We start from the raw sequence: 57,671 nt of genomic DNA, 5'->3' as shown, positions 1-57,671 counted from the left end.
GTCCGGGTCGGCGGCGTCACCGCCGGCAAGGCCACCAACGGCATGGTGATCAACAGCAACAACACCATCGTCGACCACACCTGGATCTGGCGCGCCGACCACGGCGCGGGCGTCGGCTGGGAGACCAACCGCTCCGACTACGGCTTCGTCGTGGGCGGCAACGACGTCCTCGCCACCGGCCTGTTCGTCGAGCACTTCAACAAGTACGACGTGTGGTGGAAGGGCAACGGCGGCCGGACGATCTTCTTCCAGAACGAGAAGGCGTACGACGCGCCCAACCAGGCCGCGATCCAGAACGGCAGCACCAAGGGCTACGCCGCGTACAAGGTCGAGGACAGCGTCACCACCCACGAGGGCTGGGGCCTGGGCAGCTACTGCTACTTCAACGTCGACCCGACCATCGTGATGGACCACGGCTTCGAGGTCCCGAACGCGCCCGGCGTCAAGCTGCACGACGTCCTGGTCAACTCGCTCGGCGGCAACGGCCAGTTCCTGCACGTGGTCAACAACACCGGCGCCGGCACCTCCGGCACCGGGACCGTCCCCTCCAACCTGGTCTCCTACCCGTGACGGTAGCCGACGGCCGGTAGGAGGACAGGCGGCCACCGCCCCCGTGCCCGGGGCGGTGGCCGCCGCCTTTTCACACCCGGACCCCGGCCAGCGCCAACTCCCGCCCCCGCCAGCGGCGGCGCAGCCAGCGGTCGTGCCCCGCCAGCACCACCGCCCCCGGGCCGCCGGAGCCGATCGCCTCCTCCAACTCGTCGCACAGCAGCGGGGAGAGGTGGTTGGTCGGCTCGTCCAGCAGGAGGAGCCGGGGCGGCCGGGCCACCAGCAGGGCCAGCGCGAGCCGGCGGCGCTGCCCCACCGAGAGCGCCCCGACCGGGCGGTCCAGGTCGGCCGCCGCCAGCAGGCCGAGCGCCGACAGCGGCACCCGCTCCGCCGCCTCGGCCCCCACCGCCCGCGCGTAGGTCGCGCGGGCGGTGCGGTCCGGACGGGCGAACACGGTGTCCTGCGCGAGCAGGCCCACCGTCAGGCCCGGCCGCCGCCGCACCTCGCCCGTGACGGCCGGGGGCGGGAGCGAGGTCGGGGACGGCCCGCAGGCCAGCACCGCCAGCAGCGTCGACTTGCCCGTCCCGTTGCCGCCGGTCACCAGCAGCCGGTCCCCGTCGGCGAGTTCGAACGAGAGCGGGGCCAGCCGCCCCGGGACGCCGACCCCGAGCAGGGCGACCAGCGGGCCGGACTCCGCCGCCGTTTCCGGGGACGGTGCCGGGGACGGGTGCGCGGGCGGCGGGGTGAAGCGCAGCGGCGCGGGGGGTTCGGCGACCCGGGTCCGCTCCAGCTCCGCCAGCCGGCGGGACGCGTCGCGCACCCGCCGGGAGACCTGCTGCTGCACCCGGCCGGCCCGGTGCCCGTACCCCATCTTCTCGTTGTCCGTCCGGCCCCGGTCCGGGGCGACCCGGTGCGCGGTCACCCCCGCCGAGTGCCGCAGCCGCTCCGACTCCTCCCGCTCCTCGGCCCAGCGGCGCTCCCAGCGGGCCCGGGCGGCCCGCTTCGCGGCCAGGTAGTCGAGGTAGCCGCCGCCGAAGCGCACCGGCCCGTCCGCCGCCGGATCCAGGTCGAGCAGGTCGGTGCAGACCGCCTCCAGGAACGCCCGGTCGTGGCTGGCGACCACCACCGTGCCCGACAGGTGGCGGAGTTGGTCCTCCAGGAAGGCGGACGCCGCGTCGTCCAGGTGGTTGGTCGGCTCGTCCAGCAGCACCGCCGAGGGGCGGCGCACCAGCAGCGCCGCCAGCGCCAGCCGCCCGCGCTGCCCGCCGGAGAGCGAGCCGAGCGCGCGCCCCGGCCCGAGGCCGGACAGGCCCAGGCCGTCCAGCACCAGGGCCGCCCGGCGGTCGGCGTCCCAGGCGCCGCGCTCCTCGGCCAGTTCGAGGCGCCGCCCGTACTCCGCCAACAGGCCCGGCAGGGACGGGTGTTGCTCGGGCAGGGCGGCCAACTCGGAACCAAGGCGATCCAGTTCCGCCAGGTCGGTGCGGGCCTCGCGCAGCGCCTCGTCCAGCACCGAGGCGAGCGTCGCGGTCGCGTCGAACGGCAACTCCTGGTGCAGGAAACCGAGATCGGCGGGCCGGACGACGCTGCCCGCGTCGGGCTCGTCGATCCCGGCGAGCACCCGCAGCAGCGTCGACTTGCCGCAGCCGTTCTCGCCGATCAGGCCGATCCGGCGGCCCGGCGCGGCCGTCAGCGACAGCCCGTCCAGCACCCGGCGGCCGCCCAGGACCCGGACCACCTCGTGCGCGACCAGCGCCGTCACGCCGCCACCTCCGTCAACTGCCCGTCCGCCAGCAGCAGTCGGCGCCCGACCCCGATCTCCGTCAGGAACCGCTCGTCGTGGCTGACCACCACGAACGCGCCCCGGTACGCCTCCAGGGCGCTCTCCAACTGGCCCACGCCCACCAGGTCCAGGTTGTTGGTCGGCTCGTCCAGCAGCAGCAACTTCGGCGCCGGCTCGGCGTACAGCACGCACGCCAGCGTCGCCCGCAGCCGCTCGCCGCCCGACAGCACCCGCACCGGCAGGTGCGCGCCCGCACCCCGGAACAGGAAACGGGCCAGCAGGTTCATCCGCTCCGCCTCCGGCCGCTCCGGCGCGGAACGGGCGAAGTTCTCCGCCACCGAGAGGGCGTCGTCCAGCAGGTCCAGCCGCTGCGACAGGTACGCCACCCGGCCCTCGCCGCGCCGCGACTCCCCGCCCGCGAGCGGCAGGTCACCGCCGACCAGCCGCAGCAGGGTGCTCTTCCCGGCGCCGTTCGCCCCGGTCAGCGCGATCCGCTCCGGCCCCCGGACGACCAGGTCCACCCCGCCGGGTCCGAACAGCTCCCGGTCGCCCAGCCGGGCCCGCATCCCCGTGCCGTGGAACAGCGTCCGCCCCGCCGGGACGTGCGTGTCCGGCAGCTCCAGGCTCAGCCGCTGCTCCTCGCGCACCGCCCGACCCGCCTCGTCCAGCCGGGCCCGCGCCTCGTCCACCCGCGCCGCGTGCACCTGTCCCGCGCGGCCCGCCGACTCCTGCGCGCCGCGCTTCATGGTGCCCGCGAAGATCTTCGGCAGGCCCGCGCTCTTCAGGTTCCGCGCCGCGTTGCCCGCCCGCCGGTCGGCCCGCTCGCGGGCCTGCTGCAACTCGCGCTTCTCCCGCTTCAGGTGCTGCTCGGCGCTGCGGACGTTGCGCTCCGCGACCTCCCGCTCCGCCCGCACCGCCTCCTGGTACGCGGTGAAGTCGCCCCCGTACAGCCGCAGTTCACCACCGTCCAGCTCGGCGATCCGCTCCATCCGGTCCAGCAACGCGCGGTCGTGGCTGACCAGCAGGACGGAGCCGTTGAAATCGGTGAGGACGTCGTACAGGCGCTGCCGGGCGGCCGCGTCCAGGTTGTTGGTCGGCTCGTCCAGCAGCAACACGTCCGGGCGGCGCAGCAGTTGGGCCGCCAGGCCGAGTGAGACCACCTGGCCGCCGCTGAGCGTGCCCAGGCTCCGGTCCAGCGCGAGACCGCCCAGGCCGAGGCGGTCGAGCTGGGCGCGGGTGCGCTCCTCGACGTCCCAGTCGTCGCCGATCACCGCGAAGTGCTCCTCCGCGACGTCACCCGACTCGACGGCGTCCAACGCCCGGATCACGGCGTCGACGCCCAGCACCTGGGCCACGGTCAGCCCCGCCGTCAACGGCAGGCTCTGCGGCAGGTACCCGAGCGTCCCCGAGACGCTCAACGACCCGGCCGTGGGCCGGAGTTCACCGGCGACCAGCCGCAGCAGGGTCGACTTGCCGGAACCGTTCGGCGCGACCAGGCCGGTCCGGCCCGGCGGCAGGCTGAACGACAGGTCACGGAAGACCGGAGTGTCGTCCGGCCAGGAGAAGGACATGCGGGAGCAGACGACGGCGACGTCGGACACGGTGAGACCTCGAAGGGTGCGGAACGGGCAGGGGCATGGTCAACCGCCGCTGCCCGAAAGATGGCTGGGGGAGTGGGAGAAAAAGGGGACGACGAAACGGACCACTCCGGCAGCGCTCCTGTGCGCCGGCCGGTGGCCGTCAGGACCGGGTCTCACCCGGAGATGTCGTCGTCACCCGCCACTTGCCTGTCCCTCTTCCACGATGTCCGCGGTGTCCGCGAAGTCCGCGGTACGCGTGCGCACCTGTTGCGCCGATCCGACTGTAACAGGCCGTCCGGCGCCGCCGGAGGCACCGGCGCCGCCGGAGCGCCGGAACGGGACGGACGGGGTCGGGCACCGCGCCCCGGGCAGGGGGGAGGGCGCGGTGCCCGACGGGCACCCTGCCGGGTCGGGGTGGGGCCGCCGGGGAAGGGCCCGGACCCGGCAGGGTCGGGGACGCACGGGCGGTGGGGGACGCCCGTGCGCCGGGTTCAGGGGGTGCCGGAGGCGGACCGGCCCTCGCGTGCCATGGTGTCCTGCCCACCTCCTCGGTGCGCGCAACCGGCGTGCGCACGTACCGGAGACCCCGCCCGGCGCCCCCCGATAACAGAAATTCCGCCCCGGACCGGAGATTTCTGTTGGCGACCGCCCCCGCCGACGGTCTCCCAGGACGGAGAACGCCCCGCGGAAGCCGATCCGCGGAGAACACCACCGCCCCACGCAGAGGAACACGCCCATGCCGCACACCAGACGCAGTGGACCCGACGCCGCAACGGTGGCGGCGGCCCGGGCCGGCGACCGGCGCGCCCTGGAGGAACTGGTGGCCCAGAGCCTGCCGCTGGTCTACAACATCGTCGGACGGGCGCTCGACGGCCACGCCGACACCGACGACGTCGTACAGGAGACGCTGTTGCGCACCCTCCGCGGCCTGCCCGACCTGCGGGACCCCGCCGCCTTCCGGTCCTGGCTGGTGGCCATCGCCGTCCGGCAGGTCCGCACCCGGCAGTCCGACCGCGCCGCCGCCCGCGACCGCTCCGCCCGGCTGGAGGACGCCGAGGCCATCCCCGACCCCGCCCTCGACTTCGCCGGCCTGACCGTGCTGCGCCTCGGACTCACCGCCCAGCGCCGCGAGGTCGCCGAAGCCACCCGCTGGCTCGACCCCGACGACCGCGAACTCCTCGCCCTGTGGTGGCTCAAGGAGACCGGCGAACTCGACCGGTCCGACCTGGTCGCCGCCCTCGGCCTCGGCCCCGGCCACACCGCCGTCCGGATCGGCCGGATGAAGAAGCAGCTCGAACTCTCCCGCCTGCTGGTCCGCGCCCTCGCCGCCGAACCCCGCTGCCCCGGCCTGACCGCCGCCACCACCGGCTGGGACGGCACCCCCGGCCCGCTCTGGCGCAAACGCCTCGCCCGGCACGTCCGCGACTGCCCGCGCTGCACCGAGGAACAGGCCGGGCTGCTCCCCGCCGAACGGCTGCTGTACGGCCTGCCGCTGCTGGCCGTACCGCCGCACCTCGACCCGGCCCGGATCGTGGACGCCCTCGGGGTCGCGGGCGGGTCCGGTGCGTCCGGCGGCGGGACGGGCGGGTCCGGTGCGCCCGGTGGCGGGGCGGGTGCGTCCGGTGGGCTGCGGGCCGCGTTCGCCAAGCCGGTGCTCGGCGGGGCGGCGGTGGCGCTGGCCGCCGTCGCCGTCCTGGTGGGCGCCGAGCTGACACCGAACCGGCCGGCCGCGCCCGTCGCCCCGGCCACGGCGGCGGGGGAGGCGCAGGCGCAGGCGGAGGCGGAGGCGGCCGGTCCACCGAGTCCGTCCGCGTCCGGGTCCGTCGCGCCGTCGCCTTCCCCACCGCCTTCCCCGTCCCCGTCCTCGTCCCCGTCGCCGTCGCCGTCCGCGGTGTCGTCCAAGCCCGTCGCCGCCGGGTCGGCGCAGCCGGGCGGGGTGGTCGCGTCCGCGCGCAAGGGCGTCGGGGTGTGGCGGTTCGACGGGGTGAGCCAGGCGCTCGCGGCCTCGGGGGCGGGCTGGTACTACACCTGGTCGACCCAGCACCCGGGGGTCACGACGCCCGCGGGGGCGTCGTTCGTCCCGATGGTCTGGGGCGCGGACGCGGTCACCGACACCGCGCTCGCCCAGGCCCGGGCCGGCGGCCCGTACCTGCTGGGCTTCAACGAGCCCGACATGGCCGCGCAGGCGAACATGACGGTCGACCGGGCGCTCGAACTGTGGCCGGAGCTGATGCGGACCGGGCAGGCGCTGGGCAGCCCGGCGGTCGCGTACGGGGCCGACACGCCCGGCGGCTGGCTGGACCGGTTCATGTCGGGCGCCGCCGCGAAGGGCTACCGGGTCGACTTCGTCGCCCTGCACTGGTACGGCGGCGACTTCCGCACCCCGCAGGCCGTCCAGCAGCTGACCGCCTACCTGGACGCGGTGTACCGGCGCTACCACAAGCCGATCTGGCTCACCGAGTACGCGCTGATCGACTTCTCGCAGGGCGCCCGCTTCCCCACCGCCGACCAGCAGGCCGCCTTCGTCACCGCCTCCGCGAAGGCCCTCGACGCGCTGCCCTACCTCCAGCGCTACGCCTGGTTCGGCCTCGGCGCGGACCCGGCGAAGCCCAGCAGCGGCCTGTTCACCGACGGCCGGACCCCGACCGCGGCCGGCCGCGCCTACCAGGCCGCCCGCTGAGCACCCGGCCGGTCCTCCGCCCGTCCGGGGGCCTCAGCCGAGCGGGTGCGGCGGGGGGCGGAAGCCGCCGAGGGGTCCCTCCAGGAGTTCGGCGAGGCGCAGCGGGGTGCGGTCCTCGTACCCCGGGCCGATCAGTTGGACGCCGACCGGGAGGCCCTCGGCGGACGGGCCGGTGGGGACGGCGGTGGCGGGCAGGCCGGGCATGGTGGCGAGGCCGGCCCAGACCAGTTGGTCCAGGTAGCGGTGGTCGGTGCCGTCGATGGTGATCCGGCGTTTCAGCAGGTCCGGGTCCTGGTGGTGCGGGAAGGCGGCGGTGGGGGTGACCGGGGCGACGACGACGTCGAACTCGGTGAACAGCCGCCGCCAGGCCCGCCGGTGGAGTTCGCGCCGGTGGTCGGCGGCCAGCCAGTCCCGGTGGGTGAGCGTCGCGCCGCGCAGCCGCGCGGCGTGCAGGCTGCGGTCGTCGGCGTGCAACCCGGCTGCCGCGACGCGCAGTTCCTCGTACGCGTCGGCGGGGAACCCGGCGGTGGCGACGGCGAACAGCAGCAGCATGTAGAGCTCGGCGGCCTCGACGAGGTCGGGCAGCAGCGAACCGTGCCGCAGCGGGTGGTGCCGCTCGACCCGGGCCCCGCCGGCGGCGAGCGCGTCGGCGACCCGGGCGACGCCCGCGCGGACGTCGGCGCCGGTCGGCAGCAGCGGGTGCTCGTCCAGCACCAACACCCGGAAGTCGCCCAGCCGTTCGTGCCGGGCGGGTGGGAGCACGGTGGTGTGCGCCAGGCCCAGGGTCAGCGGGTCCGGGCCGAGCAGCACGTCGAACAGCAGCGTCAGGTCGCGGGCCGACCGGGCCATCGGACCGGCCACGGCGAGCTCGACGTCCGCGGGCAGCGCGGGCGCGGACGGCGGGGTCATGCCGCGGGTGGGCAGCAGGTGCAGCGTCGGCTTGTGCGCGTGGACGCCGCAGAAGTGCGCGGGGGTGCGCAGCGAGCCGCCGATGTCCGAGCCCAGCGAGAGCGCGCCGAACCCGGCGGCCAGCGCCGCCGCCGACCCGCCGGAGGAGCCGCCCGGGGTGCGGTCCGGGTCCCACGGGTTGGTGGTGGTGCCGTGGATCTCGTTGTACGTCTGGATGTCCCGCAGTCCGAGCGGCACGTTGGTCTTGCCCAGCACCACCGCACCCGCCGCCCTCACCCGCGCCACCAGCAGCGCGTCCTGCGCCGCCCGGTGGCCGCGGAACTCCGGAACGCCCCAGGTGGTGGGCAGCCCGGCGACGTCGAACGACTCCTTCACGGTGACCGGCACCCCCAGCAGCGGCCGCCGCTCCCCCCGCCCCAGCGCCAGGTCCGCCTCCCGCGCCGAGGCCCTGGCCCGTTCGAAGTCCGGCGCGCAGACCGCGTTCACCACCCCGTCCATCCGCTCGATCCGCTCGATCGCGTGCTCGGTCAGTTCCACCGAGCTGACGTCCCCGGCCCGCAGGGCCGCCGTCAGCTCCTCGGCCGTCGCATAGGTCCACTTCTCCATGGACAGGACCGTACGTGCACCTCCGGAGGGGCACGAAACACCGATTCGGGCAAGGGAGTTCCCCTTCCGGGCGGACTGTTCCGCCGGCGGGCGCGGGCGTGGCGGCTCAGAGGCTGGTCTGGCCCTTCCGCAGCGGCAGCAGGCGTTCCTGGGGGCCGTTGCCGTCCTCCCAGTGCAGGCGGACGGTGAACCGGCGGTCGCCGCGGTGGTCGTCGCCGAGGGGGAGCCAGGGGAGGGGGTAGCGGCCGTCGCGGTCGATCCGGGCGAGCGGGAACTCGTCCGGACCGAGGTCGGCGAGCTCGACCGGATCGCCGTCGGCGGCGGTGAGTTCGATCCGGACGGCGGTCGCGGGGGCGGGGCCCCGGTTCCATATCACCAGGTGGTAGCCGGCCTCCCGGATCGTCTCGTCGGGGAGCTTCACCCGGGCGAACTCCGCGGTCCGGTGGAAGTACGCGGTGACCTCGGCGGCCCGGGACTCCCGTCCCCGGCTGCGGTACTGCTGGTACGCGGTGGCGGCGGACAGGGCCAGTGCGGCCAGTGCGATCACGGTGCCCAGCCAGGCGTTCATGCGGACGGATCCCCCTCTGTGCTGCTCGTCGTCCGGCGTCCCCGGGCGATCGACCCGCTCAGCGTAGGGGTGTGCGCCGACCGGGGGCGGCGCGGGCCGGGTGCGGTGCGCGGCGGCCGGTGCCGGGGCGGGGTCAGGGGAGGTCGTCGAGCGGGTGGTCGGCGGGGGCGGGGGTGTGCAGGCGGCGGAGGAAGGCGAGGACGCCGGTGGTGCCGGTGGCGTGACCGGGGGACTGGCGGACCAGGCTGGCGTCGGGGAAGACCGGGCGGTCGGCGGGGCCGACCGAGCGGGCCAGGACGAGGGCGGCGACGGTGTGCGCGGCGTCGTGGAACTCCGGTGCCCCGGGGGCGAGTCGGAGCATCAGGTCGCCGACTCCGGCCAGGCCGCAGCACTGGGTGACCAGCGGCATCCGGGGGGCCAGGGCGAGGCAGGCGCGGGCGCAGTCCTCGGCGAGGGCGCGGTGGGCGGGGTCGCCGAGCTGTGCGGCGGCGCGGGCCAGGACGGTGCCGATCCCGGCCAGGCCCCGGCACCAGGAGCCGTAGCGGCGGGTGGCGCCGGGGCGGGCGGCGGCGGTGAGCAACGCCGGTGTGGCGGCGGCGAGTCGGGCGCAGGCCCGGGCGGCGTGGCGGCGCGAGAGCGGGTCGCCGGTGGCGCGGGCGTGGGCGAGCAGGAAGTGGGCGACGCCCGCGTCACCGTGGGCGAGGCCCAGGGTGAGGGCGGCGTCGCCGGCCCGCGGGGTGGCGGGAGGGGTCAACCGGGCGTGCCCGTCGACGAGTTGGTCGCGGCAGGCGGTGGCGACGGCGAGGTGCCGTTCGGCGGCGGCCGGGTCGGCGCGGGCGAGCAGCAGGTGGCCGAGGCCGATCCCGGCGGCCCCGTCGATCAGGTCGGCCTCCGGCGCTCCGCCGTCCGCGCGGCGGGTCGGCAGGTCGGTCGCGGCCTCCGGCGGCGGTGTCCCGGCGGCGGTCAGGAACAGGTCGACGCCGACCCGTCCGCAGTACAACCCGGCCGGGAGGGTGCGCTGTTGGCGGGCCGTCCAGTCGGCGAGCGCCGCGACGGCGGCGGGCACGCCGGGGCGGTCCGGGTGCCGGACGAGCTCCAGTCCGAGCCCGGAGCTGCCGCCGTAGACGTCGAGCGGGGTGGGCACGCCGCTCCGCCCGGCCCGCGCCGGATCGGCGATCCGGTGCGCCTCGGCGACGCAGTACGCGACGGTGTGCTCGACGATCTCCGCCAGCCGGTCGGGAGGCAGCGCCGCCGTCCCGGCGCGCGGGGCGCGGTCACCCGGCCGGGAGGGGCGGCGGGCGAAGGCGAGCAGGCCGCCGGCGCGCAGCCGGTCCGCGCCGCGGGTCCGGGCGTCCGGGTCGGGGTCGGTCAACTCGGCGACCAGGGAGCGCAGTCGGCGGTTCTCCGGGCCGGGGAGGGCGAACTCCAGGCAGGTCAGGGTGCGTTCGCGGTCGACGGCGTGGTCGGGGTCGAGGACGACCGGGTCGAGGCCGGTGGCGGCGAAGTACAGGGTCATGCCGAGGGCGTGGTGGTCGTCGGCGGGCCGGGCGGGGGCCCCGGGGCGGTGGACGGGGGCGCTGTAGCCGGGGGTCGAGCCGTCCGGGCCGGTGCCGTGCCGGGCGCTGATGCCGAAGTCGACCAGGTGGCACCGGCCCCGGGCGTCGAGGACGACGTTGTCCGGCTTGAGGTCGCGCACCACCACGCCCCGCCGGTGGATCCCGTCCAGGACGTGCAGCAGGCGGACGGCGAGCCGGCCCGGGGCGGCGAGCGGGCCGCGCAGGTGCACCTCGCGGCGCAGGTCGCGGCTGCCGAGGTCCTCGGTGACCAGGTACTCGTCGGTGCGGTGGCGGAAGTAGTCGAGGGCGCGCGGGACGCCGGGGAGGCCGTCGAGCGCGGTGAGGACGGCGTGCTCGTTGCGGAGGCGGTCGCGGGCGTCGGAGCCGTCGACGTCCTCGGCGACGTGGGCACGGGCCTGCTTGACCACGACGGACCGCCCGGTCTCCCGGTCCACGGCGCGGTAGACGTTGCCCTGCGCCTTGCGGGCGATCCCGCCGGTCACCCGGTAGCGTCCGCCGCCGAAGCCGCCCGCGTCCCCGACGGCGGGAGCGCCGGAGTCGCCGGGGCCGCTGCGGTCGTCGGCCGGGGCGTTCGCGGGGCGGTCGGCGAACGGGTCCTCGGCCCACGGCGGGCAGCGGTACGCGGTGCCCGCCAGGCCGTCGAAGAGGCGCCCGTCGGGGCCGGTCATCACCGATTCGAGGCGCCCGCCGCGACCGGTCCGGTAGTCGCCGGTGAACGGCCCGTACCGGTAGTAGACCGGTGCGTCGGGGTCGAGGCGCCGGTCGCCGGTGACCGGCGGGCCTTCGTGGCCGCGCAGGGCGGCGGCCAACTCCGCGGCGAGCGGGAGGAGTTCGTCCGGCGGCGGATAGACGGTGATCGCCTTGCCGACCGAGGCGGCGTTGCGCGTACCGGAGTTGAGGGTCCGCAGCACCTCGGGGTCGCGGGCCCACTTGGCGTGGCAGACGTGGCGGGCCAGCACCGGCAGGACGAGGGCGAGGACGGCGTCCAGGGTCCCGGGGCGGGCGGAGACGTGGAGCTTCCAGCCGTGCTCCATCGCCGGCATCCGCGGATCGTTCAGGTACGACCAGGTGTCGTCGGACCAGGGGCGGCGACCGGCGATGGGCCCGGCCACCGTCAGGAGTTGAAGTCGCAGCCGACGCGGGTGGTCGCGGTGACCCACGGGTCGGCCAGACAGGCCGTGGGGTCGAGGTCGGTGCGGTCGTCGTCCTCGAACAGCAGGGTCTCGTCGTCCACGGCCAGCGGGCCGGCGTCGCGGATCGCGGTGGGGGTGGCAACGGGCATGTGACGCCTCCAGGTCTTGTCGCGCGTCCGGCGCGGCCGCGGGTTTGCGTCCGGCGCCGTGGACCGCCGGGCCCGATCGGGCCGAAGTCCTGGAGCACGAAGGTAGGCAGGAACGGTGCACCTGACAAGGGGGCGGACGGGCCGGTTCCGCACCGGCGGCCGGGCGGTGGGGCCGGTGGTGCGGACGGGACGGGAGGGGCGCGGGCCCGCTCGACCGGTCGAACTCCCCCGGGGTGGTGCGCACCGCTGCGGGCGGTGGGGTAGGAAGGCACCGACGGTCTTGTCGGGGAAGGGAGTCCGGGTGTCGGTGGCGGGGATCGACGTGGAGCGGGTGCGGCGGGAGACGGCGGGTGCCGGGCGGGTGGCGCACCTGAACAACGCGGGGGCGGCGCTGGCGCCCCGGGTGGTGGTGGACGCCGTGGTGGAGCACCTGCGGCTGGAGGAGGCGACCGGGGGGTACGAGGCGGCGGAGGCGCGGGCGGACCGGATCGAGCGGACGTACGACGCGCTGGCGCGGCTGGTCGGGGCCGGGCGGGAGGACATCGCGCTGGCGGAGAACGCCACCCGGGCCTGGGACATGGTGTTCCACGCGCTGCCCTGGGCGCCGGGCGACCGGATCCTGACCGGGCGGTCCGAGTACGCGAGCAACGCGCTGTCCTTCCTGCAGGCGGCCAGCCGCCACGGGGTGCGGGTCGACGTGGTGCCGGACGACGAGACCGGGCAGCTCGACGTGCAGGCGCTGCGCGCGATGCTCGACGAGCGGGTCCGGCTGGTCGCGGTCACCCACGTGCCGACCCAGGGCGGGCTGGTCAACCCGGCCGTCGAGATCGGGAAGGCGGCCCGCGAGGCGGGGGCGGTCTACCTGCTGGACGCCTGCCAGTCGGTCGGCCAACTGCCGCTCGACGTCGACGAGATCGGCTGCGACCTGCTCACCGCGCCCGGCCGCAAGTTCCTCCGCGGCCCGCGCGGCACCGGCTTCCTGTACTGCTCGCCGCGGATCCGGGAGCAACTGGAGCCGCCCTTCGTCGACCTGCACGCGGCGACCTGGACCGCCGCCGGCGACTACCGGCTGCGCGCCGACGCCCGCCGCTTCGAGAGCTGGGAGGCCGACTACGCGGCCCGGATCGGGCTCGGCGTCGCGGCCGAGTACGCCCTCGACCTCGGCCTCGACGCGATCGCGGACCGGGCCACCGGGCTGGGCGCGGCCCTGCGGGCCCGCCTGGGCGAGCTGCCGGGGGTGCGGCTGCACGACCTCGGCGCCCGCCGGTGCGCCATCGTGACCTTCACCGTCGCGGGCCGCGACAGTCGCGACGTCGCCCGCGTCCTGCGCGAGCGGGGCGTCAACGTCTCGGTCTCGCACGCCGAGTACGCCCGCTGGGACTTCGACCCGCGCGGCCTGGAGTCGGTCGTCCGGGCCTCGCCGCACTACTACAACACCGAGGACGAACTCGACCGCCTGGTAGGGGCGTTGCCCGCGCCGCAGGTCAACTGAGCTCGGCGGGAGAGTCGGAGGGGAGGGCGGCGGGGCGGCCGGCGATGCCGTGCAGGAGGAGGTCAGTGAGGGTGTCGACCACCTCGTCGTCGCCGTGGGCGGGTTGCCCGGTGGTGAGCAGGGCGTAGGAGAGCAGGCCGAGCATCGCGCCCATCGCCGGGGCGAGCAGGGCCGGGTCGCCGGGGAGCGGGCGGCCCTGCTCGCGCAGGTGGTCGAGGTGGTCCCGGATCACCTCGGTGTCCGAGGTGAGGCGCTGCCAGGCCCGGCCGGAGCGGGGGCCCTCGGCGACCATCGACTCGAACCGGGCGATGGTGACCGGCAGGTGGTCGCGCATCGCCTGCCAGGACGCGCCCAGGTGGGCGCGCAACTGCTCCCGGTCGCCCAGGTCGTGGTCGCGCGGGTGGACCTCGGCGACGACCTGCTCGCGGGCCTGGGCCCGGACGTCGTCGAGCAGCGCGCGCAGCAGTTCGTCCTTGTCGGCGAAGTGCGCGTAGAACGAGCCGGTGGCCCGCCCGGCCGCCGCGGTGATGTCGGTGATCTTCGTGTGGAGGTAGCCGCGCTCCACGAACTGCTCCCGGGCGGCCGCCAGCAGCGCCGCCCTGGTCTCCGCCGCCTGCGCCTTGCGCGTGCCCATCCTGTCCGGCCTCCCTTGACCCGCCGCTCGTGCGGACATCATACTGACGCCAGTTCAGTGAATAACGATTCATTGAACGTCTATTCAGTGAGGGGTGGGGGACATGAGGGCGGTAGTGGTCGGCGCGGGCGTGGCCGGCGCGGCGAGCGCGGTCGCGCTGCGCCGGATCGGCGCCGAGGTGACGGTGTACGAGGCCTACCCGGACCCGGCCGGACCGGTCGGCTCGTTCCTGGGCCTGGCCGTCAACGGCCTGCGGGCCCTGGAGGCGCTCGGCTGCCTGGACGCCGTGCGGGCGGCCGGCTTCGAGGTCGACCGGCAGCGGATGTGGTCGGGACGGGGCAAGCCGCTGGGTGACGTCCCGCGCGGCCGGACGGCGGACGACCCGCTGCGCAGCGTCACGCTGAAGCGGGCCGACCTGGTGGCGGCGCTCCGGGCGGAGGCGGTGCGGCTCGGTGCGCGGATCGTGGTCGGTGAACGGCTGGCCGGAGCGGCGGGCGGCACGCCGGACGGGAAGGAGGGCAGGCCGGGGAGCGGGGAGGTGGCGCGGGCGCTGGCCGGGACCGACCTGGTGGTCGGGGCGGACGGGCTGCGCTCGACCGTCCGGCGGATGCTCGACCCCGGCTGCCCCGAACCCGCGTACGCGGGGCTGTACGGGGTCGCCGGCGTCGCGGCGGCGGTGCCGGAGGCGGGGCCGGGGCGGACGTTCAACATGACCTTCGGGCGGCGCGGCACCTTCCTGCACCTGCCCGCGCCGGACGGCACGGTGTGGTGGTCCGCGCAGATCGCCGATCCGGTCGCGCCGACCGGGATCGGGCTCGGCGTCGAGGAGGTGGCCGAGCTGTTCGCGGCCGAGGCGGTGCCCCGGCGGATCCTCGGCGCGGCCGCGCGGATCGACGCGTCGACGCTGTTCCACGTCCTGCCGCCGGTGGCGCGCCGCCAGGACGGGCGGCGCGTCCTGGTCGGCGACGCCGCGCACCCGGTCGGCGCCGGACAGGGCGCGGCCATGGCCCTCGAGGACGCGGTGGCCCTGGCCCGGGCCCTGCACGCCGTGCCGGACGCGGCGCGCTCGGCCGCCGGCCGGGCCGCCGCGCTGGCCGCGTTCGACCGGGAGCGGTCGGCCCGCGCCGGGCGGCTCGCCCGCACGGCGACCGTCAACCGGGGCGCCAAGACGGCCGGCCCGCTCGCCGCCCGGGTGCGGGACGTGGTGATGCCGCTGGTGTTCCCCCGGGTCCACACCCGGGGCTCGGGCTGGCTGTACGACTACCGGCCGGGCGCGCTGCCCGCCGCGCTGCCGGACGTGCTGCCGGGCTGAGGCCGGGAGGGGCGGGACGGCCGGCCCCCGGGAGCGGGGACCGGCCGTCCGGCGGTGCGGTGCGCTGCGGTGCGGGTCAGCGGGCGCCGAGCAGGTGCTCGATGGCCAGCTGGTCGAGGCGCTCGAAGGCCATGCCGCGCTCGGCGGCGGCGGTGACGTCGAACTCCTCGAAGGCGGCCCGGTCGGCGAGCAGCGCGGCCAGGCCGTCGGCGGCGGTCGGCAGGGCGAGCTGGTCGAGGCGGGCGGCGCGCAGCGCGTCCTGCACCTCGGCGTCGGCGCGGAAGGCCAGGGCGCGCTCCTTGAGCAGCAGGTAGTTGCGCATGTTGCCGGCCGCGGACTCCCAGACGCCGGCGAAGTCCTCGGTGCGCGGCGGCTTGAAGTCGAAGTGCCGCGGGCCCTGGTAGTCGGACGACTCCAGCAGGTCGACCAGCCAGAACGCCTGCCGCAGGTCGCCCGCGCCGAACCGGAAGTCCTGGTCGTACTTGATGCCGGACTGGCCGTTCAGGTCGATGTGGAACAGCTTGCCCGACCACAGCGCCTGCGCGATGCCGTGCGGGAAGTTCAGGCCCGCCATCTGCTCGTGGCCGACCTCCGGGTTGAGGCCGACCAGCTCCGGGCGCTCCAGGCGCTCGATGAAGGCCAGCGCGTGGCCGATGGTCGGCAGCAGGATGTCGCCGCGCGGCTCGTTCGGCTTCGGCTCGATCGCGAAGCGCAGGTCGTAGCCCTGCTCCGTGACGTAGTCGCCGAGCAGGTCGAAGGCCTCCTTCAGCCGGTCCAGCGCGACCCGGACGTCCTTGGACGCGCCGTGCTCCGCGCCCTCCCGGCCGCCCCAGGCCACGTAGACGCTCGCGCCCAGCTCGACCGCGAGGTCGATGTTGCGGATGGTCTTGCGCAGCGCGTAGCGGCGCACGTCGCGGTCGTTGGCGGTGAACGCGCCGTCCTTGAACACCGGGTGGGTGAACAGGTTGGTGGTGGCCATCGGGACCCGCAGGCCGGTGGACTCCAGGGCGGCCCGGAAGCGCTTGACGATCGCCTCCCGCTCCGCGTCCGAGGAGCCGAACGGGACCAGGTCGTCGTCGTGGAAGGTCACGCCGTACGCGCCCAGGGCGGCCAGCTTCTCGACCGTCTCGACCGGGTCCAGGGCCGGGCGGGTGGCGTCGCCGAACGGGTCGCGGCCCTGCCAGCCGACCGTCCACAGACCGAAGGTGAACTTGTCGGCGGGGGTGGGGGAGAGCTGGCTCATCACGTACTCCAGAGCTGGGGGATCGACCGGTTGATCCGGACGGGGGCTATTCGTCAGGCCGAATGACAAATTAGTATGGCCGAGCCCGCGAGGGAAGCCCCCACGCGGAAACCCCGCCCGAAACACCCGCCCGAAGCCCACCCGCACCCCCGCCGAACAGCGCTTTCGCCCCGGCGGACCGGATCCGGCGGACCGGACGACCGCAGACAGGAGCACCCTCATGGCACACCCGCAGGTGGTGATCGGCGTCGACAGCTCGACCCAGTCCACCAAGGCCCTGGCCGTCGACGTCGAGACCGGACGCGTCCTCGGCGAAGGCCGCGCCCCGCACCTGGTCGACTCCCGGGCCGGCGGCCAGCAGAGCGACCCCGACCAGTGGTGGGACGCCCTGAACACCGCCGTCGCCGCCACCGGCTGGGCCGACCGCGCCGCCGCCCTCTCCGTCGGCGGCCAGCAGCACGGACTCGTCACCCTCGACGCCGCCGGACGGCCCGTCCGCCCCGCCCTGCTCTGGAACGACGTCCGCTCCGCCCCCCAGGCCGCCGAACTGGTCCGGACGTTCGGCGCCCACTGGTGGGCCACCGAACTCGGCAGCGTCCCCGGCGCCTCCTTCACCGCCGCCAAGTGGGCCTGGCTGCGCGCCACCGAACCCGGGCACGCCGACCGCACCGCCGCCGTCCGCCTCCCGCACGACCACCTCACCGAACGCCTCACCGGCACCGCCACCACCGACCGCGGCGACGCCTCCGGCACCGGCTGGTGGACCCCCGACGGCTACCACGCCACCGTCCTCGACCACATCGGGCTCGACCCCGCCCTGCTCCCCGCCGTCACCCCCGCCGGCACCCCCGCCGGCCACGCCCGCCCCGGCGGACCGCTGCGCCCCGGCACCCCCGTCGCCACCGGCACCGGCGACAACATGGCCGCCGCCCTCGGCCTCGGCCTCACCGCCGGCACCCCCGTGCTCAGCCTCGGCACCTCCGGCACCGTCTACACCGTCGCCCGCAACCGCCCCGCCGACCCCACCGGCACCGTCGCCGGCTTCGCCGACGCCCTCGACGGCTGGCTCCCGCTCGCCTGCACCCTCAACTGCACCCTCGCCGTCGACCGGATCGCCACCCTGCTCGGCCGCGACCGCCAGGACGTCGAACCCGGCGGCAGCGCCGTCCTGCTGCCCTACCTCGACGGCGAACGCACCCCCGCCCTCCCGCACGCCAGCGGCCTGCTGCACGGCCTGCGCCACGACACCACCCCCGGCCAGCTGCTCCAGGCCGCCTACGACGGCGCCGCGTACTCGCTGCTCGCCGCCCTCGACGACGTCCTCGCCGTCGACGGCCCCGACGCCGCCGACCCCGACGCCGCCGACCCCGAGCGGCCGATCCTGCTGATCGGCGGCGGCGCCCGGGGCCGCGCCTGGCAGGACACCGTCCGCCGGCTCTCCGGCCGCCCCGTCCAACTGCCCGCCGCCCGCGAACTGGTCGCCCTCGGCGCCGCCGCCCAGGCCGCCGCGCTACTCACCGGCGAACGCGCCGACGCCGTCGCCCGCCGCTGGGGCACCGCCGACGGCCCCGTGCTGCCCGCGCTGGCCCGGGACGACGCGGCGCTCGAACGGATCGCGACTACCATTTCGCAGGCGGCCGCCCTGCAGGGGGACGGCGCCCACTGACGGTCCACCGGCCCGGGCCGCCCACCACGGCGGCCCGGGCGGCCCGGGACCGACCGGGCGGACCGGCGAGCGGCGAGCGACCGACGACGAGCAGCGAGGGACGGGCAGACGTGACAGAGGACGGGCAGCAGCAGCCCGCCGGCGGCCCCGCGGCCCGCCGCGGCCCCGCCTCCCAGCAGGACATGCGGCGGCAGAACCTCGCCCTGGTGATGCGGACCGTCGTCGACGCCCACCCGCTCTCCCGCGCCGACGTGGCCGGCCGCACCGGCCTGACCCGCACCGCCGTCTCCAGCCTGGTCGACGAACTCATCGGCGGCGGACTGCTGTTGGAGGGCGAGCTGGAGCGCAGCGGCCGGGTCGGCCGCCCCGGCCGGGCCCTCGTCCCGAACGGCGACGGGCCGGCCGGGCTCGGCCTGGAGATCGGCGTCGAGCACCTCAGCGCCACCGTCCTCGACCTGCGCGGCGAGGTCCGGGTCGCGCTGCACCGGGCCGCCCCGAACGCCGGGCGCTCCGCCGCCGAGACCCTCGCCGAACTCGCCGAACTCGCCGAGCAGGCCGAGCACGAGGCCGTCGGACTCGGCCTGCGGGTGGTCGGCCGGGTGCTCGCCGTGCCCGGCAGCGTCCCGCTCGACAGCCCGGGCAGCCGGGTCGAGCACGCCCCCAACCTGGGCTGGCGGCAGGTCGACGTCGCCGAGCTGTGGCCCGGCCCGGGCAGCGCCCCCGCCGTCGAGAACGAGGCCAACCTCGGCGCGCTGGCCGAACTCTGGCAGGGCACCGGCAGCGGCACCTTCGTGCACGTCTCGGCGGGCGAGGGCATCGGCAGCGCGCTCGTCCTGGACGGGCGGCTGTTCCGCGGCGTGCTGGGCTTCGCCGGCGAGCTCGGCCACCTCACCGTCCGCCCCGGCGGCCGCACCTGCTCCTGCGGCGCCCGCGGCTGCCTCGAACCGTACGCGGGCCTGGCCGCGGTGCTCCGCTCCGCCGGGGTCGCCGAGCAGCCGGACGAACCGGCCGACGCCCAGGCCGAACCGGCGGCGGGTCAGGAGGTCGACCCGATCGCCGAGTTGGCCCGCCGGGCCGAGGCCGGGGACGCCGACACCCGGCGCGCGCTGGGACACGCGGGCACCGCGCTCGGCACCGCGCTGGCCGCCGCGGTCAACCTGGTCGACCCCGCCACGCTCGTCCTCGGCGGCGCCTACGCCGACCTCGCGCGGTGGCTGCTGCCCGCGATGCGCGAGGAGCTGACCGCGTCGGTCCGGGTCCGCCCCTGGCCCGAAGAGGCCCTGCGCGCTTCGCCGTTGGGCCGCCGGGGCCCCGTGCTCGGCGCGGCCCTGGTCACCGTCCGCCGCCTGCACACCGACCCGGCGGCGCTCTGGCTGCCGGAGGCCGGCTGAGCCGACGGCGCGTGGACGTGCGACGGCGGGGCCCCGGACGGGACCCCGCCGTCGTGCTGACGACCGCTGCCGGGCCGTCCGAACGCCCGGGAGGTCAAGGCGGTTCGGCGGTCACCCGGTCCGGCGGATTCAGCGGTGGGCGCCCTTGCGGCGGCGCGAGACCAGGTAGCCGCCCGCGCCGAGCAGCGCGACGCCGGCCACCGTGGTGCCGATCACGCTGGCACCGGTGAAGGCCAGGCTGTCCTCCTTCGGACCGCCGCCGGTGGTGGCCGACGCGCTCGGCACGGCCGCCGGGCCGGAGGTGCTGACCGAGGGGCTCGGGGTGGCCGAACCGCTCGGCGAGGCGGAGGCGCTCGCGGACGGGCTCGGCGAGGCCGAGGCGGAGGCGGAGGTGGACGCGGAGGCCGAGGGGGACGGCGACGCCGAACCCTTCGGGCTCTCGGACGCCGAGGGCTTCGGGCTCTCCGGCGTCTTCGGCGGGGTGCTCTCGGTCACGCTCGACGGGCAGGTGTGCGAGAGGTTGAACTTGGTCTGCTCGCCGCCCCGCACCTCGGCCACGGCCGAGACGAGCGTGGCGCCCTTGGCGGACCCCACGTAGGCGTGCTTGCCGGCCGGGTTGCCGGGGAAGCTGGTGACGACCTGCTGGCCGCCCGGCTCGAAGGTCACGGTGAGCTTGACGAAGTCGGCGTCGTTGCCCGGGAGGACGAAGTGCCAGCCGTCCTGGGTAGCCGGGATGTCGGCACAGGTCTTCTCGTGCTCGCCGCCGAAACCGGCGGCGGTGACCGGGACGGCCTGCCGCAGCTGCGAGGTGTAGACGCCGCTGGAGGCGAACGCCGAACCGGCGGCCGGCGCGGCGGATATCAGCCCGGCGGCGGCCACGACGGCGGCCGCGCGGAGGGCTATGGATCGGTGCATGTGCTACCTGTCCACTCTTCGGTGCTGGGTGAGTTTCGGCCACGGGGGACCCGTGGCGGCCCAAATCTCTCCATCGGGCGAGGTTCCGGTCAAGTCCTGCGACGAAGAGCGGAACGGACCGGGCGGCGGGATCCGCTCCGGAATCCCGCCGCCCGCGCCGCCCGCGCCGTCAACCCGCCCACGGCGCGGGGTGTTCGGCGGTTGCGCACGTCAGCCGAGGGCACGGCGGACGCGCCCGCCGGACCGGCTCAGCGGTGCGCACCCCTGCGGCGGCGCGACACCAGGACGGCGCCCGCGCCGACCAGGCCCAGGCCGATCACGGTGGTGCCGACCACGGTGGTGCCGGTGAACGCCAGGCTGTCCTGCTCCGGCGCGGCCGGGGCCGGCGCCGAAACGGGCGGCACGGCGGCCGGGGTGCTGCCGGACGGCGCCGGGACGGCCGGCTCCGAAGCGGAGGCGGACGGCGCGGCACTGGTCGAGCCCTGCCCCGAGGGAGTGCCGGACGGCCGCTCCGACGGGCTCTGCGAGGCCTTCGGGCCCTCGCTCGGCGACGCGGACGCGGACGCGGAAACAGAGGCGGACGCCGACGGGCTCGGATTGTGCGACGGCGACGGCGACGGCGAGGTCGAGACCGACGCGGACGGGGAGGCGCTGGCGGACGCCGACGGGCTCTCCGGGGTCTTCGGGCTCTCGCTCGGCGACGCGGAGGGGCTTGCGGAGGTCTCGGGGCCCTCGCTCGGCGACGCGGACGCGGACGGCGACGCGGACGCGGAGGTGGAGGCGGACGCCGACGGGCTCGGGCTCTGCGACGGCGACGGCGAGGCCGAGACCGACGCCGACGGGGAGGCGGACGGGGAGGCGCTGGTGCTCGGCGAGGCCGACGGCGAGGAGCTGGCGCTCGGCTTGGCCGAGGTGCTCGGCGACGGCGACGGCGACGGGGTGGTCTCCGTCGTGGTCGCCGGGCAGGTGTGCGACAGGTTGAAGTTCAGCTTCTTCGCGTCGCCGCCGGTCACCTCGGCGACGGCCGAGGTGAGCTTGGCGCCCTTCGCCGAACCGGCGTAGGCGTGCTTGCCGCTGGGCGGACCGAAGTGGGTGATGACCTGCTGCCCGCCGGGCTGGAAGGTCAGGGTCAGCTTGACGAAGTCGGTGTCGTTGCCCGAGAGGACGAAGTGCCAGCCGTCCTGGGTGGCCGGAATGCCGTTGCACTCGCCGCGACCCTTGAACTCGGTGGCGGAGATCGGCAGATCCTTGCTCTGGTGCAGGTTCACGGAGTACGTGCTCCCGCTGGAGGCGAACGCCGTGTAGAGGGCCGGCACGGTTATCAGTCCCACGGCGGCCGATATCGCGGCCACGCGGAAGGCTCTGGGATTGCGCATGGGCTACCCACTCACTGGTGCATGGGATGGGAACAAGCCACGGAGAGCCCGGGGCGGCTCAAACTGTCCCGTCCGGGTAATGGGGAGGTCAAGTCTCCTGACGGCGCATCTGACCGGTTATGGGAGGCATGTCCGCATCTGCCGCACTACAACGATCCGATGAACCTGTCCAGGACGATCGGGTGCCGGGCTCGTGGAGGACGGGTGAGCGGCCCCTGGCACGATCGGACCATGCCGTTCCGCCTCCCCCTCCTGTCGCGCCGCCGCCCATCGCCCGCGCCCGACGTCGCCCGCGTCAGCCCGGTGGCCTTCCCCTGCCTGCTGGTCGACGACGACGGCATGCTGCTGACCTGCGCGGACGACGCCGAACTCCGCGCGGTGACCGAGGACGAGCACCTCGACGAGATCACGGTCGCCTACGACGCCTCGGCCCACCCGCTGGAGGTCCACCTGCTCGGCGCCGGCACCCGGCAGCCGGTCGCCGCCCTGCGCCGGACCGGCGATCCGCGGCCGCGCGAACTCGCCGCGCACGTACGGGCCCACTTCCGGCACTGGACCGACGGCCGGCCCCCGGCCGACGCGGGGCTCGACACCCCGCACCCCGACGTCGCGCTGATCGCCGCGGCCGTCGACGGCACCCGGCTGCGCCGCCGCCGGCGCCCCTGAGGAACGGACGGCCGGACGCGGGCGGCCGGGAGGTGGTTCCACCGGTGGCCGGACGCGTGGTGCTGGGCGGGTGCGTCCGGCCACCGGGGGCTGGGGGAGGGGGAGTTCGGGCCGGTCAGGACGGGAGGGGGACCGAGCGCAGGCCGCGGGCGGTGAGCGCGGCCAGGACGGCGGGCAGCGCGGTGACGGTGTTGCGGTTGCCGTGGTCGTGCAACAGGACGGTGGCGCCGGGCCGGGCCGAGGCCACGGCGGCGGCCACCTCGGCGGGCGGTACGCCGTCCCAGTCCCGGGTGTCGACGTCCCAGAGCACCTCGGTCAGGCCCGCGTCGGCGACGAGCCGTCGGACGTCCGGGCCGGTGGCGCCGTAGGGCGGGCGGAACAGGGTGGGCGGGCGGCCGGTGAGCTCGGTCAGGATCGCGTTGGTGGTGTGGATCTCGTCCCGGCGGGCGGTGGGCGGCAGGTCCGGCAGGACGGGGTGCGACCAGGTGTGGTTGGCGATCCCCATGCCGGCCCGGTCGAGGGCGCGGACCAGGTCGGGACGGCGGCGCGCCTGCTCGCCGCAGAGGAAGAAGGTGGCGCGGTGGCCGGCCCCGGTGAGCGCGTCGAGCAGGGCCGGCGTGGAGTCCGGGTGCGGACCGTCGTCGAAGGTCAGCGCGAGGGTGCCGGGCGGCAGGGCCGGCCGCGCGGTGGCGGGCGCGGGTTCGGTCACGGCGCGTGCTCTCCCCTCCGGACGGTCGACCGGATCGAAAGTTTCGCCGATCGGCCGAATGTTACGGTGCGACTCGGACGACGGTAGGGGAGCCCGGCGGGGGCGTCAACCACTCCGCGCGGCCCGGAACGTCCGGACCGCGCGGGAGGGTCGGCGCCGGGCGGCGGCGCGGGGGAGGGGCGGGGGGAGGGGGTCAGGCGTCGGCGGGCGGCGGGGCGGTGCTGGCCCGGACGACCAGGCTGGTGGCGAGGTCGACCCGGGTCGCGGTGGGCTGCTCGCCGCGGCCGAGCCCGATGGCGAGCCGGGCGGCGGTCTCGGCCATCTCGATCAGCGGCTGGCGCACGGTGGTCAGCGGCGGGCCGACCCAGCGGGCCAGCGGCAGGTCGTCGAAGCCGACCACCGAGAGGTCCTCCGGCACCCGCAGGCCGAGTTCGCGGGCGGCCTCGTACACGCCGAGGGCCTGCAGGTCGTTGCCGGCGAAGATCGCGGTCGGCCGGTCGGGGCGGCCGAGCAGGGTGCGGGCGGCCGCGTAGCCGGCGTCGTTGTGGAAGTTGCCCTCGATGATCAGCTCCGCTTCGACCGGCAGCCGGGCGGTGCCCAGCGCGGTGCGGTAGCCGTCGACCCGGGCGCGGCTGCACATCATGTCGGACGGGCCGGAGATCATCCCGATCCGGCGGTGGCCCAGGTCGAGCAGGTGGCGGGTGGCGGCCAGGCCGCCCTGCCAGTTGCCGGTGCCGACGGCGGGCACCCCCTCGGCCGGGTCGCCGGCCGGGTCGAGCACCACGAACGGGATGTCCCGGCTGGTGAGTTGGTCGCGCTGGGCGGCGTCCAGCTCGGACAGCACCAGCACCACGCCGGCCGGACGGCGGGCCAGCACGCCGTCCACCCAGGTCTGTCCCGGGGTGAGCCGCCCGGCCGACTCGGACAGCACCACGCTCAGGCCCTCGTCCCGGGCGACGTTCTCCACCCCGCGGATCACCTCCATCGCCCAGGCGCTGTCGAGCTGGTGGAAGACCAGGTCGAGCAGCCGGGACGGCGGCGCGGCGCTCCGTCGGCGCTGGTAGCCGGTGCGGCGCAGGATCTCCTCGACCTTGGCCCGGGTCGCGGGCGCGACATCGGCCCGGCCGTTCAGCACCTTCGAAACTGTCGGCGCCGAGACGCCGGCCGCCCGGGCGATCTCCGACAGGGTCGGTGCGGGGTCGGGATCGAGTTCTGCAGCGCTCATGGCTCGGATAGTAGCGCCCCCGAGGGCCGGAAGCGGCCCGGTCGGCGACCCGGAAGTGCGCTGGTGGGAGGTTGTAGCGCCGTCGAAACATTCTCCGATCATCCGAAACATCCCGCCCGCTGGAGGGCGGAGCCGGTCGCCTCCCGTCGGTGCGGGCGCGGCGTGGCGGCCCGGGGCGGTCAGGCGGGCGGGAGCATCGCGCGGCGGCCGGGGGCGGCGGAGGACTGCATGGTCATCCCGCCGTCCACGACGAGGAGTTGGCCGGTGAGGTAGCGGGACTCGTCGGAGGCGAGGAAGACCATGGCGTGGGCGATGTCCTCGGGTTCGCCGAGGTAGGGGAGGGCGTTGCCGGCCTGCAGCGCGTCGATCACCGACTGCGGGAGGTTGTCGCGCAGCGCCGGGGTGAGGACGGCGCCCGGGGCGATCGCGTTGCAGCGCACGCCCTGCGGGCCGTACTGGACGGCGACGGACTTGGTGATGCTGACCACCGCGGCCTTGACCGCGCCGTACGCGGTCTGCGTGACGTCGCCGACCAGCGCGGCGACCGAGGCGGTGTTGACGACGGACCCGCCGCCGGCCCGGATCAGGTGCGGCAGGGCCAGTCGGGTGCCGATCAGGGTGGAGCGGACGTTGCGGGCGACCGCCCGGTCGAACTCCTCGAAGTCCATCCGGAGCAGGTCCAGGTCGCGGCGCGGGTCGGTGCCGCCGACGTGGTTGCACAGCACGTCGAGGGTGCCGAACTCGCGGACGGCGGTGGTGAACAGCTCCTCCAGCGACTCCTGGTCGGTGACGTCGACGGTGACCGGCAGGGCGGGCCGGCCGGCCGCCTCGGCCAGCCGGGCGGTCTCCTCGGCGGCCGCGCCGTCGTAGTCGGCGGCGACCACCAGGGCGCCCTGAGCGGCCATCAGTCGGGCGGCGGCGCGGCCGATGCCGCTGCCGGCGCCGGTGATCACCGCGACCTTGTCCTTGAGGCGTTCCATGGTGCGGGTCCTTCCGTGGTTCCTGGTCGACCCCCCGTCCATATGCATAGTACACAAGATGTGCATGATGCATATTCGAGTGCCGGGGGCAAAGGGCGGGCAATGCCGGGGTGAACCGCGCCCCGCATTAACAAGGGAGAACTTCGCGGCGAACAGCGTCGGTGTGGGAGGGATTCCACTTCCGGACGTCCTCCGTGCACACATAGCGTTCGCGGCGTGACGATGTGCGTCCGGTTCGCGGTCCACGCGGGCCGGCAGGATGCCCGGGGGCGCGGCCGGAGAACGGCCGCGACCCGGCGGACGATCCGGGGGGAGCGCGGTGCGCGGGGAGGGCCTGTTCACGGAGCGGGCGCCGAACGGGCGGTTCCAGTGGCAGCTCAAGGCGATGAACGGGCGGGTGGTGGCGGTGTCCTCCTCCGTCCACGAGTCGTCCGCCGACGCCGAACGGGCGTTCGCGGAGCTGGTCGCGCTGGGGCCGGCGCTGGTGGCGCGGATCACCCACGTCCGCGACGGACTCGGTTGGACCTGGGTGGTCCCCGGACCGCGCGGCAACCCACTGGTCAAGTCGAGCCGGGCGTACGAGCGTTACGCGACCTGCCAGAACGCGTTCCGGCGGTTCATGGCACTGGTGGCCCGGATGTCCGAGGCCGCGACCCCGGCCGCCGGTGACGGGGGCGGGGGCAGGGAGGGTGACGGGGACGGGGAGGGCGGGGACGGCGCACCCCTCGCCGCCGGCGCCGGATCCGGTGTCGGGTCGTGAGCACCCCGGAGGCCGGCCGGGGCCCCCGGCTGGTGCCGGTGCGCGCGGCGGACGGACGGGTCGGCTGGTCGCTGGTCGCCGCCAACGGCCGACGGCTCGCCGCGGCCGTCCGCGCCTACCGCAGTGACCGCGAACTCGCCGCTGGAATAGGGGAGTTGCTGGCCGAACGGGCCGCCCTGCGGTTCGTCCTCAGCCAGCGCGAGGACCGCCTCTGGGTCTGGACGGCGTACCTCCCGGCCCGCACCACCCGGGCCGGCGCGGGCGGCGGCGAGGCGATCGCCCGCAGCGCCCGCGGCTACCTGCGCCGCGACCAGTGCCGACAGAGCGTCACCGCCTTCCTGCAGGGCGCCGACCACGTCCAGCGGCTGCGCCGGCTGAGCGGCGGCCCGGCCCTCCCGGCCGCCTGGTAGCCCGACTCGACTCTCCCTGTCCGGCCACGCTCCGCACGCGCCCTGCCGCCTTCCGCCGCGGTGGGGCGCTCCGGCGTTTCCGGGGCCGGGCACGTATCGTGAACTCCCCCGCTCCGCCGGAGCGTCGAGCGTCGAGCGACCAGGCGGCGTGCCGCGACGGCGGTCGGCACCGACCCGGCAGGAACCGGCGGAGCGTCAGGTGGTCGCGCGCGCCGGCGCGCACGACCGGTGCGCGAGTGGTGCGGCGGGAGTGAAGCGGAGATGGCCGGGGTGACCCCGTGAGCACACCTGGAGAATAACGCGCGCGGGGCGGAGCCCGTAGTCGACGACCGGTCGACTCCCGCGCTGACCAGGGGTTTCGGCGTCGCGGCGGGACGGTGGCGGCCGGGGCGGGGGAGGCGGCCGGTGCTTCCGGGGAGCAGGGGGGCGCGGCGAGGATCGCTCCGCCGGGAAGCCGCGGAGCTCTCCGGTACCGGTCCCCGCCAGGACCGGTCCAGCTAGGACTTTCCTTGATGGAGGAACAGGACCATGCGTCACACCGCTGCCAAGGCGTTTGCGGCCCTCGCGATGACCACCGCCGCCCTCGCGACCGTCGCCGCCCCGGCGATGGCCGACCCGACCGTCACCCCCGCCGCCCAGGACATCGTCGGTGCGGGCTCGGACACCACGCAGGCTCTGCTCAACCAGCTCTCCAGCGACTACAACGCGACCATCCCGGCCACCACGCCGCACCTGTACAGCTGGGACGCGACCGGCTCCGCCACCATCACCCCGAAGACCGGCGCGGCCACCATCAACCGCCCGAACGGCTCCGGTGCCGGCATCTCGGTGCTCACCGCCAACACCAGCGCCACCCTGGACTTCGCCCGCTCCTCCCGCGGCCGCAACGCCACCGACCCGTCCACCATCCTGTTCGTCGCGTTCGCCAAGGACGCGGTGACCTGGTCGGCCCAGGCCGGCGGCCCCGCCCCGGCGAACCTGACCACCCAGGACCTCAACGACATCTACTCCTGCAAGGCCGGCAAGACCGACTGGTCGAACTTCGGCGGCTCCGCCGGCACCATCAAGCCCTACCTGCCCCAGCTGAGCTCCGGCACCCGCTCCTTCTTCCTGGGCGCCATCGGCAACCCGACCCTGGGCTCCTGCGTCGTCACCGGCCCGGAGGAGAACGAGGGCACCGACTTCGCACTGCAGAACCCGAACGTCATCTTCCCGTACTCCGTCGGCCACTGGGTGGGCCAGGCCAACGGCCACACCACCGCCACCGACGACAAGGGCACCCTGACCCTGCGCAACATCAACGGTGTCGCCCCGCTGACCGCGTCCGGCACCCTGAACGCCGCCTTCGCCAACCCGACCTACGGCCGCGTGCTCAACAACGTGGTCCGCGCCGGCGAGTGGAACGCCAGCCCGGCGACCACCCAGAGCACCGCGCTGCGCGCGATCTTCGGCCCCACCGGCTACATCTGCTCCACCCCCGGCCGCGCCGCCATCACCAACTACGGCTACCTGAACCTGCCCGCCGCCGCCTGCGGCCTGGCCAGCTGACGCGACCCCTCCGGGGACCCGCCGCAGCACCCGCACCACCCGCCGCCCGTCCCGCAGCACCAGCCGCCGGGACGGGCGGCGGCCCGGTCCGTACCCGGCACGCGGCACGCAGTACTGAACGGCACTCAGTACTGGGAAACGCGCAGTACCGAGCGACCCGCAGGACCCAGCAGCACGCACCGCGCACGACCGCGCACCAGGTAACCCGCCCGAAGGAGCAACGATGTCCCGTCTCACCGTCCGGATCGCCGCTGCGGCCGCCGGCCTCGCGCTCACCGCCACCGCCGCCTCCGCCACCGCCGCCTCCGCCGCCCCGGTGGCCGGCAGCGCGGTGATCCACGAGAGCAACGCGTTCTTCCAGCAGGCCGCCCAGGCCGGCATCGTGGCCGTCCCGCTGCCCACCGCCACCGCGGGCTACGACGCGGCCAGCGGCCTGTCGGCGAGCTTCCCGGTGACCGACGGCACCGGCAGCATCCGCGACTTCTTCGGCCACGTCGCGCTCGGCGGCGGCCTGCTGTTCGTCGACGCGAAGACCGGCCGCGCGGTCACCTTCCACCAGCTGTCGTTCTCCTTCGACGACTGGACGGTGAACGCGGTGCCGGACGGCTCCACCACCCCGGTCGCGCTGTTCGACCCGGCCGGCGACAACGTCTTCACCTCCACCGGCACCACCCAGAACCTGAGCTCGGACGCGCTGGTGCTGGACGCTGCGGGGGCCCAGTACCTGAACACCAAGCTGCGCACCGACTTCTTCGTCGCGGGCCAGAGCGTCGGCACCTTCAACGTGGCCTACACGCCCGCCTCCTGACCCGCGCACCGCGCCGCCGCGCACCGCGTCTCGCGTCCCGTGCCGCACCCCGTACCGCCCGACCGGTCACCGGTCGGGCGGTACGGGCGTCCCGGGACGCGTCCGCCCCGCCCGTCTCGTCCGCCCCTCCCGTCCCCCCGGTGCGCAGGCGTGCCGCCCGCACGGTTCCGGTCGGGGTGCGGAGGTTCCTGACGGACCACCAGATCCCTTGATTCGAGCACCAATTGGGGTCTCGTACACCTGACGGACAGGGTTCGGTCAGACGCGACTGGCCGAATACCGTCGGGGCCGTCGAACGGTCGCCCCGCTCCCTTGTCACCCGTGCGTGCCCGCTCCGGCGCGCCGTCGCCGGAGGTGCTGCGCCGATGAGAATCCGCCCGTCAGGGCCGAGAGCCGGATCGCGTCCGCTCAGGACCTACCTGGCGGCCGTGCTGGCCTGGACGCTGGCCGCCGCCGTCGTGTTCCTGCCGCTCGGCGGGCCGGGCGTGCAGCCCGCGTCGGCGGCGGGGAGCAGGACCGTCGAGGGCCCGGCCCGGTTCGACCCGGCCACCTGGACGGACGGGCCGAAGGGCACCGTCACCGTCTCGCAGGTCAGCGACCTCAGGAACCAGGTGGTGCACGTCAGTTGGACCGGCTTCACGCCGACCGTCGACTTCTACGGCCAGCCCGTCCAGTTCGTCCAGCCGCTGATCAAGGACGCCTTCTACGCCGTCCGGATCTACCAGTGCCGGGGCGACGACCCGGACGTCACCGACTGCTACGGCTCCACCCTGTACGGCGGTGACCGCTCGCTGGGCTTCCTCCAGCCGCAGCCGGAGGCCGGCTCCGCGCCCGAGTTCCCGTCCAACATGGCGATCGCGGCGACCCGCCCGGACGGCACCGGCGAGGCCGACATCGAGCTCTGGACCGCCCAGCAGAGCCAGGGCCTGCACTGCGACAGCACCCACGCGTGCTCGCTGGTGGTCGAGCCGAACTACGGCGGCGACTCGCTCGGCGCCAACAGCTTCCCCGACCTGGTCGTCAACTGCGACGACCACTCGATCGACATGGACGGCGACTTCTTCAACACCGCCACCGACGGCTCCTTCCTGCAGAAGCCCAACGGCCTGATGCCCGGCGAGTCCTGCGCCTGGAAGCGGCACGTCACCATTCCGCTGGAGTTCGCGCCGACCCCCGACTCCTGCGCCGCCGGCGACGCCGCCTTCTCCGCGATCGGCCTGGAGATGGCCGACCGCGCCATGCAGCAGTGGCGCACCGGCGGCTGCCTGGAGAGCGACCCGCTGCGCGTGCAGTACAGCGTCGGCAACGGCGAACCGCAGGCCCGCGGCGCCTTCCTGCGCCGCTCCGGCGCGGACGTCGCGCTGACCTCACTGCCCAGCACCGACCCGCCGACCCGCCCGTACGTCTACGCGCCGCTCGCCAACGGGGCCGTCTCGGTGGTCTACGTGGTCGACGACGGCGCCACCCGGCAGCAGGTCCGCCGACTGCGGCTGAACCAGCGGCTGCTGGCCAAGATGCTCACCCAGACGTACCGGCACTACAACGACGACGACACCGACACCGTCCGCGGCAACCCGATCTGCATGTTCGACGACCCGGAGTTCCGCAGGCTCAACGCGGACGTCGCGGCCGGCGTCACCTGGCCCGAGTGCGGCAACGCGGCCACCACCGAACCGGTCGTGGTCGGCGGCACCACCGACCTGGTGCACCGGCTCACCGAGTGGATCGCCGCCGACCCCGACGCCGCGCAGTTCCTGCAGGGCTCCCCCGACCCGTGGGGCACCCGCGTCAACACCAAGTTCCTGAAGCCCGGCTTCGCCGGCTACCCGGTCGACGCGTTCCAGACCCTCGACTACACCGGCCAGAACAACCACAAGCAGTACGAGTGGAACCCGGTGCTCGGCGGCCTCGGCCAGGTGCTCCGGATGACCCTGCAGAACCAGCTGTCCTGCCAGTTGCCCTACGTCAACGCCAACGGCCAGCACGACAAGTGCTTCGCCCCGAGCACCGGCAAGCGCGCCCTGTTCGCGGTCATGGACAGCGGCAACGCCCAGGCGATGGCCCTGCCCGAAGCCGAACTGCCCAACCCGGCCGGTGCGTTCACCACCCCGACGATCGCCTCGATCCAGGCCGCCGCCCGCGACATGCCGTTCGACGAGGCCACCGGCACCCAGAGCCTGCCCTACGACGACGAGGACTCCGCCTACGCCAAGGACCCGAAGGCGTACCCGCTGACCATGGTGCAGTACGCCATGCTGCCCACCGACGGCCTCAACCAGGCCAAGGCCGCCGCGGTCAGCCGGTTCGTCGGCGGCGTCACCGGCAAGGGCCAGGTCTACGGCCAGGAGCCGGGCCGGCTCGCCGCCGGCTTCGCCGGCCTGACCAAGCCCCAGCTCGCCCAGGCGAAGTCCGCCGCCGACCACGTCGCCGCGCAGGACGGCAGCAAGCCCGAGAAGCCCGCCGACACCGGCGGCGACGGCGGCACCACCGGCGGCGGCTCCACCGGCTCCACCGGCTCCGGCACCACCGGAGGCACCGGCACCGGCGGCACCTTCGGCGACGGCGGCTCCACCGGCGGCGACACCACCGCCGCGGGCGGCACCGGCGCGCTCGCCGCGCCCGCCGCCGCGGCCTCCGCCACCGGCGGGCCGAGCGCCGCCCCCTCGCCCGGCCTCGCCGCCGCCCCGGTCGGACAGGCCGCGGCCGACCGGGCCGGGACGGCCCGGCTGCTGCTGCCCGTCATCCTCGCCACCGGCGCCGTCCTGCTGGTCGGCGGCCCCGCCGCGCTGTTCCTCGGCGGCACCGCCGCCGGCGCGGACCTCCGCCGAGGCGCCGGACGGCTCTGGTCCCGGCTGCTCCGCCGAGGCTGACCCCGCCCCCGCCGGACGGGCGCCCCGCGCGCCCGTCCGGCGACCACCGCCGCCCCCGCCCAGGAACCCTCACCGCGCCGAGAAGTGGACACCATGACAGCCGCCGTCCAGCCGACGGACACCCGCGTCCCCCCGCCGACGCCCGACCCCGACCGGCCCCGCCCGATCAGCGCCCCCGCCCCGCCCGCCGACCGGGCCTTCCGCGGCGTGCTGCGCACCGCCGGACTCTCGGTGTTCGTGCTGATGGGCCTGATCGCCTTCTTCCTGCTGATGCGCGGCGCCGAGGCGCTGGACGCCGTCGGCTGGTCCTTCCTCACCGAACGGAACTGGCGCACCGCCGCGCACACCTTCGGCATCGCCGCCGTGCTGCCCAACGGCATCCTGATCGCCGTCATCGCGCTGTGCATCGCCGTCCCGGTCGCGCTCACCGCCGCGCTGTTCATCTCCGAGTACGCGCCCGTCCGGCTGCGCCCGACGCTGATCTCGCTGGTCGACCTGATGGCCGCGATCCCCAGCATCGTGTACGGGCTGTGGGGCCTGTTCTTCCTGCAGCCCAGGTTCGTCGGCACCTCCCGCTGGCTGGCCAACCACCTCGGCGGGGCGCTGCCGTTCCTGGAGGTGCGCACCGGCGACACCCCCACCTCGTACACCTCCTCGACGTTCATCGCGGGCACCGTGGTCTCGCTGATGATCATCCCGATCATCACCTCGCTCAGCCGCGAGGTGTTCTCGCAGGCCCCGGCCGGCGAGCGGGAGGGCGCCTACGCGCTCGGCTCGACCCGCTGGGGCATGGTGCGCACCGTCGTGCTGCCGTTCGGGCGCGGCGGCGTGATCGGCGCCGTGATGCTCGGCTTCGGCCGCGCGATGGGCGAGACCATCGCCGTCGCGCTGATCATCTCGCCGGTGTTCCGGCTCGCCTGGCACGTCCTGGAGAACGGCGGCGGCTCGATCTCCGCGCTGATCGCGCTGCGCTTCAGCGAGTCCAACGGCCTGTCGCTGTCCGCGCTGATGGCCGCCGGACTGGTGCTGTTCGCCCTCACCCTGCTGGTCAACGTGGCCGCCGGGTTCGTCATCAGCCGGTCCCGGTCCGGCGCCTCGACCTCGGACTGACCGGAGGACCCCGATGCACCCCGCCCCCCTGCCCGCCGCCCCCCTCCCCGCCGACGACCTGCCCGACACCGCCGCCGACCTGCCCGAGCAGCGCCGGATCAAGCTCGGCGGCACCACCCGCGAGGAAGTCCTCACCATGCTCGGCGCGGGCGCCGGCTCGCTCGCCCTCGACTGGCTGCTGTACGAGCGGGTGCTGCCGTTCAGCGGCGCGTTCGGCTTCCTGCTCTGCTGGTACCTGCTGTTCCTGGCGCTCTACGCCCTCACCGGCCGGCTCCAGTGGGACGCCCTGACCGTCCGCGAACGCCTCGCCACCGCCGTCGCCTGGAGCTCGGGACTGCTGGTGGTCGCCGTCATCGTCGAGCAGATCGGCTACGTCGCGCTGCGCGGCTTCGACGCCGCCCGGCACTGGAACTTCTTCACCGAGACCATGCGCAGCACCGCCCCGCTGTCACCGATCACCTCCGGCGGCTGCCTGCACGCCGTGGTCGGCTCGCTCGAACAGCTCGGCCTGGCCACCCTGTTCTCGGTGCCGCTCGGCGTGCTGACCGCCGTCTTCCTGGTCGAGGCCGGCGGCACCCGGCGCGGCGCCCGGATCGTCAAGCCGGTCCGGGTGCTGGTCGAGGCGATGACCGCGCTGCCGTCCATCGTGGCCGGCCTGTTCGTGCTCGGCGTGGTCATCCTCACCCTGGGCGCCGAGAAGAGCGGCCTGGCCGCCTCGCTCGCCCTGACCGTGATGATGACGCCGATCGTCACCCGCGCCGCCGAGGTGGTCGTCCGGCTCGTCCCCGGCACCCTCAAGGAGGCCTCCTACGCGCTCGGCGCCAGCCAGTGGCGCACCGTGTGGCACGTCGTGCTGCCCACCGCCCGGCCCGGCCTGACCACCGCCGTGGTGCTCGGCATGGCCCGGGGCGTCGGCGAGACCTCCCCGGTGCTGCTCACCGCCGGCTTCACCGCCCGGATGAACCTCGACCCGCTGCACGGCAACCAGGCCAGCCTGCCGCTGTACATCTGGAACTACGTCAAGCAGCCCTACCCCGACATGGTCGCCCGGGCGTTCGCGGGCGCGCTGACCCTGATGGCCGTGGTGCTGGTGCTGTTCGTCACCGCCCGCGTGCTCGGCCGCCGGCGCACCGCCGCCGACCGGCCCACCCGCCGCCCGCCGCGCCGGGCCCGCACCGCCAAGACCGCACAGCCCGTGCCCGTGCCCGCGCCCGCCCCGGCCGCGGCCGCGTGGGCGGTGGAGACCCGATGACCCGGCCGAACGGCGCCCCGCGCCGGCAGAGAAGGAAGACCCGTCCCGTGCGACTCCGCCACCTGGCCTCGGCGCTGCTCACCGCCGCGCTGGCCCTGCCCACCGCGCTGCTCGGCGCGACCCCCGCGCACGCCGCGACCTCGCTGAACGCCGACGGCTCCAGCTGGGCCGGCCCGGCGATCGACCAGTGGCGGCGCGACGTCGGCCCGATGGGCATCGAGATCGACTTCAACCCGGTCGGCTCCGCGGCCGGCCGGGTCCAGTGGGCGGCCGGACAGGACGACTTCACCGCCTCCGACGTGCCGTTCCGCAGCAAGAACGACAGCGGCGTCGACCCGACCAAGCAGAACACCGGCCTCGGCGGCGCGGAGAACCCGCAGTACGGCTACTCGTACGTGCCGATCACGGCCGGCGGCACCGCGCTGATGTACCACCTGGAACTCGGCGGCAAGAAGATCACCGACCTGCGGCTGTCGCCGGACACCATCGTCGGCATCTTCACCAACCGGATCACCTCCTGGGACGACCCGAAGATCACCGCCGACTACGGCAGGGCGCTGCCGAAGATCCCGATCACCCCCGTGGTGCGCTCCGACGGCTCCGGCGCCACCGCCCAGTTCACCCGCTGGATGCAGCACACCCACAAGGCCGAGTGGGAGGCGTACTGCACCAGGGTCAACGGCGTCAGCTGCGGCGACTACACCGAGTTCTTCCCGCCGTCCGGCCGGATGACCGCGCAGAACGGCTCCGACGTGGTGGCCGGCTACGTCCAGTCGCCGACCGGCATCGGCGCGATCGGCTACGACGAGTACGCGTTCGCCAAGCGCAGCAACTGGCCGGTCGTCAAGGTGCTCAACCCGGCCGGCTACTACACCCTGCCGACCGCCTCCAACGTCGCGGTGGCGCTGACCGCCGCCAGGATCCGCGGCGTCGACGACGACACCTCGCCCAACGACCCGGACTACCTGCAGCAGAACCTCGACGCCGTCTACAGCAACAACGACGCCCGCTCCTACCCGATCTCCTCCTACAGCTACCTGATCGTGCCGAGGGCCGGCGCCGCCCTGCCGGTGGCGCCCCGCTTCAACGACACCAAGGGCAACGCGCTCAGCCGCTACCTCGCGTACGTGCTGTGCGCCGGACAGGGCGAGGCGGACGAGCTCGGGTACTCGCCGATCCCGCGCAACCTGGTGCGCGGCGGACTGCTGCAGACCCAGCACATCCCCGGCAACGCCAGCCCCGTCGACCCGAACACGCTCACCAACTGCCCCAACCCGACGTTCAGTTCCTCCGGTGAGCTGACCGTGCTGAAGAACGCGCCGCAGCCCTCCCCGTGCGACAAGGCCGGCAGCCCGCTGAACTGCACCGTGCAGAACGGCCAGCCGGTCAAGGCCGGTTCGGGCTCCGGCTCCGGCTCCGGCAGCGGCGGCGGTTCGGGCTCGGGCGGCGGCGGCAACGGCGGCTCCGGCTCCGGCGGTTCGGGCGGGGGCGGTTCGGGTGCCGGCGGCGCGACCGGCACCGGCGGCCCGGACGGCACCGGCGCCGCGGCCACCGGCGACGGCGCCCAGCCGGTGGTCGACCCGCAGACCGGCGAACTGCTCGACTCCGGCTCCGGCGGCGCCGGTGCGGGCGGCGGGGGAGCCGCACCCGCCCAGGTGGTGGCGCTCGGCGGCCGCCCGCAGGACTGGCTGCTCTCCTCGCTCACCGCCGTCGAACTGCTCGGCGTGGTCACCGTCCCGCCGCTGCTGGCCGCCTGGTGGCGCCGCCGCGACCGGACGCCGGGCGACCGGACGGCGGGCAGCCGGTGAACCCCGCCCCGCCCCCCGCCCCGGCCGCCACCACCGCTGGCGCCGCCACCGCCACCGCTGTCGTCGCCACCGTCGGCGCACCCGAGGAGAGCAGCAGATGACCGCGCCCGCCCTGGAACGGCCGGCCACCGCGCCGGCCGACGCCCCGCCGGCCCCGCGACCGGACCCGGAGGCCCCGGCCACCGCCCCGGACCCGGCCGCCCCGCCGCCGCGCCCGCTGCTGGTCGCCGCCCGGGCGGCGACGCTGGCCGCCGTGCTGCTGCTCGGCTTCGCCGGCTACCTGCTCGGCCTGTCCGGCCTGCAGGAGGCCCGGCACCAGTCCACCGCCTACGCCACCCTGCGCGACCGGCTCGCCAACGCCACCGCGCCGACCGGCCCGACCGAGGACGGCGCGCCGCTGGCCGTCCTCGACGTCCCCGCGCTCGGCCTGCACCAGGTCGTCGTGGTCGAGGGCACCACCGGCCGCGACCTGATGCGCGGCCCCGGCCACCGGCGCGACACCGTCCTGCCCGGACAGCCCGGCGTGGCCGTCCTGTTCGGCCGCTCCACCGCGTTCGGCGCCCCGTTCGCCGACCTCGGCCGGCTCCGGGTCGGCGACCGGATCGACGTCACCACCGGCCAGGGCAGCTTCCACTACACCGTCAACACCCGCGGCGACGGCGAGCACCCGATCAAGGACCCCGCCCCCAACCGGCTGGTCCTGGTCACCGGCGACTCCGACTGGATCCCCACCAGCACCGTCCTGGTCGGCGCCCGGCTCGACGGCGACCCCGAACCGGCCGGCGCCAGGCGGCCCGCCGCCACCGCCACCGACAAGGTGCTGGCCGCCGACAAGGGCGCCCTGCCCGCGCTCCAACTCTGGTCGCTGGCCCTGCTGCTGGCCGTCGTCGCGGCCGTCCTCACCGCCCGCCGCTGGCGCCGCTCCGCCGCCTACCTGTGCTTCGCGCCGGTGGCCGCCGCCCTGCTCTGGTCGGTGTACGAGAACGCCGCCGCCCTGCTCCCCAACGTCTACTGAACCGCTCCGGCTCCTGGGAAAGGACCGCCCGCCGATGACCGAGACCGCCCCGCCCCCCTTCCCCGTGCAGCACGCCGGAGCGCAGGACGACCCGCCCACCGTCCCGCTGCCGCCCGTCCCGGCGCTCCCCCCGGAGCCGGAGCGCGCCCTCTCCGGCCTGGAGACCCGGGACGTCACCGCCTGGTTCGGCCGGCGCAAGGTCCTGGAACGGGTCTCCTTCGCCATGCGGGCCGGCGAGATCACCGCGCTGATCGGCCCGTCCGGCTGCGGCAAGTCCACCTACCTGCGGATCCTCAACCGGATGCACGAGATGGTGCGCGGCGCCGCCCTGGCCGGCGAGGTCCTGCTGGAGGGCGAGGACGTCTACGCCCCCGGCCGCCGCCCCGCCGAGGTCCGCCGCCGGATCGGCATGGTCTTCCAGCGCCCCAACCCGTTCCCCGCCATGTCGCTGTACGACAACGTGGTCAGCGGCCTCAAACTGGCCGGGATCAAGGCCACCCGGGAGGAACGCGACCACCTGGTCGAGTCCAGCCTGCGCCGGGCCGGCCTGTGGGACGAGGTCAGCAGCCGCCTCGGCACCCCCGGCGGCGCCCTCTCCGGCGGCCAGCAGCAGCGCCTGTGCATCGCCCGCTCGCTCGCGGTCTCCCCGGAGATCCTGCTGATGGACGAACCCTGCTCCGCCCTCGACCCGACCTCCACCCGCCGGATCGAGGAGACCATCGCCGAACTGCGCCACCGGGTCACCATCGTCATCGTCACCCACAACATGCAGCAGGCCCAACGCGTCTCCCAGTCCTGCGCGTTCTTCCTCGCCACCCACGACACCCCCGGCCGGATCGTCGAGTCCGGCCCCACCGAGCGGCTCTTCACCGACCCCGCCGACCAGCGCACCGCCGACTACGTCAACGGCCGCTTCGGCTGACCCTCCTGACCACGGGTCACCACGGGTCACCGCGTGTCACGGCCGACGCGCGCGGGCGCAGCGCCTAGCGTGGGCGGGGGACCGGCCATCCCGGCCCCGCACCCGTACCGCACCCGCACGCGTGCCGCCACGAGGAGAGAGCGCAGACCATGACCGCCAGCCTGCCCGAGCTCACCGGGGACTACGTCCTCGACCCGACCCACACCCGGATCGGATTCGTCGCCCGCCACGCCATGGTCACCAAGGTGCGCGGCGCCTTCCACCAGTTCGAGGGCACCGCGCACCTGGACGGCGCCGACCCGGCCAAGTCCGGCGGCCAGGTGGTGATCAGGACCGAGAGCATCGACACCGGCGTCGAGCAGCGCGACCAGCACCTGCGCACCAACGACTTCCTGGACGCGCCGAACTTCCCCGACATCACCTTCCGCACCACCCGGGTCGAGCAGAAGTCCGACACCGACTACCGGGTCACCGGCGACCTCACCATCAAGGACACCACCAAGCCGGTCACCATCGACTTCGAGTACACCGGCAACGCCGTCGACCCCTACGGCAACCTGCGGGTCGGCCTGGAGGGCTCGGTCACCATCAGCCGCAAGGAGTTCGGCGTCACCTGGAACGCCGCGCTGGAGGGCGGCGGCGTGCTGGTCGGCGACAAGGTCGTGCTGGAGTTCGACGTCTCCGCGATCAAGCAGGGCTGACGGCGCGGCCCACGGCGGCGGCCGCCCCCGGTAGGTGTGCCGGGGGCGGCCGCCGCCGCGTTCAGGACCGCCAGGCGGGCGACAGGGCGATCGCCTTCAGCGCGGCCAGGTCGAGCGCGGGCTCGCCCGTCCGCGTCTCGTAGGACTGCTCGCCGTTCCACTCGTTCAGCACCAGCCGCGCGCCGTCCGGGTAGTGGACGGTCACCGTCCAGTGCAGCAGCGGGTGGGTCGCGGTCTTGCCGTCGCCGAAGGCGTTGACCACCACGACCCCGCCGGCGCCGCCCGGGAGCGGCTCGCGCACCTCCAGCGGCATCGGCGGGCTCTGCGCCAGCCCGGCCAGCTCCTCCAGCCCGCGCGGCGAGGGCGGCTCGTACGTCACCGTCAGCGAGCTGCGCCGCCCGGCCGCCACCAGGGCCAGCCTGGTGTGCGACGGGTCGCGGCCGTCCACGGCCGTGCCCTCCGGGAGCAGCGCGGTCAGCCGGTCCAGCAACCGCTCCGCCGACACGACGGGGGCGGTGCCCGGGGCGGACCCGGTCGGCGCGCTGGGCGAAGGCAGCGGCACCGGCGTCAGCGCGGCGAACACCTCCGCCCACCGGGGCGAGCTCGCCATCGCGCCCAACTGGGCGTCGGTGAGCGGCGGCTGCCGGCGGTTCGGCCGGCTCGGCTCGCCGTTGTGCTCGATCACGGTCACCAGCCGGCCGTCCGGCGCCGCCCAGACGCCGCGCCACTCCTGGCCGTTGTCGACGTGCGCGCTGCGCAGCTTGTCGACGATCAGCACCGATCCGTCCGGCCGGAGCACCCGGTCGCAGGAGTCCGTCGGCGTCTGGAACGCGTCCATGCAGGTGATCGCCTCGACCGGGACGCCGCTGTACTGCACCTTGACCGTGAGGACGCTCGCCCCGGCGCCGTCGTCGAAGGTCAGCGCCGCCCCGATCTCGTGCGGGTCGGACTTCAGGCCGCTCGGCACCAGCCCGCTGACGGTACCGGGCGGCAGCAACTCGCCGACCAACTCGGCGAAGCGCTGGTCCGTCATCCGCGGGCCCGGACCGGCAGGCCCCCGGGACGGCCGGTCCCCGAACGCCGCGAAACCCGCCGCGCCCGCCACCAGCACGGCCGCCAGCGCCCCCGTCAGCGCCGCCCGGTGCCGCCGCTGCCGCCGCAGGCCCGCCCGGCGGGCGCCCGCCGCCAGCCGGCCGTGCACCGGCTCGGGCGCCCCCGTCGCCGCCCCGTCCAGCGCCCGGGAGAGCAGCGCCGTCAACTCGTCGTCAGTGGTGGGCATGCCGCGACCCCGCCTTCTCGTCCTCGTCGGAACCCGCCCGGGCCGCCGAGCGGCCCACCAGGGCGTCCAGGTCGGTGCCGAGCACCGCCCGCAACCGCACCAGCGCCCGCCTGGTCCGGGTGCGCACCGCGCCGTCCCCGATCCGCAGCAGCCCGGCGGTCTCCTCCACGCTGCGGTCCTCCCAGAACCGCAGCACCAGCACCGCCCGGTCGGCCGGCGACAGTCCCGCCAGCGCCCGCAGCAGCGTCAGCCGCAGCGCCGGGTCCGGATCGTCCACGCCGGTCTCCGGCAGCACGTCGGTGACCCGCTCGGTGCTCGAACGCCGCCGCCGGTACGACAGGAAGGTGTTCACCAGCACGGCCTGCGCGTACCCGCTCGGGTTCTCCAGCCGGGAGACCCGCCGCCACTTCAGGAAGACCCGCCCCAGCGCCTCCTGCACCAGGTCCTCCGCCAAATGCCCGTCCCCACCGGTCAGCAGGAACGCCGTCCGCAGCAGGTGCCGTTCCCGGCCCGCCACGAACTCCTCGAACTCCGGCGCCCGCGTCGACCCCGGGCTCTCCGGCCCCGCCCGGTTCGTTGAGTGATCCATGCCCTGGTAACGCATCGGACCCGACGGTACGTGACACCCCCCGCCCGCCCGCCCGCCCGACGCCCGGGGCCGTCCTGAGCCGTCCGGGGGAGTCCGTGCGGCACGATGGGACCTCGACCGGGCGTCACGGGACGCCCGGCGGACGGAGAGGGCGGGTGGACGCGGATGGGCGCGGAAGGCGACGTCTACGACCTGGTGGTGATCGGCGGCGGACCGACCGGGGAGAACCTCGCCGACCGGGCGCACGCCGGCGGGCTGAGCGTGGCCCTGGTCGAGAGCGAACTCGTCGGCGGCGAGTGCTCCTACTGGGCCTGCATGCCCAGCAAGGCGTTGCTGCGCCCGGTCGCCGCGCTCGCCGACGCCCGCCGGGTGGCCGGCGCCCGGGAGGCCGTCGGCGGCGGGCGGCTGGACGCCGCCGCCGTGCTGGCGCGCCGCGACGCCTTCGCCTCGCACTGGCACGACGACGGGCAGGTGGAGTGGCTGGCCTCGGCCGGCATCGACCTGGTCCGTGGCCACGGACGGCTGGACGGCGAACGCCGGGTCGCCGTCGACACCCCCGACGGCGGACGGCGCGTCCTCACCGCCCGGCACGCCGTCGCCGTGTGCACCGGCACCCGCGCCGCCCTCCCCGACCTGCCCGGTCTGGCCGACGCCCGGGTCTGGACCAGCCGCGAGGCCACCTCCGCGCGGGCCGTGCCCGGCCGGCTCGCGGTGGTCGGCGGCGGCGTCGTCGCCGTCGAGATGGCCACCGCCTGGCGCGCCCTCGGCAGCGAGGTCACCCTGCTGGTGCGCGGCGACCGACTGCTCGACCGCACCGAGGAGTTCGCCGGACAGCTCGTCTCGGACGGCCTGCGCGCGGCCGGCGTCGACGTCCGCCTCGGCGTCTCGGTCACCGCCCTGCGCCGCGAACCGGACGGCACCCTGCTGCTCGACCTCGCCGACGGCACCCGACTCCCCGCCGACGAGGCCCTGTTCGCCACCGGCCGCCGCCCCGCCACCGCCGACCTCGGCCTCGACACCGTCGGACTCGAACCCGGCGGCTGGATCGACACCGACGACACCGGCCGCGCCACCGCCGTCCCGGCCGGCTGGCTGTACGCGGCGGGCGACGTCAACCACCGCGCGCTCCTCACCCACCAGGGCAAGTACCAGGGCCGGATCTTCGGCGCCGCCATCGCCGACCGCGCCGCCGGCCGCCCGCTCGACCTCGCCCCCTGGGGCCGCTCCGTCGCCACCGCCGACCACGCCGCCGTCCCGCAGGTGGTCTTCGCCGACCCCGAGGTCGCCGCCGTCGGCCGCACCCTGCGCGAGGCCCGGGACGCCGGACTGCGGGTGCGCGCCGTCGACTACGACCTCGGCGCCGTCTCCGGCGCCGCCCTGTACGCCGACGGCTACCGCGGCCGGGCCCGGGCCGTCGTCGACCTCGACCGGGAGGTCCTGGTCGGCGTCACCTTCGCCGGGCCCGGCGTCGCCGAACTGCTGCACTCCGCGACCGTCGCCGTCGCCGGGGAGGTGCCGCTCGCCCGGCTCTGGCACGCCGTCCCCGCCTACCCCACGATCAGCGAGGTCTGGCTGCGGCTGCTGGAGGCCTACCGGGGCTGACCCGGGCCCAGGGGCGGGGCGTCCCCGCCCCCGCCCCCGGGGCGGGGGAGCGGTGGGCGGAAAATCCGTTGCGGGCGGATTCGGCGGGGCCCTACCCTGGCGGCGCCGGGTCGTTCCGGTGCCGTTCCGCGCCGCGCAGGAGAGGAGGTCGTGATGCCCACCCCGCCACCGGCGCGCCCGACCTCCCCCGCCGTCCCGCCGTCCGCGCGGTAGGGGAGCGGGCCGCGCCTCCGGTACCCGCCCGCCCCACCCCGGAGACGCCGTGATCCTCCGCCCCACCGTCGAGGCCGACCTCGACGGCCTCCTCCCGCTGCTCGTCACCGATCCCGCCGGCACCCTGACGCCCGAGGCGTACACCGCCCGGCTCGCCACCGGCGAGTACCGCCCGGGGCGGACGTGGATCGCCCAGGACGCCCCCGGCGCCGCGCCGCTCGCGCTCGCCGTCTGGTGGGGCGGCCCGGCGGACGCCGAACCGGCCGCGCTCGACGCGCTGCTGGTCTCCGCCGCCGTCCGCCCCACCGCCGGGCGCACCGCGCTGGCCGCCGACCTGCTCACCGCCGCCCACGCCGCGTACGGCCACGCCCCCGCCTACCACCTCCTCCTCCCCGGCGACTGGCACGACCGCCCCGACACCCGCGCCGCCGTCGCCTGGCGCCGGGAGGCCGCCCGCCGGGCCGGCCTCACCGCGGGCCTGGAACGGCTGCGCTACGCGTGGACGCCGAGCGCGGGCCTCCCCGCCCCCACCGGTCGCCTGCGCTTCCGCCCCGAACCGGACGACGAGGTCTTCGTCGACCTGTTCCGCCGCGTCCTGACCGGCACCCTCGACGCCACCTCCCGCACCGCCGCCGCCCACCTCGGCGCCGAGGCCCAGGCCCGGGCCGACGTCGCCCTCTACCGGGACCGCATGCCCGGCGAACGCGCCTGGTGGCGCACCGCCCACACCCCCGACGGCGAGACGGTCGGCTTCGCCGTCCCCTCCCGCAACTCCGCCTCCCCCGTGGTCGGCTACCTCGGCGTCCTGCCCGAACACCGGGGCCGCGGCCACGCCGAGGAGATCCTCGCCGAGACCACCCGCATCCTGGCCGCCGAGACCGACGCCGCCCACGTCGGCGCCGACACCGACCTGGACAACACCCCGATGGCCGCCGCCTTCGAACGCGTCGGCTACCGCACCACCGCCCGCCGCCTGGTCCTCGCCGCCGAACCCTCCGAACCCGCCGAACCACCGACACCCTGACGGCCGCCCGGCCGCCCGCCCGGCGCCGGGGGAGGCCCTCGGGGAAGGGATGCCCCGGCCCCGGTGTTGCGGCAGCGTGACGCCACGTCACAATCCCGGCCGACCGTTGATCATCCCGGCCCGGGTGTGTGACCGTGGCGGCACTCCGGCCACCGCCCGGCCGGAGACCGGACGACCCGAGGAGGACCCCGGTGCCCACCCCCGACCGCCCGCTGCGCTCGCTGGGATTCCTGACCATCGGCCTGTTCGACGAACACGACCCGGCCGGCGGCCACGAAGCCACCCTGCGACTGATCGAACTCGGCGAACAGCTCGGCTTCGACAGCGCCTGGCTCCGCCACCGCCACCTCCAGTACGGCATCTCCTCCCCGCTGACCGTCCTCGCCGCCGCCACCCAGCGCACCCGCCGGATCGCCCTCGGCACCGCCGTCACCCCGCTCGGCTGGGAGAACCCGCTCCGCTACGCCGAGGACCTCGCCACCGTCGACGTCCTCTCCGGCGGCCGGCTCAACCCCGGCGTCAGCGTCGGCACGCCGATCCACTTCGAGGACGTGAAGGACGCGCTCTACCCCGACACCGCCGACCGGGAGGACTTCACCTACACCCGGGTCCAGCGCCTCCTCGACCTGCTGGCCGGCCGGCCCGCCAGCACCTTCCACGGCACCGAGGGCATCGAGGCCTACTCCGACCACGTCCAACCCCACGTCCCCGGCCTGGCCGCCCGGGTCTGGTACGGCGGCGGCAGCCTGCGCTCGGTCCGCTGGGCCGGCGAGCACGGCCTGAACCTGCTCACCAGCAGCGTCGTCCGCGCCGAGGAGGGCGAGGACTTCGCCGCCAACCAGCTCGGCCTGATCCGCGCCTTCCGCGCCGCCCACCCCGCCGGGGAGAAGGCGCGCGTCTCGCACGGCCTCGTCGTCGTCCCCACCGACAGCGCCACCCCCGAACAGCGCGCCAAGTACCTGGCCTACGCCGAATCCCGCCTCCCCCGCACCCGCACCCCCCAGGGCCCGGGCCGCCTCCTCTTCGCCCCCGACCTGGTCGGCACCAGCGAGCAGCTCGCCGAACGGCTCTACGCCCACCCGGCCTTCCGCGAGACCGACGAGGTCGCCTTCGCCCTCCCGTTCACCTTCGCCCCGGAGGACTACGTCCAGATCCTCACCGACCTCGCGACCCGCCTCGGCCCCCTGCTCGGCTGGCGCCCGGCGCACTGACCGCACCCGCACCCGCCCGCCCACCCGGGACAACCAGTGGTTGTGGGGAACCTCCCCCGAGGTTGTTTGACCTGCGGCATTGCCGGTTGATTGGCTCTCCCGGGTCAACGTCGCCTTGTGCGACTGGAACATCGAGGGGCGCGCCGGGCATGACGGGCAGTACGGGCAGCACGGGCAGGAGAAGGCTGGGCCGGCCGTTCGGCTGGCTGTGGGCGGCGTACGCGGTGAGCGCGTACGGGTCGGGGCTGGGCTTCGGGGCGCTGCCGCTGATCGCGGTGCTGGTGCTGCACGCCGGCCCGGCCGAGGTGTCCGCGCTGTCGGCGGTGGGGCCGGCGGTGGGGGCGCTGATCGCGGTGCCGCTCGCGCCGTGGGTGGAGTTCCGGCGCAAGCGCCCGGTCATGATCGCGACGGACCTGGTCCGGTGCGCGGCCATGGCGTCGATCCCGCTCGCCCACGCCCTCGGCCTGCTGGGAATGCCGCAGCTGTTCGCGGTCTCGGCGGTGACCGCCGCCGCCAGGATCGCGTTCGGCGCGGCCGGCGGCGCCCACCTCAAGGCGCTCGTCCGGCCGGAGGACCTGCTGGTGGCCAACGCCCGGCTCGAGTCCACCAACTGGAGCTCCATCGCGGTCGGACCGCCGCTGGGCGGCGCGGCGATCGGCGTGTTCGGCCCGCTCAGCACCGTGCTGGCCGACGCGCTCAGCTACCTGCTCTCCGCGCTGGGCCTCACCGCGATCCGCAGCCGGGAGGCCGCGCCGCGGCGGGCGCCCGGCGGCGGGCCGCGCGCGGGCGGGCCGCTCGACGGCTGGCGGCACATCGCGGGCGACCCCGAGCTGCGGGCGCTGTACCTCAACGCCGTGCTGGTCTCCGGCCTGGTCATGGCCACCGAGCCGCTGCTCGCCGTCCTGCTGCTGCGCCAACTCGGCTTCCCGCCCTGGCAGTACGCGCTCGCCTTCGCCGCGCCCTGCCTCGGCGGACTGGTCGGCTCCCGGCTGGCCCGGCGGGTGGTGGCCCGCCACGGCCGGCACCGGGTCTTCCGGGTGGTCGGCACCCTGCGCGCGGTCTGGCTGATCGGCCTGGTCCTCGTCCGGCCCGGCGTGGTCGGCCTGGTCACCGTGATGGCCGTCGAACTGGCGATCATCGTCCACATGAGCCTGTACACCCCGGTGCTCGCCACCCACCGGCTCGAACGCACACCCGACCACCTGCTCGCCCGCACCCTGACGGCCTGGTCGATCGGCCAGCAGGCGGCCATCGCCCTGTGCACCGCCCTCGGTGGCCTGCTCGCCGCCGCCACCGGCCCGCGCACCGCCCTCGCCGCCGCCGGACTGGCCGCCCTGGCCACCCCGCTCCTGCTGCCCCGCCACGACCGGGCACCGCGCCCCGGACCGGAACCGTCCCCCGCCCGTCCGTGACGTCCCGCCGCCGTCACCACCGCCGTCACCACCGCCGGGGAAAACCGTTCGCGTCCGCGGACCCGGCGGGCTACCTTCGGGCCCATGACGACCGGGACGGCCTCGCGCCACGCACGGATCGGTGACCCGGTGCTCCGCTGAGCGCCGCGCGGGCCGCGGCCGGCCCGCCGTCCGAGCCGGGGGCGCGGGCCCCACCGTCGTCGTGTCCGACCGACAGGAAGCGGGAGAGCACAGGTCAGACCGACGACAGGAGACACCCATGCCCATCGAGACGCTGCACGTCCCCACCCCGGACGGCCCCGCCGACGCGATCGTCGCCCACCCCGGCGACCGCGGACGGCACCCCGGGGTGCTGATGTACCCGGACGGGTTCGGCATCCGGCCCGCGCTGCGGGAGCTGGCCGCCGAACTGGCCGGGCACGGCTACCACGTGCTGGTGCCGAACGCCTTCCACCGGCAGGGCCCGACCCCGCTGCTCGACCTGCCCGCACGCATCGACCAGCGGGCCAGGCCCGCGCTCCTCGCCCGGCTGATGCCGATGATCGAGGCGCACACCCCCGCACTCGTCCGGCGCGACGCCCGGGCGTACCTCGACTTCCTCGCCGCCCGGCCGGGAGTCGCCCCGGGGCCCGTCGGGGTGACCGGCTACTGCATCGGCGGCCTGTACGCGGTGCACACCGCCGCCGCCCACCCCGGCCGGGTCGCCGCCCTCGCCGCGTTCCACGCCCCGGTGGGCGCCGCCGGCCCGGAGAGCTTCCGGCGGATCACCGCCCGGGCCCACTTCGGCCACGCCGCGAGCGACCTGACGGCCGGACAGTTCGAGGCGCTCGGCCGGGAACTGGACGCCGCCGGGGTCGACCACCGGTCGGAGGTCTACCCCCGCACCGCCCACGGCTTCACCATGCCCGACACCGACGCCTTCGACCCCGCCGGGCTCCGCCGCCACTGGGACCGCCTGCTCCCGCTGCTCGGCGCCGCCCTCGGCGGCTGAGCGGAACCCGGGCCGGGCCCCAGCGGGGCCCGGCCGCCGGCCGCGTGCCGCCGTTGCCAGCGGGCCCGGTGGAAGATCGGGTCGGCGGCGACCACGCACAGGGCGTGCACCGGGTCGTCGGTGCCCCCGGCGGCGAAGAAGCCGACCCAGTCGGTCTGGTAGCTCTCGCCGCGGCGGTGGATCTCGCGGTCGCCGACGACGGACTCGCCGGCCTCGGTCAGCGAGTCGCCCATCCAGAAGAGGAGTTCGGGCCGGGCCAGGACGAAGGACGTCCCGGCGTGCTCGGCGAGGCGGGCCGGGTGGCGGTCGGCCAGGCGGCGGACGCCGTCCGGGCGGTCGGCGGGGCGCGGCGCCGGGGCGGTCACCGTCAGCGGGGCGCCGCCGTGGCGCGGGGTGCGCCGCAGGGCGGGCCAGTCGGACGGGCGCAAACCGGTGTCCTCGCGGGCCACCAGCAGGGAGGTGGTCCGGGCGTCCAGCGGGCCGGGGCCCGGCGGGGCCGGGACGTGCAGCGCGCTGTGCGGGCTGGTCGCGGCGAGCCGGAACAGCGCGCCCAGGCGCAGCAGGTCGGCGCGGCTCGCGTACAGGAACCCGACGCCGAGGTCGGGCGGGTGGAAGAAGGTGCCGCGGAGCATCGGCCCGGTGTCCAGCAGCCGGCCGAGCCGCGCGCCGGTGGACACCGGCCGACTGCTCACCCGCAGGCGCATCCGCCCGCCCCCACCGCCCCCGCCGCCGTCCGTCTCGACCATCCGCCGAGTACAGCACGCGGCCCGCGGCCGTGGCCAGCGCGTTTCCGGGCGGCCGGCGCCACCGCCCCCGTCCGGCCCTGGACGGACCCGGGCGGGGGCGGTGGGCCGGTCAGCGCGTCAGCCGGTCTTCACGGTGCACGCGGTGCCGTTCAGGGTGAACGCCGTCGGAGCGGTGTTCGATCCGCTCCAGGTGCCGTTGAAGCCGAAGGAGGCCGAACTCCCGGCCGCGATCGTCTTGTTGTAGCCCGCGTCGGTGACGGTCACCTGGGCGCCGCTCTGCGTGACGCTGCCGTTCCACAGCGAGCCGACGGTCTGCCCGCTCGGGAAGGCCCACTTGACCGTCCAGCCGTTCACCGGCGTGGTGCCCTTGTTCGCCACCGTCACGTTGGCGCCGAAGCCGCCGCCCCACTGGCTGGCCACCGCGTAGGTGATCTCGCAGGACGAGGCGCCCCCGGTGGGCGAGGCGGAGGGCGAGGCGGAGGGCGAGGTGGAGGCGGACGGCGAGGGTGACGTGGACGCGGAGGCGGACGCCGAAGCCGACGCCGATGCCGATGCGGAGGGGGAGGGCGAGACGCCGCCCGCCGTGTCGCCGTACACGATGCCCCGGCCGTTGGTGCCGACGTAGACCCGGCCGTAGATCCGCGGGTCGCCGGTGATCGCGCCGCCGGTCCACCCCCACTGGTGGGCGTCGTCGTTGATCCGGACCCAGTTCGTGCCCGCGTCGTCGGAGCGGAAGAGGCCGCGGACGCCGCCGATCTTCGCGGAGGTGTACAGCGCGGGGTAGGCCCTGCCGGGGGCGGCCTTGCCGAAGCCGATGTTGTCGGCCTGGTCGACGCCCGCCTGCCTGGTGAAGGTCGCGCCGCCGTCGGTGGAGTGCCACAGGCCGTAGCTGGTGGTGGCGGTGCCGCCGGCCAGCCAGACGTCGCCCTTGGTGCCCGGGACCGCCTTGAAGCGGACCGACTCGGTGGGCAGGCCGCCCGCCTTGGCGGTGAAGGTGGCGCCCGCGTCGGTGGAGACGTAGAAGGTGCCGCCGGACCAGCCGTAGAAGGTCTTCGGGTCGACCCGGTCGGCCTGCACGCCCGCGCCCGCCGGGAGGCCGGTGACGGCCGTCCAGGAGTTGCCCGTCCCGGAGGAGCGGTGGACGCCGGCGCCCTTCGGGCTCCACACGGTGGCCGAGCCGTCGGCGGCGATCGCGACCTGCCCGCCGCCGGTCACGCCGGCCGGCTCGGCGGAGGCCGCGAACCAGTTGGCGCCGCCGTCCGTCGAGTAGCCGATGTGCTTCTCGGTCGAGCCGGACGCGGTCTCGCCGACCCGCACCATGGTGGCCGGGGCGGCCTCGGCGAAGTCCATCGAGGTGCCCGACGTCAGGTTCGGCTGGGCGAAGATCCTCGCCGGGACCTTCGTCAGGTCGTCGTGCCGGAACCCGCCCAGGTCGCCCAGCGAGCTGAGCAGCGGCGCGCCGGTCGGCGGGGAGACCAGGTCGTTGACCGCGGTCTCCTCCAGGCCCTTGACCACCGGGGCGATGGTGACCTTGGTGCCCTTGTCGAAGTCGGTCAGGTTCGAGGAGCCGTACAGCGTCGCGCCGGTGCCGTACATCATCCGGTTCGAGTCGAACGGGTCGATCTCCAGCGACTCGGTCATCCAGCCGAGCTTCGGCGACTCCTCCGGCGCGGAGACGTTCGCGTTGAAGGTCAGCCACGGCACCGAGGAGATGTCGAGGGAGTACTGGTCGACCCGGGTCGGGTAGCCGTTGTACGACCAGAACGGCTTCCAGGTCGCGCCCGAGTCGGTCGAGCGCCAGATCTGGGTGTCCGGCCACCACGAGCTGTAGCCCGTCACCATCAGCACGTTCGGGTGCTGGCGGTCGACGGTCAGGCCCGAGTAGCCGAAGAAGTTGTTCCCGCTGTCCGAGGACGGCACCGGGCTGACGTTCGTCCAGGTGCCGGTCGCCGTCGCGTACTTCCACACGTCGCCGTGCGCGCCGTCGTACGGACCGCCGGTGTCCGAGTACGAGACGAACAGGTTGCCGCCGGACGCGTCCAGGACGGCCTTGTGCGGGACGAAGCCGGTGGGCTGACCGCCGATCCTGGTCCAGGTCGAACCGCCGTCGTTCGAGCGGTAGACGCTGTTCTGCTTGTCCGCGACGCCCACGTACATCGTCCTGGTGACGCCGTTGACCGTGCCGCCGCCCTGGTCGAAGACCTCCCAGAGCACGCCCAGCGGGTCGCTCTGGTAGCCCGAGGCGTCGGACGGGTCCGGCGCGTACGTGCCGGTCACCGGGAACGCGGTCACCTGCGACCAGGTCACGCCGTAGTCCGCGCTGCGCCACAGGCCCTTGCCGCTCGGGGCGCCGAACCAGAGCACCGCGCTGTTGTTCGGGTCGACGGTCAGGCGCTCGCCCATGCCGCGGCCCGGCATGTTGCCGCCGACCTTGAACGGCAGGGTGGTGCGCTGCCAGGTCCGGCCCTGGTCGGTGGAGCGCAGGATCGCGCCGTTCGCCGGGTCCCAGCTGTTGGTGTAGGTGCCGGTCGCGACGTACACCCGGTTCGGGTCCTTCGCGTCGGTGGCCAGGCTGGCCACGCCCGTCAGGCCCCAGTCGCTCCAGCCCAGCGAGTCCAGCAGCGGGATCCACTGCTTGGTCGCCGGGTCCTGCCGGTACGCGCCGCCGATGTCGGTGCGGGCGTACACCAGGCCCTTCTGCCCCTGGTTGAAGACGATGCCCGGGATGAACCCGCCACCGCCGATCTGCGCGTTGTTCCAGGTGTACGGCTGGCTCGCGGCGACCGCCGGGCTCGACGTCTCGGCCGCGCTGGCGGACAGCTGGGGCAGCACCGCGGTCGCCGCGCAGGCGGCGAGGGCGGCCGCGGCGGCCAGCGTCGCCAGCACCGGCCGGCGTCCGCGCGCCGGGGGCCGGGAGGCGGCCCGGCGCTCCAGGGGCACAGGGGTCATGGGGGACTCTCCTAGGTCACGGGTGGGGGACCAGGAAAACCGCCCGCGCCACCCGCCCGACAACGACCCCGCTCCGAGCGCCGGTAGAATCGCAGGTCAGTGCGGGGAGCGAAGTGAAAGTTACAGCCCCGGAACGCCGGAAACCCCTGTCGTCCAGCGCGGTCTGACGATCCGTCGAAACCTTTCGTGGACCATCCTTCGACGGATATTCGACAGCTCTTTCGCCTGCGTGCGACGGGCGCGGCGGCCCGGCCCGACGCGCCGTCAGGCCGGATTCGACAGCCGTTCGACAGTCGGCCGGGCTGCTTGTACCAGCTCCCCGCGGCCGCCGTCGCCGGTGGTTTCCCCGCCGCCGTCAGCCGAGCGGACGGCCGGTGAACAGCCGGGCCAGCGTCGGGAGCAGCGCGGGCAGCAGCACCGCGTTGCCGCGCGCCAGCGGCACCTGGAACACCGGCTCGGGGCCGCCGCCCGCCCGGTACAGCGACACGAAGCCGTCCGCCACCCGCACCGGCGCCAACTCGCGCCACGCCAGCGCCCGTTCGGTGACCTTCCGCCCGCTGCCGGTCCGGGCGCTCGCCCCGTCCCGGTCCAGCCGCAGCGCGCCGATCGTCACCGCCGTCCCGGCCGCGACCGCCTCGACGTACCACTCCAGCAGCCGGGGCTCGACCCGCCGCCGGACCAGGTCGACCAGCGCCAGCCACTCCCGCGGCGGCTCGGCGTTCTTCCGGAAGGTGGTGAACCGCAGGTCGCCCAGCCCGCGCCCGGCCGGACCGACCCCGAAGCCGTACGTGGTGACGTACGAACTCGGCCCGAGGAAGCGGCGGGTGACGGTCCGGGAGACCGGGTAGCAGACCCACTCGACGTCGTCGAGCGCGATCGACTCCTCGCCGTAGGAGATCCGCTCGCCGTCGGCGCGCAGCCGGCTCCACTCGTGCTTGGTGTCCAGCACGACGCCGACGGGCTCGGGCCGTGCCAGGGGCGTCGGCGCCGGTGTCGGTACGGGCGTCGGCGTCGGCGTCGGTACGGGCGAGGGCGCGGGCGGTGGCGCGGGCGCCGGGGCGGGCTGCGGCCGGTCGGCGGCCAGGTGGCGGGCCAGCCACTCGGGGACGGTCGGGCGCGGGTAGGCGAACAGGTCCTCGCGGTAGTGCACGGCGGGCAGCAGGTCCTCGGCGGGCAGCGGTTCCTCGCCGAGGTCGTAGTCGACCAGCACGCCGCCGAAGCCCGGTTCCGCGTCGGCCTCCACCAGCAGCCGGTACCAGGGGCCGTCGGCGGTCCGGGCGGCCAGGTGGCGTTGGCGGCGGACCAGGATCGCCAGCTTCTCCGGAACGCGGACCACGGTCTCCCGGCTGCCGCGCCGGAAGGTCAGCCGGGCGGTCTCGGCGCCGACGGTGCAGGAGAAGACGGCGGTGAGGCTCTCCCAGCCCTTCGGGCCGAGCCGGGCCAGCTGCTGCACGATCGGGTCGAGCAGCCCGGCGGCCTGCTTGATCAGGGTGCTCTCGGCGGGCCGGTCCACCACCGCGGGCGGGGCGGGGGGCGCCCCCGGCGGCCGGGTGGCGGCCGCCCACAGGTCGGCCTCCTCGTCGTGGAGCGACTCCCCGTCCGGCACCCGGCGGATGAACGCCTCCTCGGCGCGGAAGCGTTCGCGCAGCACGGCCGGCGGCAGCGAGGTGGTGGCCTCCCGGATCCGGCCCAGGTCGCCGACCAGGAACACCGAGCCGCGGCCGTCCGTCCGGTCCGGCCCGTGCACGTACCAGCCGCCGGGGAAGCGCTCCGCGACCAGCGCGTCCACCGGCCGGTCGGCGCCGGTCGCCGCGATCCGCTCGGCGACCAGCCGCAGCGCCTCGGCCCGCTCCAGCTCGCCGCGCCCGCCCGGGGCGGGCTCCCCGGCCAGGGGGTGGGCGGGGTCGTCACGGCCCGGGCCCGGGTAGTGGTGCAGCAGCTCGAACCAGAGCAGCACCTCCTGCGCGGCCCGCCGGTCGACGCCGTCGCACAGCAGCTGCCAGCGGCCGCCGCCGTCCCGGGCGAACACCATCCGCCCGTCCTCGTGCCCGACCTCCACGTACCCGGCCCCGCACCGGTCCCCGAACGCGCCCATCCGCTCCGGATCGGGCCGCTCGCGGTCGGTGCGGTGCCCGTGCACCACCCCCAGCGCGTCAAGCGCGATCACCTCGTACGAGCTGGACGGGTCGTACGGGGCGGACGGGTCGTACGGGACCATCGGCGGCACTCCCTCCGCGCTGCCCCGCGCGCCGGTGCGGACGGGTGCGACGGCCAACGACCCTAGCCCGACCGCGCCGCCGCCCGGGCGACCTCCACGGAACCTCCCATTCGCTTGCGGCACCGGCGGATCGGCCGGCGGCAGGTCAGCAGGACTGGCGCACCACCAGGTGGGTCGGCAGCACCACCGAGCGCCCCGGCGCCGGGTCCTGCAGCAGCTCCACCGCCCGGGCGCCCAGGTCCTCGACGGGCTGGCGGACGGTGGTCAGGCCCGGGCGGGCCGTCGCCGCGGCCGGCGAGTCGTCGAAGCCGACCACGGCGACGTCGTCCGGCACCCGCCGCCCGAGCCGGCGCAGCGCCCGCAGCGCGCCCACCGCCATCGCGTCCGAGGCGGCGAACACCGCGTCCACGTCCGGGTACTGGTCGAGCAGCCGGAGCATCGCGTGCTCGCCGGAGCGCGACCCGAAGTCGCCGTACGCCACCGCGCAGCGGGTCGGGTCGCCCTGGTCGGCCAGCGCCCGCCGGTAGCCGGCCAGCCGGTCCGCGCCCGCGGCGGTGTCCGGCGGCCCGGCGATGGTGGCGATCCGCCGCCGCCCGGCCCGGTGCAGCAGGTGGACGGCGGCGCGCGCGCCGCTCAGGTTGTCGGCGTCCACGTGCGCGAGCCGCTGCGACTGCGGCGGCCGGCCCAGCGACACCACCGGCACGCCCGCGGCCTGCAGCAGCCCCGGCAGCGCGGGGTCGCCCCACCGCCCGACCAGCAGCACGCCGTCCACGTGCCCGCCGCACAGGTAGCGCACCAGCGACGGCCGGGCCGGGCCCGGGCCCGCCGTGAGCACCACCAACTCCCGGTCCGGAACCACCCGTTGGGCGCCGGCCAGGAGTCGCACCGGGAACGGGTCGGCGTGGAAGCGCAGCAGGTCGGCGAACGCGACCACGGCGATCGCCCCGGTGTCCCGGGCCGTCGCGGCGGGCGCCCGGCGGCGGACGTAGTTCAACTCGCGGGCCGCGCGCTCGACCCGCGCCGCGATCTCGGCGGACACCGGCGCGGACCGGTTCAGCACCCGGGACGCGGTGGCGCTCGACACGCCCGCGCGGGCCGCGACCTGGGCCAGCGTCGGCGCCTCGGCACACGGCGCCTCGGCGCACGGGGTCTCGGCGCACGGTGCCTGGTGCGGCGTGGGGCCCGGGGACGGGCACTCGGAGGTCGGGAACGGGAGGGCGCCGCCCGGCTGGCGGGGGGCGCTCGTCGGGTGGGGGAGCGGGTGAACGGGCAACGCGGTCGCCCTTCCTGGCGCGGGGTGGGGGAAGCCGCTGGCCACCCGCCCGGGGCCATCGGTGACCGCACCGTAGGGTCCTGGTCGGTGGACCGTCAAGGCTTCTGACAGGACCCGCCCGCCCGCGCCCGGTCGATCATGACCGCCGGCTGCCCGCCGCCCGAGGGGGTCGGACCGTCCGGTGGTCGGTTCGTCAGATCGGCGCCGGGGCCGACGTGTTGGGCTCCGGGCTTCCGTCCGGGCGGGTGACGGCCCCGGCGGGCCCGGTGGTCAGTGGACCTCGCGGTACCAGCGCCGGTGGACGACCGGTTCGACCGTCAGCACCGCCGCGCCCGCCACGGCGCCCACCAGCAGGCTGGGCCCGCCGCCCGCGACGAGCGCGCCGAGGCAGGCGGCGGCGACGACCAGCGGGCGCACCAGGGTGAGCGGGCCGAGGCCGACCACCACGGAGAGGGTGGCGGCACGGAAGGGCAGGAAGAGGTAGCCGACCAGCGAGACCAGCACGGCGGCGGCGTACAGGGCCAGCGGCAGCAGGTAGCCGAACGCCCCGGCGGTCAGGTCCCGGAACGCGCGGTCCGGGTCGGCGGCGGTGAGCAGCCGGAGTCCGGCGGTCAGCGCGGGCGCGAGCAGCAGGACGGCCCCGACCGCCAGCCCGCGCAGCGCCGCCCGCGCGTTGGCCCGGGCCTTGCGGATCCGGGCGTCCCGGCCGGCCATGGCGCGGAAGCCGCTGAACGCCGCGTCGACCAGGCCCAGGGCGAGGAGCAGCAGCGCGGGCGTCACCGGGCCTCCGGCGCGAGCCGCCGGTCCGAGGCGGACTGCCCGTCCGGCGCGAACCGTTCGGGGCCGAGAAGGCGCCGGGAGGCGCGGCCGAGGGCGCGGCGGAACGGTTCCTCCAGGTGCGGCCGGATGCCCAGGACCGGGCGCAGCGTGGTGCAGAAGGGGTTGGCGGCCCGTCGCGGCTCGTACACCAGCGGCCGCATCCCCGAGGCGGCCGCGGCCCGCAGCAGGGTCTCGTCGCCGTGCGCCCGTCGGGCGGAGGCGACGCCGTCGTGGCGGCCCAGCGGGTGGCGCATCCGGGCGCGGTGGAAGACCCACGCGCCGATCGGTGCGAGACCGGTCGCGGCGATGTCGTAGTGGCAGAACGCCAGCGCGGGGGAGGCGCCCTGGGCGCGGAAGAACTCCGCCAGCGCGGGGGCCGGGAAGTGGTGCAGCACGCCGGTGGAGACGTACACGGTCGCCGCCTCCGGCAGGTCGAAGGCGTTGCCGTGGACGAAGCGGCAGTCGAGTCCCTCGCTGCGGGCCAGCCGGTCCGCCTCGCCGACCAGCGCGGCGTCCAGGTCGACCCCGACCAGTTCGACGTCCGGCCCGAGCCGGCCGGTGGCGGCCAGCCAGCGGACCAGGTAGCCCAGCCCGCAGCCGACGTCGACCAGCCGGTACGGCCCGGGCCGGCCGGTGGACCGGATCGCGGCGAACAGCGGGCCGAGCAGGTGGACGAGGCGCTCGCCGATCCGCAACTCCTCGCTGAGCCGCTGAAGTTCGGTGTGCACGCTGATCAGCAGCCGGTCGACGGCGTCCGGGTCCAGCACCCCGTCCGGGCGGGCGGGCAGCTTCGCGACGATCCGGGCCGCCCGCCCGTCGCCGTCCGCGCGCAGCCGCTCGACCACCTCGGCGCGCCGCACCGGCAGCCGCCGGCCGCTGTCCGGGTCGACCGCCCTGATCAGATCGGATATCTCCAAGGGGGACACGGGCCACACCCTACGGCGCCGCCCGCCCGGGCACCGGGTCGGGCGGGGACCAGGCCGGACGGGACGCGTAGCGGGCGAGGAAGAGGTCGACGCCCGCGGCGATCCGGAAGCCGAGGGCGGCCGGGTCGACGAGGGTGGCGGGGGCGAAGGTGCGGACGAGCTGCTGGGCCGTCAGGGACGGGTCGGGGAGGTCGGCGGCCTCGGCGCTCCGGCTGCGCGGGGCGGTCCCCTCGTGCCGGGCGGGCGGGTTCACCCGGATCTGCGGCACGTGCTGCCGTCCGCCCGAGGCCAGGAACTCCTCGGTGGGCAGCGCCTCGTGGACGATCCCGGACCCCGCCGTCAGCCACTGGACGCCGCCGGCCCGGACCACGGCCCGGTGGCCGCGCGAGTCGGCGTTGCCGACCGGACCGACCTGGTCGCCCATCAGGAACGGTTCCAGGAACGGGAGCCCGTCGGTCGGGAAGGGCCGGCGGACGGGGAAGCCGGCGCCCTCGTGGGTGTGGAGCGGGCTGACGGTGCGAAGGCCTGCGCGACCTGCCGCCGTACGACCAGGACCTCGACACCTCCGGCCCCCGCCCACCCAGGAGTGCGGGTACGGCTTCGAGGACCCGACCGCCCACACCCCGGCGGGGTCAGGTGCGCCGGTCGGGCTGGATCAGGTCGGCGAGCTCCTGGGCGCCACCGAGTTCGGGGGACCGCCGGGCCAGCTCGCGCAGGCGGATGGCGTAGGCGTGGCGCTGGGTGTCGGTGCCGTGCTCGGCGACGGCCTCGGCGAGTTGGCGCGCCCGGTCGCCGTCGCCCGCCGCCAAGGCGACCACGGCGGTGAAGAAGGCGCCGGTGATGCCGTCGGACAGGGCCTGGTTGGCGGTGAGAACGAGGCGTAGGCGGGGCACGTCCGCGTGGTCGACGGCGGCGTGGGCCTGCTCGGTCGCACGGTCCGGGTCGGTGACGATCTCGTAGACCTCGCTGGCGGAGAGCACCTCGGCGAGCAGGAGGATGGCCAGGTGCTGGTAGGCGACCGGCATCCCGGCCTCGCCGAGCAGCACCAGGGCCTCCGGCGTGCGCAGCACGACGCCGTGTGCGTCCAGGAAGTCCTTGGACTCGCTCCAGGTGGGGGTGGCGAGCCACTCGCCGAGGAGCCGCCGCAGCTCGTGGTCCTTCCGGCCGCGCTCCAGGAACGCGTCGAGGCCGTCGGCGTCGATCCGGTCGAGGACGCCGGTGAGGCGGTCGATGGCCGGGTCCTCGGGGAAGAGGGCCGCGGCGAGTTCCAGGTGGCCGCGGAAGTCCGGCTGCCGGAGGCGGTCGGCGCGTTCGTGGAGGAACGCCTCGGTACCGGGCCAGTCACCGGCAGCGACGGCCCATGCGTTGAGGACGTCCAGGACGTCGTCGGGGAGCGGGTCGACGGCCCAGCGGGGGAGCCGCGGATCCTGGACGGCGAGGCTCGTCGCGCTGGTGCGTACGATTTGCCGGGCCCTGCTCAGGCGCGATGGCGTGCCGGTCGCGCAGGCCGCAGCGGATTGCGTCAGTTGTTCGATGGCGTGGGCGGTGTCGGCGTGTGCGGAGAGGTAGACGGCGTAGCGGGCACGTAGCTCCGCCTGACCGAGCGCGTCGCCTCCCAGGTCGGTGATAGCGGCCTCCCAGGTGGAACGCGCACTTTCCGGCTCCTGTTGGTTGGCGAGGTTGGTGAGGGAGGCGGCGAGGTCGGGGAGGTGGGCGGCGGGGTCGGCTTGGGCGAGAGCGCGGTAATGGTCGACGGCTTCGGTGGCGGTGTCGAGCGCGGCCTGCCGGTCCTCTGCCGCGCTCTGTTGGTTGGCGAGGTTGTTGAGGGACGAGGCGAGGCGGGGGAGGTGGGCGGCGGGGGCGGCCTGGGCGAGGGCGCGGTAGTGCCCGACGGCTTCGGTGATGGTGTCGAGTGCGCCCTGCCGATTCCCTGCCGCGCCTTGGTGGACGGCGAGGTTGTTGAGGGAGGCGGCGAGGTCGGGGAGGTGGGCGGCGGGGGCGGCCTGGGCGAGGGCGCGGTAGTGCCCGACGGCTTCGGTGATGGTGTCGAGTGCGCCCTGCCGATTCCCTGCCGC

46 protein-coding genes and 1 pseudogene (1 of these 47 running past the window's edge) are annotated in these 57,671 nt (G+C 75.8%); 24 read left to right on the top strand and 23 right to left on the bottom strand.

What is annotated here, in order from left to right; translation table 11 throughout:
• Window positions 1-570: the end of a discoidin domain-containing protein gene (locus ACZ3J7_RS15680; protein ID WP_465620921.1), read on the top strand. It extends 1,986 nt beyond the left edge of the window; the window shows 570 of its 2,556 coding nt (coding positions 1,987-2,556); its start codon lies off the left edge, out of view; it ends in the stop codon at window positions 568-570.
• Window positions 571-640: 70 nt separating this feature from the next.
• On the opposite strand, the gene ACZ3J7_RS15675 is transcribed toward ACZ3J7_RS15680, so the two are convergent.
• Both ACZ3J7_RS15675 and ACZ3J7_RS15670 read right to left on the bottom strand, forming a co-directional pair.
• Window positions 641-2,308 carry an ATP-binding cassette domain-containing protein gene (locus tag ACZ3J7_RS15675; protein ID WP_465620919.1) on the bottom strand — a complete coding sequence of 556 codons (1,668 nt, stop codon included), beginning with the start codon at window positions 2,306-2,308 and terminating at the stop codon, window positions 641-643.
• The gene (locus ACZ3J7_RS15670; RefSeq protein ID WP_465620917.1) at window positions 2,305-3,930 is read right to left on the bottom strand and encodes an ABC-F family ATP-binding cassette domain-containing protein; all 1,626 of its coding nucleotides are present in this window, start codon (window positions 3,928-3,930) and stop codon (window positions 2,305-2,307) included. Before ACZ3J7_RS15670 ends, ACZ3J7_RS15675 begins: the two co-directional genes overlap by 4 nt.
• Before the next feature lie 715 nt (window positions 3,931-4,645).
• Between ACZ3J7_RS15670 and ACZ3J7_RS15665 the strand changes: the two genes are divergently transcribed.
• Window positions 4,646-6,589 (top strand): sigma-70 family RNA polymerase sigma factor, encoded by a 1,944-nt coding sequence (locus ACZ3J7_RS15665; protein ID WP_465620916.1) that lies wholly within the window; start codon window positions 4,646-4,648, stop codon window positions 6,587-6,589.
• Between the two features lie 33 nt (window positions 6,590-6,622).
• Here ACZ3J7_RS15665 and ACZ3J7_RS15660 read toward each other — a convergent pair whose 3' ends face one another.
• The 4 genes from ACZ3J7_RS15660 to ACZ3J7_RS15645 all read right to left on the bottom strand — a co-directional run bounded on the left by ACZ3J7_RS15660 (window position 6,623) and on the right by ACZ3J7_RS15645 (window position 11,531).
• Window positions 6,623-8,104 (bottom strand): amidase, encoded by a 1,482-nt coding sequence (locus ACZ3J7_RS15660; RefSeq protein WP_465620914.1) that lies wholly within the window; start codon window positions 8,102-8,104, stop codon window positions 6,623-6,625.
• A gap of 106 nt (window positions 8,105-8,210) precedes the next feature.
• Window positions 8,211-8,672 (bottom strand): hypothetical protein, encoded by a 462-nt coding sequence (locus ACZ3J7_RS15655; RefSeq protein ID WP_465620912.1) that lies wholly within the window; start codon window positions 8,670-8,672, stop codon window positions 8,211-8,213.
• A gap of 133 nt (window positions 8,673-8,805) precedes the next feature.
• Complete coding sequence (gene lanL / locus ACZ3J7_RS15650; RefSeq protein WP_465620910.1) at window positions 8,806-11,361, bottom strand: class IV lanthionine synthetase LanL; 2,556 nt, start codon at window positions 11,359-11,361, stop codon at window positions 8,806-8,808.
• Between the two features lie 2 nt (window positions 11,362-11,363).
• Entirely contained in the window at window positions 11,364-11,531 is a 168-nt protein-coding gene (locus ACZ3J7_RS15645) for an SflA family class IV lanthipeptide (protein WP_014134222.1), read from the bottom strand.
• Window positions 11,532-11,838: 307 nt separating this feature from the next.
• Between ACZ3J7_RS15645 and ACZ3J7_RS15640 the strand changes: the two genes are divergently transcribed.
• Entirely contained in the window at window positions 11,839-13,023 is a 1,185-nt protein-coding gene (locus ACZ3J7_RS15640; protein ID WP_465620907.1) for an aminotransferase class V-fold PLP-dependent enzyme, read from the top strand.
• Here ACZ3J7_RS15640 and ACZ3J7_RS15635 read toward each other — a convergent pair.
• The gene (locus ACZ3J7_RS15635; RefSeq protein WP_465620906.1) at window positions 13,016-13,657 is read right to left on the bottom strand and encodes a TetR/AcrR family transcriptional regulator; all 642 of its coding nucleotides are present in this window, start codon (window positions 13,655-13,657) and stop codon (window positions 13,016-13,018) included. The two genes, ACZ3J7_RS15640 and ACZ3J7_RS15635, sit on opposite strands and share 8 nt — an antisense overlap.
• A gap of 103 nt (window positions 13,658-13,760) precedes the next feature.
• On the opposite strand from ACZ3J7_RS15635, the gene ACZ3J7_RS15630 reads away from it, so the two are divergent.
• On the top strand, window positions 13,761-14,969 hold the full coding sequence (locus ACZ3J7_RS15630) for an FAD-dependent oxidoreductase (RefSeq protein WP_465620905.1): 1,209 nt from the start codon (window positions 13,761-13,763) through the stop codon (window positions 14,967-14,969).
• Between the two features lie 76 nt (window positions 14,970-15,045).
• Here the strand turns inward: ACZ3J7_RS15630 and xylA are convergent, their stop codons facing one another.
• On the bottom strand, window positions 15,046-16,212 hold the full coding sequence (gene xylA / locus ACZ3J7_RS15625) for a xylose isomerase (protein WP_465620904.1): 1,167 nt from the start codon (window positions 16,210-16,212) through the stop codon (window positions 15,046-15,048).
• A gap of 220 nt (window positions 16,213-16,432) precedes the next feature.
• On the opposite strand from xylA, the gene xylB reads away from it, so the two are divergent.
• Both xylB and ACZ3J7_RS15615 read left to right on the top strand, forming a co-directional pair.
• On the top strand, window positions 16,433-17,878 hold the full coding sequence (gene xylB / locus ACZ3J7_RS15620; protein WP_465620902.1) for a xylulokinase: 1,446 nt from the start codon (window positions 16,433-16,435) through the stop codon (window positions 17,876-17,878).
• 110 nt (window positions 17,879-17,988) lie between these two features.
• Complete coding sequence (locus ACZ3J7_RS15615) at window positions 17,989-19,269, top strand: ROK family protein (RefSeq protein WP_465620900.1); 1,281 nt, start codon at window positions 17,989-17,991, stop codon at window positions 19,267-19,269.
• Between the two features lie 129 nt (window positions 19,270-19,398).
• Here the strand turns inward: ACZ3J7_RS15615 and ACZ3J7_RS15610 are convergent, their stop codons facing one another.
• Both ACZ3J7_RS15610 and ACZ3J7_RS15605 read right to left on the bottom strand, forming a co-directional pair.
• Window positions 19,399-20,184: an LPXTG cell wall anchor domain-containing protein gene (locus tag ACZ3J7_RS15610; RefSeq protein WP_465620898.1), complete on the bottom strand. Its 786-nt coding sequence runs from the start codon at window positions 20,182-20,184 to the stop codon at window positions 19,399-19,401.
• A 248-nt stretch (window positions 20,185-20,432) separates the two neighbouring features.
• A complete protein-coding gene (locus ACZ3J7_RS15605) occupies window positions 20,433-20,588 on the bottom strand; it encodes an LPXTG cell wall anchor domain-containing protein (protein ID WP_465620896.1) in 156 nt (51 codons plus the stop codon).
• 10 nt (window positions 20,589-20,598) lie between these two features.
• Here ACZ3J7_RS15605 and ACZ3J7_RS15600 point away from each other — a divergent pair, with 10 nt between their 5' ends.
• Window positions 20,599-21,246: a hypothetical protein gene (locus tag ACZ3J7_RS15600; RefSeq protein ID WP_465620894.1), complete on the top strand. Its 648-nt coding sequence runs from the start codon at window positions 20,599-20,601 to the stop codon at window positions 21,244-21,246.
• A gap of 545 nt (window positions 21,247-21,791) precedes the next feature.
• Window positions 21,792-22,226, top strand: a complete 435-nt coding sequence (locus tag ACZ3J7_RS15595; RefSeq protein ID WP_465620892.1) for a hypothetical protein — start codon at window positions 21,792-21,794, stop codon at window positions 22,224-22,226.
• Between the two features lie 115 nt (window positions 22,227-22,341).
• Here the strand turns inward: ACZ3J7_RS15595 and ACZ3J7_RS15590 are convergent, their stop codons facing one another.
• The 3 genes from ACZ3J7_RS15590 to ACZ3J7_RS15580 form a co-directional block, all read right to left on the bottom strand.
• Complete coding sequence (locus ACZ3J7_RS15590) at window positions 22,342-22,935, bottom strand: polysaccharide deacetylase family protein (RefSeq protein ID WP_465620891.1); 594 nt, start codon at window positions 22,933-22,935, stop codon at window positions 22,342-22,344.
• 193 nt (window positions 22,936-23,128) lie between these two features.
• On the bottom strand, window positions 23,129-24,160 hold the full coding sequence (locus ACZ3J7_RS15585; protein ID WP_465620889.1) for a LacI family DNA-binding transcriptional regulator: 1,032 nt from the start codon (window positions 24,158-24,160) through the stop codon (window positions 23,129-23,131).
• 179 nt (window positions 24,161-24,339) lie between these two features.
• The gene (locus ACZ3J7_RS15580; protein ID WP_465620886.1) at window positions 24,340-25,140 is read right to left on the bottom strand and encodes an SDR family NAD(P)-dependent oxidoreductase; all 801 of its coding nucleotides are present in this window, start codon (window positions 25,138-25,140) and stop codon (window positions 24,340-24,342) included.
• Window positions 25,141-25,459: 319 nt separating this feature from the next.
• Here ACZ3J7_RS15580 and ACZ3J7_RS15575 point away from each other — a divergent pair, with 319 nt between their 5' ends.
• From ACZ3J7_RS15575 to ACZ3J7_RS15525, 11 genes are all read left to right on the top strand, one after another.
• A complete protein-coding gene (locus tag ACZ3J7_RS15575) occupies window positions 25,460-25,900 on the top strand; it encodes a DUF1508 domain-containing protein (RefSeq protein ID WP_465620884.1) in 441 nt (146 codons plus the stop codon).
• A complete protein-coding gene (locus ACZ3J7_RS15570; protein ID WP_465620882.1) occupies window positions 25,897-26,310 on the top strand; it encodes a hypothetical protein in 414 nt (137 codons plus the stop codon). Before ACZ3J7_RS15575 ends, ACZ3J7_RS15570 begins: the two co-directional genes overlap by 4 nt.
• 528 nt (window positions 26,311-26,838) lie before the next feature.
• Entirely contained in the window at window positions 26,839-27,858 is a 1,020-nt protein-coding gene (locus ACZ3J7_RS15565; RefSeq protein WP_465620880.1) for a PstS family phosphate ABC transporter substrate-binding protein, read from the top strand.
• Window positions 27,859-28,081: 223 nt separating this feature from the next.
• Window positions 28,082-28,666 (top strand): hypothetical protein, encoded by a 585-nt coding sequence (locus ACZ3J7_RS15560; RefSeq protein WP_465620878.1) that lies wholly within the window; start codon window positions 28,082-28,084, stop codon window positions 28,664-28,666.
• A 365-nt stretch (window positions 28,667-29,031) separates the two neighbouring features.
• A complete protein-coding gene (locus ACZ3J7_RS15555) occupies window positions 29,032-31,536 on the top strand; it encodes a hypothetical protein (protein WP_465620876.1) in 2,505 nt (834 codons plus the stop codon).
• A 93-nt stretch (window positions 31,537-31,629) separates the two neighbouring features.
• The gene (gene pstC, locus ACZ3J7_RS15550) at window positions 31,630-32,646 is read left to right on the top strand and encodes a phosphate ABC transporter permease subunit PstC (RefSeq protein ID WP_465620874.1); all 1,017 of its coding nucleotides are present in this window, start codon (window positions 31,630-31,632) and stop codon (window positions 32,644-32,646) included.
• Window positions 32,647-32,659: 13 nt separating this feature from the next.
• A complete protein-coding gene (pstA, locus tag ACZ3J7_RS15545) occupies window positions 32,660-33,898 on the top strand; it encodes a phosphate ABC transporter permease PstA (RefSeq protein ID WP_465620872.1) in 1,239 nt (412 codons plus the stop codon).
• Between the two features lie 47 nt (window positions 33,899-33,945).
• Window positions 33,946-35,706 (top strand): substrate-binding domain-containing protein, encoded by a 1,761-nt coding sequence (locus ACZ3J7_RS15540; RefSeq protein ID WP_465620870.1) that lies wholly within the window; start codon window positions 33,946-33,948, stop codon window positions 35,704-35,706.
• Between the two features lie 97 nt (window positions 35,707-35,803).
• Window positions 35,804-36,721 carry a sortase gene (locus ACZ3J7_RS15535; RefSeq protein ID WP_465620869.1) on the top strand — a complete coding sequence of 306 codons (918 nt, stop codon included), beginning with the start codon at window positions 35,804-35,806 and terminating at the stop codon, window positions 36,719-36,721.
• A gap of 34 nt (window positions 36,722-36,755) precedes the next feature.
• On the top strand, window positions 36,756-37,643 hold the full coding sequence (locus tag ACZ3J7_RS15530; RefSeq protein ID WP_465620867.1) for a phosphate ABC transporter ATP-binding protein: 888 nt from the start codon (window positions 36,756-36,758) through the stop codon (window positions 37,641-37,643).
• Between the two features lie 149 nt (window positions 37,644-37,792).
• A complete protein-coding gene (locus ACZ3J7_RS15525) occupies window positions 37,793-38,344 on the top strand; it encodes a YceI family protein (RefSeq protein ID WP_465620865.1) in 552 nt (183 codons plus the stop codon).
• Window positions 38,345-38,405: 61 nt separating this feature from the next.
• Here ACZ3J7_RS15525 and ACZ3J7_RS15520 read toward each other — a convergent pair whose 3' ends face one another.
• Together ACZ3J7_RS15520 and ACZ3J7_RS15515 are read right to left on the bottom strand one after the other, a co-directional pair.
• Entirely contained in the window at window positions 38,406-39,623 is a 1,218-nt protein-coding gene (locus ACZ3J7_RS15520) for a hypothetical protein (protein WP_465620863.1), read from the bottom strand.
• Complete coding sequence (locus tag ACZ3J7_RS15515) at window positions 39,610-40,212, bottom strand: SigE family RNA polymerase sigma factor (protein WP_465620861.1); 603 nt, start codon at window positions 40,210-40,212, stop codon at window positions 39,610-39,612. Before ACZ3J7_RS15515 ends, ACZ3J7_RS15520 begins: the two co-directional genes overlap by 14 nt.
• A gap of 165 nt (window positions 40,213-40,377) precedes the next feature.
• Between ACZ3J7_RS15515 and ACZ3J7_RS15510 the strand changes: the two genes are divergently transcribed.
• From ACZ3J7_RS15510 to ACZ3J7_RS15490, 5 genes are all read left to right on the top strand, one after another.
• A complete protein-coding gene (locus ACZ3J7_RS15510; protein ID WP_465620859.1) occupies window positions 40,378-41,814 on the top strand; it encodes a dihydrolipoyl dehydrogenase family protein in 1,437 nt (478 codons plus the stop codon).
• Between the two features lie 262 nt (window positions 41,815-42,076).
• Window positions 42,077-43,051, top strand: a complete 975-nt coding sequence (locus ACZ3J7_RS15505; RefSeq protein WP_465620857.1) for a GNAT family N-acetyltransferase — start codon at window positions 42,077-42,079, stop codon at window positions 43,049-43,051.
• A gap of 191 nt (window positions 43,052-43,242) precedes the next feature.
• Complete coding sequence (locus tag ACZ3J7_RS15500; protein WP_465620855.1) at window positions 43,243-44,262, top strand: LLM class flavin-dependent oxidoreductase; 1,020 nt, start codon at window positions 43,243-43,245, stop codon at window positions 44,260-44,262.
• A 149-nt stretch (window positions 44,263-44,411) separates the two neighbouring features.
• Window positions 44,412-45,674 carry an MFS transporter gene (locus ACZ3J7_RS15495; protein WP_465620853.1) on the top strand — a complete coding sequence of 421 codons (1,263 nt, stop codon included), beginning with the start codon at window positions 44,412-44,414 and terminating at the stop codon, window positions 45,672-45,674.
• Window positions 45,675-45,933: 259 nt separating this feature from the next.
• Complete coding sequence (locus ACZ3J7_RS15490) at window positions 45,934-46,665, top strand: dienelactone hydrolase family protein (RefSeq protein WP_465620851.1); 732 nt, start codon at window positions 45,934-45,936, stop codon at window positions 46,663-46,665.
• Here the strand turns inward: ACZ3J7_RS15490 and ACZ3J7_RS15485 are convergent.
• The 8 genes and pseudogenes from ACZ3J7_RS15485 to ACZ3J7_RS15450 all read right to left on the bottom strand — a co-directional run.
• Entirely contained in the window at window positions 46,548-47,411 is an 864-nt protein-coding gene (locus ACZ3J7_RS15485) for a hypothetical protein (RefSeq protein ID WP_465620849.1), read from the bottom strand. The two genes, ACZ3J7_RS15490 and ACZ3J7_RS15485, sit on opposite strands and share 118 nt — an antisense overlap.
• Window positions 47,412-47,528: 117 nt before the next feature.
• Window positions 47,529-50,360, bottom strand: a complete 2,832-nt coding sequence (locus ACZ3J7_RS15480) for a cellulose binding domain-containing protein (RefSeq protein ID WP_465620847.1) — start codon at window positions 50,358-50,360, stop codon at window positions 47,529-47,531.
• Window positions 50,361-50,715: 355 nt separating this feature from the next.
• Window positions 50,716-52,578 (bottom strand): hypothetical protein, encoded by a 1,863-nt coding sequence (locus tag ACZ3J7_RS15475; protein ID WP_465620844.1) that lies wholly within the window; start codon window positions 52,576-52,578, stop codon window positions 50,716-50,718.
• Between the two features lie 145 nt (window positions 52,579-52,723).
• Window positions 52,724-53,851: a LacI family DNA-binding transcriptional regulator gene (locus ACZ3J7_RS15470; protein WP_465620842.1), complete on the bottom strand. Its 1,128-nt coding sequence runs from the start codon at window positions 53,849-53,851 to the stop codon at window positions 52,724-52,726.
• 270 nt (window positions 53,852-54,121) lie between these two features.
• Entirely contained in the window at window positions 54,122-54,631 is a 510-nt protein-coding gene (locus ACZ3J7_RS15465) for a hypothetical protein (RefSeq protein ID WP_465620840.1), read from the bottom strand.
• Complete coding sequence (locus ACZ3J7_RS15460; protein WP_465620838.1) at window positions 54,628-55,596, bottom strand: class I SAM-dependent methyltransferase; 969 nt, start codon at window positions 55,594-55,596, stop codon at window positions 54,628-54,630. The genes ACZ3J7_RS15465 and ACZ3J7_RS15460 overlap by 4 nt, the downstream gene beginning before the upstream one ends.
• 10 nt (window positions 55,597-55,606) lie before the next feature.
• Window positions 55,607-56,020 (bottom strand): pirin family protein, encoded by a 414-nt coding sequence (locus ACZ3J7_RS15455; protein WP_465620836.1) that lies wholly within the window; start codon window positions 56,018-56,020, stop codon window positions 55,607-55,609.
• 208 nt (window positions 56,021-56,228) lie between these two features.
• A pseudogene (locus tag ACZ3J7_RS15450) lies at window positions 56,229-57,671 on the bottom strand (hypothetical protein); the annotation flags it as partial.

It is taken from the genome of Kitasatospora sp. NPDC015121, from assembly GCF_055562955.1.
The sequence above is the reverse complement of the archived record's forward strand: the minus strand, read 5'-3'. Positions and strand labels throughout refer to the sequence as shown.

Bases quoted from the DNA above. Each gene is read 5' to 3' on its own strand.
- ACZ3J7_RS15665 (WP_465620916.1), top strand. From the start codon at position 4,646: ATGCCGCACACCAGACGCAGTGGACCCGACGCCGCAACGGTGGCGGCG.
- ACZ3J7_RS15660 (WP_465620914.1), bottom strand. From the start codon at position 8,104: ATGGAGAAGTGGACCTATGCGACGGCCGAGGAGCTGACGGCGGCCCTG.
- ACZ3J7_RS15655 (WP_465620912.1), bottom strand. From the start codon at position 8,672: ATGAACGCCTGGCTGGGCACCGTGATCGCACTGGCCGCACTGGCCCTG.
- ACZ3J7_RS15645 (WP_014134222.1), bottom strand. From the start codon at position 11,531: ATGCCCGTTGCCACCCCCACCGCGATCCGCGACGCCGGCCCGCTGGCC.
- ACZ3J7_RS15635 (WP_465620906.1), bottom strand. From the start codon at position 13,657: ATGGGCACGCGCAAGGCGCAGGCGGCGGAGACCAGGGCGGCGCTGCTG.
- ACZ3J7_RS15630 (WP_465620905.1), top strand. From the start codon at position 13,761: ATGAGGGCGGTAGTGGTCGGCGCGGGCGTGGCCGGCGCGGCGAGCGCG.
- xylA (WP_465620904.1), bottom strand. From the start codon at position 16,212: ATGAGCCAGCTCTCCCCCACCCCCGCCGACAAGTTCACCTTCGGTCTG.
- xylB (WP_465620902.1), top strand. From the start codon at position 16,433: ATGGCACACCCGCAGGTGGTGATCGGCGTCGACAGCTCGACCCAGTCC.
- ACZ3J7_RS15610 (WP_465620898.1), bottom strand. From the start codon at position 20,184: ATGCACCGATCCATAGCCCTCCGCGCGGCCGCCGTCGTGGCCGCCGCC.
- ACZ3J7_RS15595 (WP_465620892.1), top strand. From the start codon at position 21,792: ATGCCGTTCCGCCTCCCCCTCCTGTCGCGCCGCCGCCCATCGCCCGCG.
- ACZ3J7_RS15585 (WP_465620889.1), bottom strand. From the start codon at position 24,160: ATGAGCGCTGCAGAACTCGATCCCGACCCCGCACCGACCCTGTCGGAG.
- ACZ3J7_RS15580 (WP_465620886.1), bottom strand. From the start codon at position 25,140: ATGGAACGCCTCAAGGACAAGGTCGCGGTGATCACCGGCGCCGGCAGC.
- ACZ3J7_RS15565 (WP_465620880.1), top strand. From the start codon at position 26,839: ATGCGTCACACCGCTGCCAAGGCGTTTGCGGCCCTCGCGATGACCACC.
- ACZ3J7_RS15560 (WP_465620878.1), top strand. From the start codon at position 28,082: ATGTCCCGTCTCACCGTCCGGATCGCCGCTGCGGCCGCCGGCCTCGCG.
- ACZ3J7_RS15555 (WP_465620876.1), top strand. From the start codon at position 29,032: ATGAGAATCCGCCCGTCAGGGCCGAGAGCCGGATCGCGTCCGCTCAGG.
- pstC (WP_465620874.1), top strand. From the start codon at position 31,630: ATGACAGCCGCCGTCCAGCCGACGGACACCCGCGTCCCCCCGCCGACG.
- pstA (WP_465620872.1), top strand. From the start codon at position 32,660: ATGCACCCCGCCCCCCTGCCCGCCGCCCCCCTCCCCGCCGACGACCTG.
- ACZ3J7_RS15535 (WP_465620869.1), top strand. From the start codon at position 35,804: ATGACCGCGCCCGCCCTGGAACGGCCGGCCACCGCGCCGGCCGACGCC.
- ACZ3J7_RS15530 (WP_465620867.1), top strand. From the start codon at position 36,756: ATGACCGAGACCGCCCCGCCCCCCTTCCCCGTGCAGCACGCCGGAGCG.
- ACZ3J7_RS15525 (WP_465620865.1), top strand. From the start codon at position 37,793: ATGACCGCCAGCCTGCCCGAGCTCACCGGGGACTACGTCCTCGACCCG.
- ACZ3J7_RS15520 (WP_465620863.1), bottom strand. From the start codon at position 39,623: ATGCCCACCACTGACGACGAGTTGACGGCGCTGCTCTCCCGGGCGCTG.
- ACZ3J7_RS15515 (WP_465620861.1), bottom strand. From the start codon at position 40,212: ATGGATCACTCAACGAACCGGGCGGGGCCGGAGAGCCCGGGGTCGACG.
- ACZ3J7_RS15510 (WP_465620859.1), top strand. From the start codon at position 40,378: ATGGGCGCGGAAGGCGACGTCTACGACCTGGTGGTGATCGGCGGCGGA.
- ACZ3J7_RS15495 (WP_465620853.1), top strand. From the start codon at position 44,412: ATGACGGGCAGTACGGGCAGCACGGGCAGGAGAAGGCTGGGCCGGCCG.
- ACZ3J7_RS15490 (WP_465620851.1), top strand. From the start codon at position 45,934: ATGCCCATCGAGACGCTGCACGTCCCCACCCCGGACGGCCCCGCCGAC.
- ACZ3J7_RS15485 (WP_465620849.1), bottom strand. From the start codon at position 47,411: ATGGTCGAGACGGACGGCGGCGGGGGCGGTGGGGGCGGGCGGATGCGC.
- ACZ3J7_RS15480 (WP_465620847.1), bottom strand. From the start codon at position 50,360: ATGACCCCTGTGCCCCTGGAGCGCCGGGCCGCCTCCCGGCCCCCGGCG.
- ACZ3J7_RS15475 (WP_465620844.1), bottom strand. From the start codon at position 52,578: ATGGTCCCGTACGACCCGTCCGCCCCGTACGACCCGTCCAGCTCGTAC.
- ACZ3J7_RS15455 (WP_465620836.1), bottom strand. From the start codon at position 56,020: ATGGGCGACCAGGTCGGTCCGGTCGGCAACGCCGACTCGCGCGGCCAC.